Source organism: Streptomyces sp. NPDC056883 (genome assembly GCF_042788835.1).
Classification (GTDB): Bacteria; Actinomycetota; Actinomycetes; order Streptomycetales; family Streptomycetaceae; genus Streptomyces; species Streptomyces stoeckheimensis.
The window spans coordinates 166,446-224,116 of the sequence record NZ_JBHUBS010000007.1 but is presented as its reverse complement, the minus strand read 5'-3'; the positions used below and the strand labels follow the sequence as shown (position 1 = coordinate 224,116).

General features: G+C 71.8%; 44 protein-coding genes (2 of these 44 cut by a window edge). 18 read left to right on the top strand and 26 right to left on the bottom strand.

The features are described 5' to 3' along the window. Window positions 1-10,553: the 5' portion of an amino acid adenylation domain-containing protein gene (locus ACFRU2_RS19780; protein WP_382973664.1), read on the bottom strand. It extends 523 nt beyond the left edge of the window; only the first 10,553 of its 11,076 coding nucleotides appear in the window; the start codon lies at window positions 10,551-10,553; its stop codon lies beyond the left edge, outside the window. 76 nt (window positions 10,554-10,629) lie between these two features. Continuing rightward, window positions 10,630-11,667, bottom strand: coding sequence for a branched-chain amino acid aminotransferase (locus ACFRU2_RS19775; RefSeq protein WP_382973661.1), 1,038 nt, complete (start codon window positions 11,665-11,667; stop codon window positions 10,630-10,632). 407 nt (window positions 11,668-12,074) lie between these two features. On the opposite strand from ACFRU2_RS19775, the gene ACFRU2_RS19770 reads away from it, so the two are divergent. The 4 genes from ACFRU2_RS19770 (at window position 12,075) to ACFRU2_RS19755 (ending at window position 15,832) form a co-directional block, all read left to right on the top strand. Then, on the top strand, window positions 12,075-12,881 hold the full coding sequence (locus tag ACFRU2_RS19770) for an alpha/beta fold hydrolase (RefSeq protein WP_382974021.1): 807 nt from the start codon (window positions 12,075-12,077) through the stop codon (window positions 12,879-12,881). Between the two features lie 44 nt (window positions 12,882-12,925). Then, on the top strand, window positions 12,926-13,627 hold the full coding sequence (locus ACFRU2_RS19765) for a formyltransferase family protein (protein WP_382973658.1): 702 nt from the start codon (window positions 12,926-12,928) through the stop codon (window positions 13,625-13,627). 108 nt (window positions 13,628-13,735) lie between these two features. Next, complete coding sequence (gene ettA, locus ACFRU2_RS19760; protein ID WP_382973655.1) at window positions 13,736-15,400, top strand: energy-dependent translational throttle protein EttA; 1,665 nt, start codon at window positions 13,736-13,738, stop codon at window positions 15,398-15,400. A gap of 108 nt (window positions 15,401-15,508) precedes the next feature. Then, complete coding sequence (locus ACFRU2_RS19755; protein WP_382973652.1) at window positions 15,509-15,832, top strand: hypothetical protein; 324 nt, start codon at window positions 15,509-15,511, stop codon at window positions 15,830-15,832. 52 nt (window positions 15,833-15,884) lie between these two features. Here ACFRU2_RS19755 and ACFRU2_RS19750 read toward each other — a convergent pair whose 3' ends face one another. The 4 genes from ACFRU2_RS19750 to ACFRU2_RS19735 form a co-directional block, all read right to left on the bottom strand. Further along, window positions 15,885-17,024: a transposase gene (locus tag ACFRU2_RS19750; RefSeq protein WP_382973650.1), complete on the bottom strand. Its 1,140-nt coding sequence runs from the start codon at window positions 17,022-17,024 to the stop codon at window positions 15,885-15,887. Between the two features lie 122 nt (window positions 17,025-17,146). Beyond that, window positions 17,147-17,776, bottom strand: coding sequence for a TetR family transcriptional regulator (locus tag ACFRU2_RS19745; protein WP_382973647.1), 630 nt, complete (start codon window positions 17,774-17,776; stop codon window positions 17,147-17,149). An 81-nt stretch (window positions 17,777-17,857) separates the two neighbouring features. Beyond that, window positions 17,858-18,823 carry an NAD-dependent epimerase/dehydratase family protein gene (locus tag ACFRU2_RS19740; RefSeq protein WP_382973644.1) on the bottom strand — a complete coding sequence of 322 codons (966 nt, stop codon included), beginning with the start codon at window positions 18,821-18,823 and terminating at the stop codon, window positions 17,858-17,860. 2 nt (window positions 18,824-18,825) lie between these two features. After that, window positions 18,826-19,494 (bottom strand): ScbR family autoregulator-binding transcription factor, encoded by a 669-nt coding sequence (locus tag ACFRU2_RS19735; RefSeq protein ID WP_382973641.1) that lies wholly within the window; start codon window positions 19,492-19,494, stop codon window positions 18,826-18,828. 97 nt (window positions 19,495-19,591) lie between these two features. Here ACFRU2_RS19735 and ACFRU2_RS19730 point away from each other — a divergent pair, with 97 nt between their 5' ends. Continuing rightward, the gene (locus ACFRU2_RS19730; protein ID WP_382973638.1) at window positions 19,592-20,515 is read left to right on the top strand and encodes a ScbA/BarX family gamma-butyrolactone biosynthesis protein; all 924 of its coding nucleotides are present in this window, start codon (window positions 19,592-19,594) and stop codon (window positions 20,513-20,515) included. A gap of 20 nt (window positions 20,516-20,535) precedes the next feature. Here the strand turns inward: ACFRU2_RS19730 and ACFRU2_RS19725 are convergent, their stop codons facing one another. Then, complete coding sequence (locus tag ACFRU2_RS19725; protein ID WP_382973635.1) at window positions 20,536-21,873, bottom strand: class I SAM-dependent RNA methyltransferase; 1,338 nt, start codon at window positions 21,871-21,873, stop codon at window positions 20,536-20,538. Between the two features lie 106 nt (window positions 21,874-21,979). Next, window positions 21,980-24,031 carry an APC family permease gene (locus tag ACFRU2_RS19720; RefSeq protein WP_382973633.1) on the bottom strand — a complete coding sequence of 684 codons (2,052 nt, stop codon included), beginning with the start codon at window positions 24,029-24,031 and terminating at the stop codon, window positions 21,980-21,982. A 241-nt stretch (window positions 24,032-24,272) separates the two neighbouring features. Here ACFRU2_RS19720 and ACFRU2_RS19715 point away from each other — a divergent pair, with 241 nt between their 5' ends. Continuing rightward, on the top strand, window positions 24,273-24,941 hold the full coding sequence (locus tag ACFRU2_RS19715) for a TrkA family potassium uptake protein (RefSeq protein ID WP_274549945.1): 669 nt from the start codon (window positions 24,273-24,275) through the stop codon (window positions 24,939-24,941). Continuing rightward, window positions 24,938-25,600: a TrkA family potassium uptake protein gene (locus ACFRU2_RS19710; protein ID WP_214953432.1), complete on the top strand. Its 663-nt coding sequence runs from the start codon at window positions 24,938-24,940 to the stop codon at window positions 25,598-25,600. Before ACFRU2_RS19715 ends, ACFRU2_RS19710 begins: the two co-directional genes overlap by 4 nt. A gap of 225 nt (window positions 25,601-25,825) precedes the next feature. On the opposite strand, the gene ACFRU2_RS19705 is transcribed toward ACFRU2_RS19710, so the two are convergent. From ACFRU2_RS19705 to ACFRU2_RS19675, 7 genes are all read right to left on the bottom strand, one after another. Beyond that, window positions 25,826-26,557, bottom strand: a complete 732-nt coding sequence (locus tag ACFRU2_RS19705) for a DUF3159 domain-containing protein (RefSeq protein ID WP_382973631.1) — start codon at window positions 26,555-26,557, stop codon at window positions 25,826-25,828. Between the two features lie 2 nt (window positions 26,558-26,559). Beyond that, a complete protein-coding gene (locus tag ACFRU2_RS19700; RefSeq protein ID WP_382973628.1) occupies window positions 26,560-26,988 on the bottom strand; it encodes an OB-fold nucleic acid binding domain-containing protein in 429 nt (142 codons plus the stop codon). A 24-nt stretch (window positions 26,989-27,012) separates the two neighbouring features. Then, on the bottom strand, window positions 27,013-27,699 hold the full coding sequence (locus ACFRU2_RS19695) for a response regulator (protein ID WP_382974019.1): 687 nt from the start codon (window positions 27,697-27,699) through the stop codon (window positions 27,013-27,015). Beyond that, a complete protein-coding gene (locus ACFRU2_RS19690) occupies window positions 27,699-30,347 on the bottom strand; it encodes a DUF4118 domain-containing protein (RefSeq protein WP_382973626.1) in 2,649 nt (882 codons plus the stop codon). Before ACFRU2_RS19690 ends, ACFRU2_RS19695 begins: the two co-directional genes overlap by 1 nt. Window positions 30,348-30,530: 183 nt before the next feature. Beyond that, on the bottom strand, window positions 30,531-31,322 hold the full coding sequence (locus ACFRU2_RS19685; protein ID WP_250742931.1) for a DUF3710 domain-containing protein: 792 nt from the start codon (window positions 31,320-31,322) through the stop codon (window positions 30,531-30,533). Window position 31,323: 1 nt separating this feature from the next. Continuing rightward, a complete protein-coding gene (gene dut / locus ACFRU2_RS19680; RefSeq protein ID WP_250742932.1) occupies window positions 31,324-31,857 on the bottom strand; it encodes a dUTP diphosphatase in 534 nt (177 codons plus the stop codon). Next, the gene (locus tag ACFRU2_RS19675; RefSeq protein ID WP_250742933.1) at window positions 31,857-32,441 is read right to left on the bottom strand and encodes a PaaI family thioesterase; all 585 of its coding nucleotides are present in this window, start codon (window positions 32,439-32,441) and stop codon (window positions 31,857-31,859) included. Before ACFRU2_RS19675 ends, dut begins: the two co-directional genes overlap by 1 nt. A 58-nt stretch (window positions 32,442-32,499) precedes the next feature. Between ACFRU2_RS19675 and ACFRU2_RS19670 the strand changes: the two genes are divergently transcribed. Continuing rightward, window positions 32,500-32,961 (top strand): DUF3093 domain-containing protein, encoded by a 462-nt coding sequence (locus tag ACFRU2_RS19670; protein ID WP_382973622.1) that lies wholly within the window; start codon window positions 32,500-32,502, stop codon window positions 32,959-32,961. Window positions 32,962-32,973: 12 nt separating this feature from the next. Here the strand turns inward: ACFRU2_RS19670 and ACFRU2_RS19665 are convergent, their stop codons facing one another. The 4 genes from ACFRU2_RS19665 to ACFRU2_RS19650 all read right to left on the bottom strand — a co-directional run bounded on the left by ACFRU2_RS19665 (window position 32,974) and on the right by ACFRU2_RS19650 (window position 36,560). Then, window positions 32,974-33,963 carry a hypothetical protein gene (locus ACFRU2_RS19665; protein WP_382973619.1) on the bottom strand — a complete coding sequence of 330 codons (990 nt, stop codon included), beginning with the start codon at window positions 33,961-33,963 and terminating at the stop codon, window positions 32,974-32,976. A 12-nt stretch (window positions 33,964-33,975) separates the two neighbouring features. Next, window positions 33,976-34,272, bottom strand: coding sequence for a DUF4193 domain-containing protein (locus ACFRU2_RS19660; protein ID WP_112451146.1), 297 nt, complete (start codon window positions 34,270-34,272; stop codon window positions 33,976-33,978). A 384-nt stretch (window positions 34,273-34,656) separates the two neighbouring features. Then, entirely contained in the window at window positions 34,657-35,901 is a 1,245-nt protein-coding gene (locus ACFRU2_RS19655; protein ID WP_382973616.1) for a sensor histidine kinase, read from the bottom strand. A gap of 5 nt (window positions 35,902-35,906) precedes the next feature. Then, window positions 35,907-36,560 (bottom strand): response regulator transcription factor, encoded by a 654-nt coding sequence (locus ACFRU2_RS19650; protein ID WP_112451148.1) that lies wholly within the window; start codon window positions 36,558-36,560, stop codon window positions 35,907-35,909. Window positions 36,561-36,818: 258 nt separating this feature from the next. Here ACFRU2_RS19650 and ACFRU2_RS19645 point away from each other — a divergent pair, with 258 nt between their 5' ends. After that, window positions 36,819-36,992 carry a hypothetical protein gene (locus ACFRU2_RS19645; protein ID WP_382973614.1) on the top strand — a complete coding sequence of 58 codons (174 nt, stop codon included), beginning with the start codon at window positions 36,819-36,821 and terminating at the stop codon, window positions 36,990-36,992. 107 nt (window positions 36,993-37,099) lie between these two features. On the opposite strand, the gene ACFRU2_RS19640 is transcribed toward ACFRU2_RS19645, so the two are convergent. Continuing rightward, window positions 37,100-37,903, bottom strand: coding sequence for an inositol monophosphatase family protein (locus ACFRU2_RS19640; protein WP_382973611.1), 804 nt, complete (start codon window positions 37,901-37,903; stop codon window positions 37,100-37,102). A gap of 79 nt (window positions 37,904-37,982) precedes the next feature. Beyond that, window positions 37,983-39,158, bottom strand: coding sequence for a ferrochelatase (locus ACFRU2_RS19635; RefSeq protein ID WP_382973608.1), 1,176 nt, complete (start codon window positions 39,156-39,158; stop codon window positions 37,983-37,985). A gap of 193 nt (window positions 39,159-39,351) precedes the next feature. Between ACFRU2_RS19635 and ACFRU2_RS19630 the strand changes: the two genes are divergently transcribed. Next, on the top strand, window positions 39,352-40,614 hold the full coding sequence (locus tag ACFRU2_RS19630) for an MFS transporter (protein WP_382973605.1): 1,263 nt from the start codon (window positions 39,352-39,354) through the stop codon (window positions 40,612-40,614). After that, window positions 40,559-41,893 (top strand): D-arabinono-1,4-lactone oxidase, encoded by a 1,335-nt coding sequence (locus ACFRU2_RS19625; RefSeq protein WP_382973603.1) that lies wholly within the window; start codon window positions 40,559-40,561, stop codon window positions 41,891-41,893. The genes ACFRU2_RS19630 and ACFRU2_RS19625 overlap by 56 nt, the downstream gene beginning before the upstream one ends. 4 nt (window positions 41,894-41,897) lie before the next feature. On the opposite strand, the gene ACFRU2_RS19620 is transcribed toward ACFRU2_RS19625, so the two are convergent. Next, window positions 41,898-42,803, bottom strand: coding sequence for a hypothetical protein (locus ACFRU2_RS19620; RefSeq protein WP_382973601.1), 906 nt, complete (start codon window positions 42,801-42,803; stop codon window positions 41,898-41,900). Window positions 42,804-43,341: 538 nt separating this feature from the next. Between ACFRU2_RS19620 and sepH the strand changes: the two genes are divergently transcribed. Further along, a complete protein-coding gene (sepH, locus tag ACFRU2_RS19615; RefSeq protein ID WP_250742942.1) occupies window positions 43,342-44,358 on the top strand; it encodes a septation protein SepH in 1,017 nt (338 codons plus the stop codon). Window positions 44,359-44,431: 73 nt separating this feature from the next. On the opposite strand, the gene ACFRU2_RS19610 is transcribed toward sepH, so the two are convergent. Next, on the bottom strand, window positions 44,432-45,301 hold the full coding sequence (locus ACFRU2_RS19610) for a sulfurtransferase (protein WP_382973597.1): 870 nt from the start codon (window positions 45,299-45,301) through the stop codon (window positions 44,432-44,434). A 184-nt stretch (window positions 45,302-45,485) separates the two neighbouring features. Here ACFRU2_RS19610 and ACFRU2_RS19605 point away from each other — a divergent pair, with 184 nt between their 5' ends. Beyond that, entirely contained in the window at window positions 45,486-46,271 is a 786-nt protein-coding gene (locus tag ACFRU2_RS19605; protein ID WP_382973594.1) for a VOC family protein, read from the top strand. Between the two features lie 39 nt (window positions 46,272-46,310). Here the strand turns inward: ACFRU2_RS19605 and ACFRU2_RS19600 are convergent, their stop codons facing one another. Continuing rightward, window positions 46,311-48,770: an MDR family MFS transporter gene (locus tag ACFRU2_RS19600; protein WP_382973592.1), complete on the bottom strand. Its 2,460-nt coding sequence runs from the start codon at window positions 48,768-48,770 to the stop codon at window positions 46,311-46,313. A 376-nt stretch (window positions 48,771-49,146) separates the two neighbouring features. Here ACFRU2_RS19600 and ACFRU2_RS19595 point away from each other — a divergent pair, with 376 nt between their 5' ends. After that, complete coding sequence (locus ACFRU2_RS19595) at window positions 49,147-49,749, top strand: hypothetical protein (RefSeq protein WP_382973590.1); 603 nt, start codon at window positions 49,147-49,149, stop codon at window positions 49,747-49,749. A gap of 47 nt (window positions 49,750-49,796) precedes the next feature. Here ACFRU2_RS19595 and ACFRU2_RS19590 read toward each other — a convergent pair whose 3' ends face one another. Then, window positions 49,797-50,303 (bottom strand): MgtC/SapB family protein, encoded by a 507-nt coding sequence (locus ACFRU2_RS19590; RefSeq protein WP_375946753.1) that lies wholly within the window; start codon window positions 50,301-50,303, stop codon window positions 49,797-49,799. Between the two features lie 93 nt (window positions 50,304-50,396). Further along, window positions 50,397-50,756: an ArsR/SmtB family transcription factor gene (locus tag ACFRU2_RS19585; protein ID WP_382973587.1), complete on the bottom strand. Its 360-nt coding sequence runs from the start codon at window positions 50,754-50,756 to the stop codon at window positions 50,397-50,399. Between the two features lie 63 nt (window positions 50,757-50,819). On the opposite strand from ACFRU2_RS19585, the gene ACFRU2_RS19580 reads away from it, so the two are divergent. From ACFRU2_RS19580 to ACFRU2_RS19565, 4 genes are all read left to right on the top strand, one after another. Next, window positions 50,820-52,262: an MFS transporter gene (locus tag ACFRU2_RS19580; protein WP_382973586.1), complete on the top strand. Its 1,443-nt coding sequence runs from the start codon at window positions 50,820-50,822 to the stop codon at window positions 52,260-52,262. A 159-nt stretch (window positions 52,263-52,421) separates the two neighbouring features. Continuing rightward, window positions 52,422-53,834, top strand: coding sequence for a hypothetical protein (locus ACFRU2_RS19575; protein WP_382973583.1), 1,413 nt, complete (start codon window positions 52,422-52,424; stop codon window positions 53,832-53,834). Between the two features lie 95 nt (window positions 53,835-53,929). Next, the gene (locus tag ACFRU2_RS19570; RefSeq protein ID WP_382973581.1) at window positions 53,930-56,056 is read left to right on the top strand and encodes a hypothetical protein; all 2,127 of its coding nucleotides are present in this window, start codon (window positions 53,930-53,932) and stop codon (window positions 56,054-56,056) included. Between the two features lie 91 nt (window positions 56,057-56,147). Beyond that, window positions 56,148-57,671, top strand: the 5' portion of a protein-coding gene (locus ACFRU2_RS19565) for a DUF11 domain-containing protein (protein ID WP_382973578.1). It continues 567 nt past the right edge of the window; the window shows 1,524 of its 2,091 coding nt (coding positions 1-1,524); it begins with the start codon at window positions 56,148-56,150; its stop codon lies beyond the right edge, outside the window.

Below are 57,671 nucleotides of genomic sequence, written 5' to 3'. Positions count from 1 at the left end.
TCGCTCCAGGCCACGGCGCCGGGGTCGAGTCGCGCGGGGTGCATGCTGGTGAACCAGCCGACCGTGCGGGAGAGGTCCGTGCCCTCCGTGAAGGGCTCCCGGCCGTGATCCTCCAGGTCGATCAGGACCGCGCTGTTCCCGCTGCGCCCCGTGGTGCGCCGCCATTCGGCGACGGCGAGGGTGAAGGCGGCGAGCAGGATGTCGTTGACCGTGCCCCGGAAGGTCGACGGCAGGGTCGTCAGCAGCGGTTCGGTGCTCTCCGCGGACATCACCCGGGTGAGGCTGCGGGTCGTGGCGTGCGTGTCCCGCCGCGCGTCCAGGGGGCGCTCCCCCAGTTCGGGGTCGGGAGTGGCGAGCACCTCGGTCCACAGCGGCAGTTCCGCCAGCCGATGCGGCGTGCGGGCCTCGTCGAGCAGGGTCCGCGCCCAGGTCCGCAGGGTGGTGGCGACCGAGGGCAGTTCGGCTCCCCGGTCCTGCCCGGCGGTGGCCAGGTCGGGCAGCAGGATGCGCCAGGAGACTCCGTCCACCGCGAGGTGGTGGACCATCAGCAGCAGCCGTCCGGGCCGCTCCGGTCCGGCGTCCAGCCAGACGGCCTGGACCATGACGCCGTCTTCGGGGCTCAGCCGGAGCTGGGCGGCCGCGTTCTCGGCGGCCAGCACGGCACGCATCTTTTCGTCGGAGAGTCCCGCGACGTCGACCCGTGTCAGGAAGCGGCGCGCGTCCGCGGTTCCCGGCGGCGGCACTTCGAGCGTCCACCGCTCCCCCGAGCGGTCCGTGCGCAGGCGCAGGGCGTCATGGTGGTCGATGAGGGTCTGCAGCGTACGGCCGAGATGTGCCTCGTCGATGCCCGCGGGGACCTTCACCACCACCGACTGGTGGAAGCCGTCGATGGGGCCGCCGCGCTCGCGCAGCCAGTGCACGATGGGCAGCAGGTCGACTTCGCCCGTGCCGACGTCGGGGGCCCGCTCGGGTGCGGACTCCAGGGGGCGTACGACGGAGGCCAGTTCGGCGACCGTCGGGTTCTGGAACACGTCCCGCGGGGTGACCTCCAGACCGGCCCTGCGGGCTCGCCCGACGAGCTGGATGGACATGATGCTGTCGCCGCCGAGGTCGAAGAAGCCGTTGTGCACGCCGACCGAGGGCACTCCCAGCACCTCGGCGAACAGCTCGCACAGGCTCTCTTCGAGCGGTGTCCGCGGCGCCTGCCCGGCTGCCTCCGCGCCGTAGTCGGGGGCGGGCAGGGCGCCTCGGTCGATCTTGCCGCTGGAGGCCAGGGGGAAGGCGTCGAGGAGAACGACGGCGGCGGGCACCATGTAGTGCGGAAGCCGGCCCGCGAGGTGGCTCCGGAGGTCTGCCGCGGACGTGGAAACGCCGTCCACCGGTTCCGCGTAGGCCACCAGGCGCCGGTCGCCCGGCCGGTCCTCACGGACCGTGGCGACCGCCCGCGCGACGTCGGGATGGTCCGACAGCGCGGCGGCCACCTCCTCCAGCTCGATGCGGAAGCCCCGGATCTTGACCTGGCCGTCGGCCCGGCCGACGTAGTCCATCCGGCCGTCCGGCCTCCAGCGGACGAGGTCGCCGGTGCGGTACATGCGCTCTCCCGGCGCCCCGAAGGGATCGGGCAGGAAGCGCTCCGCCGTGAGGCCGGGACGGTTCAGGTAGCCGCGGGCGGGGCCCGCCCCGCCGACGTAGAGCTCTCCCGTCACCCCGGCGGGCACCAGGCGCAGGTGCTCGTCGAGCACGTACGCCCGCACGTTGGGCAGGGGCCGGCCGATCGGCGGGGTGCCGTCCTCGGTCAGGGCGGTGCTCACCGTGGCACAGACCGTGGCCTCGGTGGGCCCGTACGCGTTGAGCAGGCGCACCCGGCGGGACCAGCGGCGGACGACGTCCGGCGGGCAGGCCTCGCCGCCGGTGAAGATCGTGGTCCCCGGACCGAAGGCGTCCTCGGGCAGGACGGCGAGCGCCGACGGGGGCAGCAGCGCGTGGGTGATGCCGGCCTCCCGGGCCAGCTCCGCCAGCGGTCGTCCGGGCGCCAGCCTGGCGGCCGGTGCGAGGACCACCGCGCCGCCCGACAGCAGGGGCATGAACAGCTCCATGACCGACGCGTCGAAACTCAGCGAGGCGAACTGGAGGAACCTGCTGCCGGGACCGACGTCCGCCGCCCCGTTCAGGGCGCGGACGAGGTTCGGGATCCCCGAGTGCGGTACGAGGACCGCCTTGGGGCGCCCGGTGGAGCCCGAGGTGTAGATGGCGTAGGCGGTGTTCCGCGTCGTCAGCGGGGCCACCCGGTCGGTCTGGGCCGGGGCGTGATCGGGGCCCGCGGCCAGCTCCGCCGCGACCTCGTGCGCGTCCAGTGCCAGCATCCGTGCGGCGGGGGCCGGCGCGAGCAGCGCGGCGGCCTCCTGCGTGGTCAGGATCACGGCCGGATCGGCGTCGGACAGCATGAAGGCGATCCGGTCCGCGGGGTGTTGCGGGTCGATCAGCATGTAGGCGGCGCCGGCCTTGAGCACGCCGAGTACGGCGACGGCCAGATCGGTGCTCCGGGGCAGGGCCAGGGCCACGAGCGCCTCCGGTCCCGCCCCGCGCCGGATCAGCGCGTGGGCGATCCGGTTGGCCCGCGCCTCGACCTCGGCGTACGAGAGCTCGGTGCCCTCGAAGACGACGGCGGTGGCCCCGGGGGTCCGTGCGGCCTGGAGCTCGAACAGCTCCCCCACGCAGCCGTGCGTGACCGGCGGCGTGCCGGTGTTCCCGTACCCCAGGAGTTCCTCCTGCTCGGCCGGGGAGAGGACAGGCGCCTGGCTCAGCCGGGCGTGGGGATCGGCCGCCATGGCCTCCAGGACCCGTACCCAGCGCTCCGCGAGCCGCTCGACGCTGGACCGCTCGTAGAGGTCCGTGCTGAATTCGACGAAGCCGCTAGCGCCGGCGGGCGCACCGGCGCCGTCCTGGCGCTCGGTCATGCCGAAGGACAGGTCGAACTTGGCGACTTCCAGCTCCACCGGTTCCGCGGTGACCGCGATCCCGGGGAGGCCGAGGTCGTACGCAGGAACGTTCTGCAGCGCGAGCATGACCTGGACGAGCGGCTGGACCGAGAGCGAACGGTCCGGCTTGAGCGCGTCCACCAGGTGCTCGAACGGCAGTTCCTGGTGGGAGAAGGCCGCCAGGTCCGTCGCGCGGACCCGGTCCAGGAGTTCGTTGAAGGTCGGGTCGCCCGAGGTGTCGGTGCGCAGCACCAGCGTGTTGACGAAGAAGCCCACCGCGTCGTCGAGCGCCTCGTCACCGCGTCCGGCGACCGGGGTGCCGATCGGCAGGTCGACACCTGCTCCCAGCCGGGTGAGCAGGGCGGCCAGGCCGGCCTGGAGCACCATGAAGAAGCTGGTCCCCCTGCCCCGTGCCAGCTCGTGCAGCGACCGGTGCAAGGTCTCCGGCAGGTCGAAGGCGACCATCGCTCCGCGGTGGCTCGCCACTGCCGGCCGGGGCCGGTCCGTGGGCAGTTCGAGCCGGTCGGGCAGGTCCTGCAGGGCGCCTCGCCAGAAGGCGAGCTGCCGGGCCGCGAGGCTGGACTCGTCGTCCGCCCCGCCCAGGACCTCGCGCTGCCACAGCGTGTAGTCGGCGTACTGGGCCCCGGGCGGCGTCCAGCCGGGTTCCTGTCCCGCGGTCCGTGCCCGGTAGGCGGCGCCCAGGTCGTCGGCCAGCGGTGCGAGGGACCAGCCGTCGCCCGCGATGTGGTGGAGCACGAGGTGCAGGACGTGGGTGTCGCCGTCCAGGCGGAACGTGTCGACGCGCAGCGGCGGTTCGGTGGCGAGGTCGAAGGCGTGGCCCGCGGACGCGGTCAGGGCCGCCGGCAGGTCGGCCTCCGCCACGTCGGCGAGCCGGAAGACCGACGGCAGGTCCGTCGCCGGCAGCACCTTCTGGTACGGCACCCCGTCGTGCGCCGGGAAGACGGTGCGCAAGGACTCGTGGCGGCCGATCACGTCCTGGACCGCCGTCCGCAGCGCCGGGACGTCCAGCGCGCCGCACAGCCGGAGCGCGAGGGAGATGTTGTAGGTCGCGCTGGGTCCTTCGAGGTTCTGTACGACCCACAGCCGGCGCTGGGCGTACGAGAGCGGCAGCTCGGCCGGGCGCTCGGCCGGGCGCAGGGCGGGGAGGGCCTGCGGTGTGCCGGCGATGCGGGTGGCCAGTCCGGCCACGGTCGGCGTCTCGAAGAGCGCACGCATCGGCAGCTCCACGCCCAGAGCGGACCGGACGCGGCCGACGAGGCGGGTCACCAGCAAGGAGTGGCCGCCCAGTTCGAAGAAGCTGTCGTGGATGCCGGTCCCGCTGACGCCGAGGACTTCGCGGAAGAGGGCGAGGAGCACCTCCTCCTCGTGGGTGCGGGGTGCCTCGTCCTCTCCTTCGGCGCTCTGGCCGAGGGCGGGGTGGGGCAGCGCCGACTGGTCCAGCTTTCCGTTGGCCGTCATCGGCATGGCGTCCACGGTCACGAAGGCGGCGGGCACCATGTGTTCGGGCAGGTTTCCGGCCAGGTGCCGGCGCAGCTCGCCGGCGCCGGGAGCTTCGTCCCCGTCGGCGACCACGTAGGCGACCAGGCGCCGGTCGCCCTCGCCGAACTCCCGCAGCACGACTGCCGCGCGCAGGACGGCCGGGTGCTCGGTGAGTGCCGTCTCGATCTCACCGGGCTCGATCCGGAAGCCCCGGACCTGGACCTGGTGATCGGCGCGGCCGAGGAACTCGAATCCGCCGCCGGGGAGCAGGCGGGCCAGGTCGCCGGTGCGGTACATCCGGGAGCCGGGCGGGCCGAACGGGTCGGCGACGAAGCGCTCGGAGGTCACGCCGGGCTTGTTGAGGTAGCCGCGGGACACCCCCGGGCCGCTGACGTACATCTCGCCGATGACGCCGGTGGGCAGCGGCTGCAGGGCCTCGTCGAGCAGTCGCACCCGGAGGTCGGGCAGGCCCTCGCCGATGAGGCTGCGCTGGGCGGCGGTGGCCTCGTGCCCGAGGGCGAGGTGGCTGACGTGCACGGTGGTCTCGGTGATCCCGTACATGTTGACCAGGACCGGGGCGTCGTCGGCATGGCGTCCGTACCAGTCCGCGAGCTGCCCCAGGTCCAGCTGTTCGCCGCCGAAGACGACGCGGCGCAGGGCGAGTCCGCTGCCGAGCCGGGGGTTCTCGCGATCGCTCCGCATCAGCTCGTAGAACGCCGAAGGGGTCTGGTTGAGGATCGTGACCCCTTCCTCGACCAGCAGGGCGAGGAGGTCCGCGGGCGACCGGACGATCTCGCGCGGGATGACGACGAGGCGTCCGCCGTGCAGGAGCGGTCCCCAGATCTCCCAGACGGAGAAGTCGAACGCGTAGGAGTGGCACAGGGACCAGACGTCCTGCGCGTCGAAACGGAACGAGCTCTCGGTCGTCCCGAACAGGCGGACGACGTTGTGGTGCGGGACCACGACCCCCTTGGGCGTGCCCGTGGAACCCGAGGTGTAGATGATGTACGCGGCGTTGTCCGGCCGGGCCGGACCGGACGGGTGCGCGGACCCGAGGTCGAGCGGCTCCCGGCCTGCGAGCTCGTCGATCACCGCGGGGTCGTCCAGCAGGATCGTCGCGACTCCGCCCGGCAGGGCGTGCGCGACGGCGGAGGTCGTCACCGCGCACAGCGGCGCCGCGTCGTCCGCCATGAGGGCCAGCCTCTGCGCCGGATAGTCGGGGTCCATCGGCAGGTACGCGGCTCCGGACTTCAGCACTGCCAGGATCGCCACGATCATCTCGGGCGAGCGCGGCAGCAGCAGGGCGACGACCCGCTCGGGGCGGGCGCCCCGGGCCACCAGGAGCCGGGCCAGCCGGTTGGCCCGCTCGTTGAGCTCGCGGTAGGTCACGGAGGTCTCGCCGAAGGAGACCGCGATGGCCTCCGGGGCCCGCCGGACCTGCTCCTCGAAGAGCTCCGGCAGGGTGGGGCCGGGCGCCTGGGACGGGCTGGGCGCCGGCGTCAGCCTCGGAGTCGGCGTCGCCGTCGCCAGGAGGCGGTGTTCGGTGTCGGTCAGCACGTCGATGGCCGCGACCCGGCGCGCGGGATCGGCCACGGCCGCCTGCAGGAGGCGCGTGAACCGTTCGGCGATGGACTCGGCCGTCGCGCGCTCGAACAGGTCGGTGCTGTACTCCAGGCCGCCGACGAGTCCGCTCGGGGTGCCGTTGCCCTCGTACCGCTCGGTGAGGTTGACGAGCAGGTCGAACTTCGCGGCCTGGGCCTCGATGGGCTCGAGGCGGCTCGTCGCGCCGGGGAGGCGGAGCGTGCCGTCCTCGTTCCCCTGGAGCGCCAGCATGACCTGGAAGAGCGGGTGGCGGCCCAGGGAGCGCGGCGGCTTGAGGGTCTCCACCAGGTGCTCGAACGGAACGTCCTGGTGGGAGTAGGCCGCGAGCGCGCCGTCGCGGACGCGGCCGAGCAGGTCCTCGAAGGTCGGGTGCCCGGAGGTGTCGGTGCGCAGCACGAGGGTGTTGACGAAGAATCCGACCAGGTCCTGGAGGTTCTCGTCGCCCCGGCCGGCGACCGGGGTGCCGATCGGTATGTCCGTACCCGCCCCCAGCCTGGTGAGGAGGGCGGCCAGCGCGGCCTGGAGCACCATGAAGACACTGGTGTCGGTCCGGGCGGCGAGGGCCACGAGCTCCTGGTGGAGTTCTCCCGGCAGCCGCAGGGGGACGGTTTCCACCCCGTGGGTCGGCCGTGAGGGGCGCCCGCGGTCGCTCGGCAGCACCAGTTCGTGCGGGAGGCCTTCGAGCTCCTTGCGCCAGAAGGCGGTCTGCCGTGCCGCCGGGCTCTCCGGGTCGTCGATGTCGCCGAGGACGGCGCGCTGCCAGAGGGTGTAGTCGGCGTACTGCACGGGCAGTGCCGTCCACTGCGGCGCGCGGCCGGCGGCGCGCGCGGTGTAGGCCTCGGACACGTCGCGCACGATGGGGCCGAGCGACCAGCCGTCGGCGGCGATGTGGTGGAAGAGGAGCAACAGGACGTGCTCGGCGGGACCCAGGCGCGCCACGGTCGCGCGCAACGGGAGATCGCCGGTCAGGTCGAATGCGGCGCGTGCCGCTTCGGCGAGTACGGCGGTCGTCGCCGCTCCGGCCCGCGCGCCGGTCTCGTCGGCCTCGCCGGTCTCGTCCGCCTCCACGAGACGCACGTCCACGTGGACCTCGCCGGGATCCAGGATCCGCTGGTACGGGTCACCCGCCAGGACCGGGTACACGGTGCGCAGGACCTCGTGGCGGTCCACGAGATCGCCGAGGGCCGCACGCAGGACGGTGAGGTCGAACGCGCCGGAGATCCGGAAGACGAGGGGCACGTTGTAGGCGGGCGCCGCCTCCTGCACCTCGTTGAGGAACCACAGGCGGTGCTGTGCGTAGGACAGCGGAACGAGGCCGGGGCGGGGCCCGGCCACGAGCGCCGGCCGGCCGGCGGTGCCGGCCTCTTGGGGCAGCGCGGCGAGCTGGCCGACGGTGGGCTTGTCGAAGAAGGAGCGCAGCGTGAACTCGAGGCCCAGCTGAGTACGGATCCGGTTGATCAGCCGGATCGCCAGGAGCGAATGGCCCCCCATCTCGAAGAAGTGGTCGTCCACCCCCACGGAGGGCAGGCCCAGCTCCTCCGCGAAGAGCGCGCACAGCTCCTCCTCGCGGGGATTCGACGGCCCGCGCGAGGCGCTCTTCGCCCCGAACTCCGGGGTCGGCAGCGCGGCACGGTCGAGTTTGCCGTGGCTCGTGAGCGGCAGGCCGTCGAGCAGCACGAAGGCGGCCGGGACCATGTACCCGGGCAGGATGCCGGCGGCGTGGTCACGGAGCCGTTCCTCGTCGGGCGCTTCGGGACCCGCCGCCGGTACCACGTACGCGATCAGCCGGTCGTCCCCCGCCCGGTAGCGCCGTACGAGGACGGCGGCCCGGGTCACTCCGGGGTGCCGGGTCAGGGCCTCCTCGATCTCGGCGAGCTCGATGCGGAAGCCGCGCAGCTTGACCTGGTCGTCGGAGCGGCCGACGAACTCCAGCTCCCCGTCGTCGCAGCGGCGGACGAGGTCGCCGGTGCGGTACATCCGGGAGCCCGCCGGGCCGAAGGGGTCGGCGGTGAACCGTTCGGCGGTCAGCCCGGCCCGCCCGGCGTAGCCGCGCGCCAGTCCGGCCCCGGCCACGTAGAGCTCACCGGTGCTTCCCGGCGGGACGGGCAGCATCGCGCCGTCGAGGACGTAGAGCCGCATGTTGTCCAGCGGCCGGCCGATGGGAACCGCCGTGCCCAGCACCTCGCCCGCCGAGATCGGGTTGCGGGTGGCGAAGACCGTGGTCTCGGTGGGGCCGTAGCCGTTGACGACCGTCAGCTCCGGGTTCTCGCCCAGGGCGGCGCGTACCGCCCCCGGCGAGACCACGTCTCCGCCGGTCCACACCTCCCGGACGTTGCGGAAGCATTCCGGGCTCTGCTCGACCAGCAGGTGGAACAGACCGGCCGTGAGCCAGAGCGCGGTGATGTGCTCGTCGACTATGAGCGTGCGCAGGGTGGGCAGGTCCAGGTCTCCGGCAGGTGCCAGGACGACCTCGCCGCCCGTGAGCAGCGGCACCCAGGCTTCGAGGGTGTAGGCGTCCCAGGCATGCGGTGAGTGCAGCAGGACGCGCGCGGTGGCACCCGTCTCCCACCAGCTGTCGTGGGAGAGCTGCGCGATGTCGAGGTGGGTGATCGCCGCGCCCTTGGGACGGCCGGTGGAGCCGGACGTGTACATCACGCAGGCCAGTTGCTCGGGGTGGACCACGACGCCGGGGTCGGTCGCGTCCGTGCCGGCCCAGGTGTGGGCCTCGTCCACGACGAGGACGGTCGCTTCGTGCGTGAAGCGGTCCTCGCGCAGGGCGCGGTCGGTGAGCAGGACCGGGGCCGCGGTCTCCTCCATGATCACTTCCCGACGGGCGGCCGGGTAGCTCGGATGGATGGGTACGTACGTCCCGCCGGCCTTGAGGACGGCGAGCGTGGCAACGACCAGGTCGGCCGAGCGCTCCATGAACACCGCTACGGGTGTCTCGGCGCGCACTCCCGTGATCAGGAGCTGCCGTGCCAGACGGTTGGCGCGCGCGTCCAGCTCCCGGTAGCTGAGCCGCTCCTCCCGGGAGCGCAGCGCCGGCGCGTCCGGACGTGCGGCCACGAACTCGGCGAACCGGTCGACGACGGTCCGGGCGCGGCCCGTCGTCTCACGGCCCGTCGCGTTGTCGGCGACCAGGACCTGCTCGCGTTCCCGTTCGTCGAGCAGGTCGATGCGGCCGACGCGGCCGCTCGGGTCGGCCGCCATGGCGTGCAGTACGGCGAGGAAGCGGCGGCGGTGGGTCTCGACCTCTTCGGCCGTGTACATCTCCGGGTTGGCATCGAAGTCGATCCGTATGCCCCGGCCGTCCATGCGGTCGTGCACGACCACGGAGAGGTCGGGAACGGGCCCGGTGGAGAGGTTGTGCGCGACCGACGTGCAGTCGCCGAAGCGGAGGTCGTAGCCGAACCGCATCACGTTGATGATCGTGCCGAACAGCCGACGGCCGTCGCCGACCTGCTTGAGGTCGCGCCGGAGGTCCTCGTAGCGGTAGCGCTGATGGGCCAGCACCTGACGGACTTCCCCGGACACCGCCGCGACCAGCTCGGCGACCGTGTCCTGCGGCCGTACCGTCAACCGGAACGGCATGATGTTCGAGGCCATGCCGGGAACGGCGCGCTCGGTATCGCTCACCCGCCCCGTTACGGGCAGCCCCAGGACGACGTCGGTCGCCCCGGTCACCCGGTGCATGTAGGCCGCCGTTGCCGCGATCACCAGCCTGGGCCAGCTCGCACCGATCCCGCGTGCCGCGTCGCCCAGGGCCTCCACGGCTGCCGCGTCGAGGTGCGCACTGCGCCTGATGAACGTGGACGCCGTGACCGCCGGCCCCTCGGCCAGCACCGGCACCTCGGGCAGGTCGCCGACGCGGTCGAGCCAGAACTCCCGGTCCGCCTCGTGCTCCCCGGAGCCTCGGTAGTCCCGGTCCTCGTCGAGCAGCAGCCGGAGCGGGCCGAACGCCCCGTCCTCGTAGGGGGTTCCGGCGACCAGCGCGGTGTACACCTCGGCGACGCGGCGCACGATCAGGGAGAGACCGAAGCCGTCGATCATCACGTGGTGGATGCGCTGGTACCACAGGACCCGGTCCGGTGCCGCCCTGAACAGGACCTGCGTGAAGGCGGCTTCGCGTTCGAGGTCCATGGGGCGGGAGAGGTCCGCGCGCATCCACTGCTCCGCGGCGAGCGCGGGGTCGGGCTCCTCGCTGACGTCGATGTGCCGGAGCGTCAGGCCCGCGTCGGGCCGGACCGCCTGCCCCACCGCGCCGGAGCCGGTGACCACGCGCGCCCGCATCGTCTCCGCCTCCCCGATGACGGCCCGCAGCGCCGTCTCGAAGAGTTCCGTGTCGAATTCGCCCCGGATCTCGAGGTATTCGCCCCACGTGAAGATGGGGTTGTCGGGATCCAGCTGCTGGGCGAACCACATGCCGGACTGGGCAGCGGACAACGGCCAGTGGCCGTCCACGGGGGCAGACACGGTAGATCGCCTTCCGGTCGTACGTGAGATCAACTAAGGGACGGAGAGGGGGCTTCGAGGGGGCTCCAAAGAGCCTTCAGTCGACGAGGTGCAGCCATCGGTGGGAATCCGGCCGGCGGCCGTACTGAATTCCCTGGAGCGCCTCGGACAGTGCGGCGGTGACCGGACCGACGGACCCGTCACCGATCTGCCAGGAGGCGCCGGCCGAGCGGACCTGCCCGACGGCCCTGACGCCTGCGGCGGTGCCCGAGGCGAAGACTTCGGCGATCCGGCCGCTCCGGCAGTCGTCCTGCCACTCGTCGACCGACACACGGTCTTCCAGGACGTTCATTCCCATGTCCCGGGCCAGGACGGTCAGGGAATCCCGGGTCACTCCGGGCAGCAGACTTCCCGACAGCGGCGGGGTGACGAGCTCGTGGGACTGTCCCGTCTTCCGGACGAAGAAGAGGTTCGTGGCACCGAGTTCCTCGACCCACCGCAGCTCGGCGGGGTCCAGCCACACCACCTGATCGCAACCGTTTTCCCGGGCCAGGGACTGGGCGCGAAGGGCCCCCGCGTAATTGCCGGCGCACTTGACGTTTCCGGTTCCCCCGACGGCGGCACGGGGGTGGTCCTCGTTCACCCACACCTTCAGGGGCCGGGGCTCGGAGCCGAAGAGCCCGTCGGTGACGAAGGCTATGAGGAGGAACTGGTACTCGCGGGCCGGACGTACGGCCAGGTCCGGCTCGCTGGCGAACATGAGCGGACGCAGATAGAGACTGGCCGACGATTCGGCGGGAACGAAATCCCGGTCCTGACGCACGAGCTCGTCGAGCGCGTCAAGGAAAACCGTCTCGGGGATCTCCGGCATCATCATGCGGCGCGCCGACACACGGAAACGGCGAGCGTGATCCTCGGGACGGAACACGGCCAGTCGGCCGTCGGCTCGGCGGAATGCCTTGAGCCCTTCGAAGATGACCTGGCCGTAGTGCAGGCCGACCATCGCGGGACTCACGGGTATGGCCGCGTGAGGCAACAGCTTCGGGGCTCCCCAACCGCTCCCCTCGCGCCAGTTCGCCATGACCATGTGATCCGTGAACGCCGAACCGAACGGATAGCCGACAGGAGACGGCAATGCCCCAACCCCTTACTGGACGGATGATTGACCTATTGGCCGAGAACAGGCCGACGGGTGGGGTACCGCATCACCGGGAAAGCACCCACCAGGCAAGATCGTCCAGAATCTAACCCGGTACGCACAATCAGGCCAGCAAGGCCGGATACTCTGTCACTAATCCTCCGGACAATGCGGACATTCTTATTGTTTCGGGCAACAAGTCCGGTGAATAAGGTGCAAATCGACCACCTGCCTGCACCGGAAGCGGTCGATGAATGAAATTGACAGGAGCCGCCGAACAGGCTTCTCTATATCCCCGTCGGCAGGTCCGACTCCCGCAACAGCGGATCGGGGGAAGCGTGCCACTGGCCGCCGGCACCGGGTCGGGACTCGACAAGCACTCCACCGGAGCACACGAGGATCGAATGGCTGTAATATCCGCCAACGGAATTGATCTCAGCTACACGGAATCCGGATCCGGGGATCCCGTCCTGTTGGTGATGGGCACGGGCGCCCGCGGACACGTATGGAACCTGCATCAGGTTCCGGCACTGCACGCGGCCGGATATCGGACCATCACCTTCGACAATCGCGGAATATGTCCCTCTTCGACACCGGACCGATTCACTCTCGACGATATGGTCGGGGACACGGTGGCGCTCATCGAAAAGCTGGGTCTGGCACCTTGTCGCATGGTCGGTGTATCGCTCGGGGCATTCATCACACAGGAACTCCTCACCACCCATTCGGAATGGGTCGAGCAGGCCGTCCTGATCGCCACGCGCGGTCGCACCGATGCGCTGCGAGCGGCGATGTCGGAGGCGGATCTAGCCGCGTGCGAAGCGAACACCCGCCCGTCGAAACACGATGCGGTCAGCCGGGTCCTGCAGAACCTCTCGCCTCGCACCCAGAATGACGACGTTCTGGTCAAGGACTGGCTGGACCTCTTCGAGATGTCCCCGCAGTACCACCCGGACGCACGGGCCCAGTTGGCCTTGGACAGGATCCCGGACCGTCGTTCCGCATACGCGGACATACGGACCCCCACCCTCGTGATGTCCTTCCGCGATGACGTCATCTGCCCGCCCCACCTCGGGCGGGAGGTGGCCGACGCCATTCCCGGAAGCCAGTACGTGGAGGTGGCCGACAGCGGACATCTGGGCTACCTGGAGCAACCCGGGACGGTCAATTCCCGGATGGTGGAGTTCTTTTCCGACCATCGACGACGATGACTTTCAGTTCTGCCACCTTCGGCACCGCGCGCTTAGGGGAACGAGTGAACATTTACATATCAGGACGCGGATTCTTCGCGGTGGAGGTGGCGGAGGCTCTGGTGGATGCCGGCCACGAGGTGGTCGGCGTGGCCTCTCCGGCCCTCCGTGACGGGCACTCCGACGAGGGCAGCGCCCTGTCATGGGACCGGCTCCGCTCGTGGGCCTTTCCACGGGACGTTCCCTGGACGGATTCCAAGGCCCTGCGGGCCCGTCACGTGCCCGACTCGGTCGACGTCATTCTCGCCGCCCATTCCCACGCGTTCATCGGCCGCGAGACGCGCGCCCGGGCCAAGGTGGCCGCCATCGGGTACCACCCCAGCCTGCTGCCCCTGCACCGCGGCCGGGACGCGATCCGCTGGACCATCCGCGACGGCGACAAAGCAGCCGGCGGAACCGTCTACCACCTCACGGAACGCACCGACGGCGGCCCGATCGCGGCCCAGGAACACATTCTCGTCCCTCGCGGGTCGACGCCTCGGAGCCTGTGGCGCGAACAACTGGCCCCGCTCGGTGTGCACCTGCTCCTGCGCGTGGTGAACGACCTCGCACAGGGCCATCGGGTCGAAGTGCCGCAGGACGACGAACTCGCCACCTGGGAACCCGCCATGGATTCCGCCCCGCTGTTCAAGCCCGAACTCATCGCGCTGCCCGGCAGTACGCCGGACGCCGTCGTCAGTGACAGCTGGGCCCTGCGCACGGGGTGATCCACTGCCCCCCAGGGGCACGAAAACCGGATGACGAAAACTGGCTGAATTCCATCGCTGGTCGGCACGCTCGAAAAACCGGCCGGACTGACCCAATAGGCTTGCACCATGGCAGAGTTGATTTACGCAATGCGCAACGTCCGTAAGGCGCACGGCGACAAGGTAATTCTCGACAACGCGACGCTTTCCTTTCTCCCGGGAGCGAAGATCGGTGTCGTCGGCCCCAACGGTGCCGGCAAGTCCACCGTCCTCAAGATCATGGCCGGCCTGGAGCAGCCGTCCAACGGCGAGGCCTACCTCACGTCCGGCTTCACCGTCGGCATCCTCATGCAGGAGCCCAAGCTCGACGAGTCCAAGACGGTCCTGGAGAACGTCCAGGACGGCGCCGCCGAAACCATGAAGAAGGTCCGGCGGTACAACGAGGTCGCCGAGCTGATGGCGACCGACTCCTCGGACGCACTGCTGGACGAGATGGGCAAGCTCCTGGAAGTCCTGGACCACACCAACGCCTGGGACCTCGACGCCCAGCTGGAGCAGGCGATGGACGCGCTGGGCTGCCCGCCCGGCGACTGGCCCGTCACCAACCTCTCCGGTGGCGAGAAGCGCCGCGTGGCGCTCTGCAAGCTGCTGATCGAGGCCCCGGACCTGCTCCTCCTCGACGAGCCCACCAACCACCTCGACGCCGAGTCGGTGAACTGGCTGGAGCAGCACCTCTCCAAGTACGCGGGCTGCGTGGTCGCGGTGACCCACGACCGGTACTTCCTGAACAACGTCGCCGAGTGGATCCTGGAGCTCGACCGCGGCCGCGCGATCTCCTACGAGGGCAACTACTCCACGTATCTGGAGAAGAAGCAGGCGCGCCTGAAGGTCGAGGGCCGCAAGGACGAGAAGCGTCAGAAGCGCCTCAAGGAAGAGCTGGAGTGGGTGCGGTCGAACGCCAAGGGGCGTCAGACCAAGTCCAAGGCCCGTCTCGCCCGCTACGAGGAGATGGCCGCCGAGGCGGACAAGATGCGGAAGCTGGACTTCGAGGAGATCCAGATCCCGCCGGGCCCGCGTCTGGGCTCGATCGTGGTCGAGGTCAACAACCTCTCCAAGGCGTTCGGTGACAAGGTCCTCATCGACGACCTGTCCTTCACGCTGCCGCGCAACGGCATCGTGGGCATCATCGGCCCGAACGGCGCCGGCAAGACCACGCTCTTCAAGATGATCCAGGGCCTGGAGACGCCGGACTCCGGCGCCATCAAGGTCGGCGAGACCGTCAAGATCTCCTACGTCGACCAGAGCCGCGCCAACATCGACCCGAAGAAGACCCTCTGGGCCGTCGTGTCGGACGAGCTGGACTACATCAACGTCGGCCAGGTCGAGATGCCGTCGCGCGCGTACGTCAGCGCCTTCGGCTTCAAGGGCCCGGACCAGCAGAAGCCGGCCGGCGTCCTGTCCGGCGGTGAGCGCAACCGCCTGAACCTGGCGCTGACGCTCAAGGAGGGCGGCAACCTGCTGCTCCTCGACGAGCCCACCAACGACCTCGACGTCGAGACCCTGTCCTCGCTCGAGAACGCGCTCCTCGAATTCCCCGGTGCGGCCGTGGTCATCTCCCACGACCGCTGGTTCCTCGACCGAGTCGCCACGCACATCCTGGCGTACGAGGGCGACTCCAAGTGGTACTGGTTCGAGGGCAACTTCGAGTCGTACGAGAAGAACAAGATCGAGCGGCTCGGCGCGGAAAGCGCCCGGCCCCGCCGCGCCACCTACAAGAAACTCACCCGCGACTAGGCTCTGAAATGTCCACCTGAGACGAAGAATCCGAGCCCCGTATCACCTCTGCGGGGCTCGGTTCGTCCGGTGCCACGCTGGTGGGTCTGTCGCAGAAAGGACCCCTAGTTGTCCAGGGTCGTCGAATTGGCCGAGCGGATCATCTACCGGGCGAAGCTCACGTTCCTGGAAGAAGTCGCCCTGGCCGGCCTCGCCCATGTCGAAGGCCTTGCCCTCGCACCCCTTTGTCCGCCCTCTCAAGTGATACAAGTCGTCTCCTACAGTGGGCGTCACCTCGGAAGAGTGCGCCAACAGCAGGAAGAGGGCTGGCTCGCCCTCATGAAGGGCACGGCCCATGCGACAGGTCCCTACGATGACGCCCGAACGGCGGCGGAATCCCTGTACGTGCAGTGCATCCTGAGTACCCCTCACGAGATGCCGCGGGAGGGCTGAAGACTGAAGGACTGAGGACTGAAGGACTGAGACCCGCCCGTTCCCGGGGTTCTCAGACGCCCCCGAGCATCAGCGCCGCGTACGCCGCCGAGGCGAGCGTCATGTGGCGGTGCCAGCCCTCGTAGGACCGTCCTTCGAAATCGCGCAGCCCGACCTTCGCGCCGGTACGTACGCTGTCGTGGTCGACCGACTGGGCGAGGACGGTGAGCCGGTGCAGGTCGGTGGCGACCGCGCAGGGCGTCGTGGCGACCCAGAACTCCACCGCGTCGGGCTGTCGCTTCGGCCATTGCGCGAAGAGGGTCAGCCCCTGCCCCTGCCCAGCGGCGCCTGCGCCAGGCCGAACCGGTGACCCATCCGGCGCCCGGCCCGCCGACGGCAGCGCCACGCGCGCGGTGGCCGTCCGCATGCCGGGAGCGGGTTCCGCGCCGGACAGCCAAGGGGCCTGACGGGCGGCCAGGATGCGTTCCGCCGACATCGTGACGGCCTCGCTGAACCGCCCCGAAGGCGTGAACGGCCGGAACGCCGCGTCGGGCGTGAGCCGCACCATGGCCTGCATCCGCTCCACGGGCAGCAGGCGCAGCAGACCCGCCACGTCGCGCACGGGGCTGTCCCACACCAGGGGCGCCGCGGGCAGCGCCGGAAGGGGCGCGCCTTCGTCCAGCTGTTCCGTGATGGGGTGCCGGCCGGCCAGGGAATGCGGGGCGGCCCTGATGGTGCCCGGGCTCAGGCTCCAGTCGACCGGGGTGTTCAGCTCCCGCCCGGCGTACCAGAGGCCGTGCGCCCGCTGACCGCTCTCCACCCGCCCGCTCTCGGGCACGAAGCGCCGGTGCACCCCGACGGAGCTGGTACCCGTCTTGGGGATGAGCATGCGGCGCACCACCCACGCCTCGGGCCGCGCACGGTCCGCCAGATGCCGTGCCAGGGCCCGCCTGACGAGCTTCCAGCTCCACGGCGCATTGCAGATGAAGTGGTGCAGCCTCTGGGCGGCGCTCTCGTCACCGAGGGAACGCGCGATGTTCTGGATGGACTTGCGTCCGGAAGCGGTGAGCAGGCCGCGCAGGTACTGCTCACCCTTCACGTGGTGGTCAGCTCTGCGGAAGGAGGAGAACAGCTCCGCACAGAGAGCCTCGATCACTTCTTCCGACGGGGTGGTCGCCTGGGTGTGCCGGGCTTCGGTGTGGAGCGCGGACATGGTTCCCCCTGTGAGCTGGTCCGTAGCTGACCCGTCGACAATACAGAACGTTCTCTATGTTTTGCAGCGAGGGGGCCCGAGGGAAGGAAACCAGCAGGTGGCGAGCCCCCTGGGGGCTCGCCTCAGGCAGTGCCTGCGGGCAGGAGCTCCGGTTCGTCCGGCCTTGCGACCCTGTACATGCCGGCCAGCACCTGCCATGCCAGGGTGAGCTGCTGCCGCAGGCCGTGACCGAGCGACGTCCCACTGGCCAAGGGGTACGCGTGAGCCGCCGCCTCCACTCCCGCGACGAGCAGGGCGACCAGGCCCTCGAAGTCCTTCGGGTCGGCCCCGAGCGCCCCCTCGGCCGCGGCCCGGGAGAGGATCTCCCGGAGGGTGGGGATCCACGCCGCGTTCCAGTCCCCGGAGGTACTCGCACCGTCCCGGGCGAGGCGGGCCGCCGCCCGGACGCCGACTTCCTCCTCCAGCAGCTTCGCCAGCGTGTGCGTCAGGTCGATCGCCGCCTGCAGCGGAGGAACGCGTTCCTTGTGGAGATCCCGTAGCGCCGCGTTCGTCCGGGCCGTACCCCAGGCCTGCACCACGGCCGCGAGTTCGTCCTTGGCTGCGAAGTGAAAGGTCAGCGCGCCCATGGAGACCCCGGCCGCACGGCTGACACGGGACAGCGAGGTGCCCGCATAGCCGTGCTTGTCGAATTCCGCCGAGGCTGCGGCAATGAGGGCACGCCGCGTCAGCTCAGCCCTGTCTTGCCTTGCCACAGATCGGAAGCTACCCACGGGACGGTCCCGGGTGGAAGGAAAACCGGGATTTCGTGAAGACTTTGGCAGTATCTCGGGTACCTACGCGTCCGCGAGGGTGTCGAGATGAGCCCGGTACCAGGGGGCCGAGTCGGCCAGCCGGGCCAGCGGACCGGGCCCGGCAGGGCACTGCGCGAGCCGCCAGATCTCTTCGCTGCGGTACCAGTGGTCGGTGGCGAGCAGGGCGAACTGACGCTCGCTCATCCTTCCCGGCGTCTCGCGCAGTCGCCGCAGACACTGCTCCCACGTCCACTCCCGGGACACGGGCGGCAGTACGCCCAACGCCGTGAGCTCCGCCAGCAGGTCCGCACTGTGCACCGGTACCGGATGGCTCGCGTGGTAGATGCCGGAGGCGACGGCTCGGGGCGCGCGCGCCAGCGCGGCGATCAGCCGGGCCAGGTCGGCGACGTCCACGACGGACAACCGTGCGGGCCCGTCACCCCACCGGGCCGGGACCCGCTGCCGGAGTTCGGCCAGCGCCGGCACCACCCACCGGTCGCCGGCCCCCTGGATCAGCCCGGGGCGCAGGACCACGCCGTCGGCCGCGAGGGCGTACGCCTCTCCGGCGAGCCGGGTCCGACTGGCCGGCGACACGGGCGCGGGGACGATCTCGTTCTCGCGGATTCCGTCGTGCGGCCCGGGACCGTAGACGGCCGAGGTGGAGAGGTGGACGATGCGCCCGACGCCCGCCCGCCGCGCCTCCCGCACCAGTGCCCGTGTGCCCTGGACGTTGACGGCTTCGCACTGGGCCTCGCTTCCGGCGATGCGCGACGCGAGGTGGACCACGGCGTCCACGTCCTCGGCCAGCCCGTCCAGGGAAGCCGGGTCCGTGAAATCGGCGGAGGCCCACTCCGTGCCCGACGGCTCCGGACTCCCGCCCGCCGGGGCGCGAGTCAGCGCCCGCACGACGACGGCGCGCCCGTCCGCGGCCACGGAGCCGTGCAGTGCGCGGAGCACCGCCGTACCGACGAAGCCGGTCGCCCCGGTCAGCAGGACGCGGTACGGCATCACTACGACTGCCCGGCCTCGCCACGTGCGGCCTCGCCGCCCCCGTCACCCGTCGCGCCGACGCCCTCCCGGACGATGACCAGCTCGCCGAGCGCCTGCGGCGTGGCGACGGCCCGCAGCAGATAGCGCCACATCAGAGCGATCTGCTCGGGCAGGTCCGCGTGCCCCGTGGAGATCTTGGACATGACCTGGGTGCCGGTGAACGAGGCGACGAGGACCCGGGCGAACTGACCCTCCTCGACTTCCGGAAGCAACTGGCCCATCTCGCGCGCAGTGCGGAGTTCCGCGGCGAACTGCTCGACCCAGTACTCGTAGACGGCGAACTCCCGCAGCCCCGACTCGCCCTGCTCGACCGCGAGCTTGACCCCGGCGCGCAGCAGGACGTTGTTCTGCAGCTCGGTCGCCAGGTACATGGTCATGTCCAGCAGCTGCTGGAGTCCGGCCTCGCCCTCGGGGAAGGCGAGATCGGCCGCCTGCTCCAGGACCACGGCGCGGGCCAGGCCCTCCTTGGACTTGAAGTGGAAGTAGAGCGCTCCCGCGGTGGTGCCCGCGCGCTCGAGGATGCTGTTGATCCCCGCGCCGGAGTATCCACATTCATCGAACACCTGTGCGGCAGCACGCAAGATCGTCTCGCGTGTACTTACTGCCCGATCCTGCTGCGGACGCGCCATGGAAGTGTGATCCTCAACTCGGTCGACAAATAAACAGAACGCCCTTTATGTTAGCCATGCCGCCACAAGCTTGTTGCCTGACCAGGGAAGATCTCACATGCTGTCGCACCTGACTGCCACACTCGACCGTGCGCTGCCCCTCGCAGTGCCCCAGGCGTACACGCACAAATCGAACCCCGGAGAAGTGCTCCTCGCCACCTGGTGGCAGACGGGCGTCGACGCCTACACGATAACCGCGCGCTGGCCCGCCTCCCACGGCTTCTACCGCGGCCGGAACGGGCTGCACGACCCTCTCCTGCTGAGCGAGACGATTCGCCAGACGCTGCCCTTCCTGTCCCACGCCGCCTACGACGTACCCCTCGGCCACCAGCTGCTCTGGCAGTCCTTCGCCTGGGAACTCACCCCCACGGCACTGCGGGCCGAGCGAGGATCGGACGCCGAGATCGAACTGCGGATCGTCTGCCCCGAGGTCACGTACCGCAAGAACCGCGCCGCCTCGATCGCCATGGAGGTGGAAGCCCTGCGCGACGGCACCTTGCTGGGCACCGCACGGACCCGCTTCACCATCCAGGACCCCGCCGTCTACCGCCGCCTGCGCGGCCCGTACGCCGACATGGCCGCGGCCAACGCCGGCGCCCTCCCCCCGGCACGCCCGATGGCCCCGCACCGGGTCGGCCGCGAGAGCGACCGGGACGTGGTGCTCTCCCCCACGGGCAGCACCGGCTGCTGGGAACTGCGCGCCGACACCAGCCACCCGATCCTGTTCGACCACCCCGTGGACCACGCCCCCGGCATGCTGCTGATCGAAGCCGTACGACAGGCCGCCCAGGCGGCGAACTCGCCACGCCCCGTCGTACCCGTAGCCATGGACCTGACCTTCGCCCGCTACGCCGAACTCGACACGCCCTGCCGCTTCCACGCCGAGCGCCTCTCCCCCGACGCCCTACACATCCGCGCGGAGCAAAACGGCGCCCTGATCTTCACCGCCAACGTGACCGTCGCGGACGTCCCCCGACACTGACCCGCCGAGGAACCCGCAGGTCAGGCGTCCTTCGCCACCCGTTCCAGGATCGCCACGCACTCCACGTGGTGGGTCATCGGGAAGAGGTCGAAGGCGCGGAGGGTGCGGGGCTTGTAGCCCGCCTCCTGGAAGTAGCCCAGGTCTCGGGCCAGGGCTGCGGGGTCGCAGGCCACGTAGGCGATGCGGCGCGGGCTGAGGCCGGCGACCTGGCGGACCGCCTGCTTGCCCGCGCCCGCGCGGGGCGGGTCCAGGACGACCAGGTCGCATTCCGTGATGCCGGTCTTCGGGAGGATCGCCTCGACCTTGCCCTGCTCGATGCGGACGCGGGGGAAGTCGGCGAGGTTGTGGCGGGCGTCCTCGACCGCGCGCTTCGTCGACTCGATGCCGAGGACGGCGCCCGTCTCGCCGAGGCGCTCCGCCAGGGCGCCCGCGAAGATGCCGACGCCGCAGTAGAGGTCGAGGGCCATCTCGCCCTTGCGCGGCATCAGGCCCTGCATGACGGCCTTGATCAGGGTGTCGGCGGCCTGGGGGTGGACCTGCCAGAAGCCGCCCATGCCGACGCGGTACGTACGGCCGTCCGCGCGCTCGCGCACGAAGGGGCGGCCGTGGACGCGGTGGACTCCGCCGTCCTTCTCCTCGACGCGGAGGACGGAGACCGGCTTGTCGAGCTCGACGAGGGGGAGGCGGCCGCCCGGGCGGGGGGTCAGGACCACCTGGCGGTCCTGGGAGCCGGTGGCCGCGATGGCCTCCACCGTGGCCATCTGGGGCCAGTCCTGCTGCTCGATGCCGAGTTCCGAGACGCCGGGGGCCGCGATCATGCAGTGGTCGACCGGCTGGATGTCGTGCGAGCGGTGCTTGCGCAGGCCCGCGACGCCGTCCGCGTCGATCGCGTACTGCACGCGGGTGCGCCACTGCGGGACCTGCCCGGCGGGCACCTTGTCGCCCTCGGCCGGCATGACCGTACCGTCCCAGCCGGCCTGCTCCGGGGTGAGCCCGGCGAGCCGCAGCAGCTGCTCGGCGATGACCTCGCCCTTGAGCCGGCGCTGGGCGCCCGGCTTGGCGTGCTGCCAGTCGCAGCCGCCGCACTTGTCGGGGCCGGCGTACGGGCAGGGGGCTTCGACGCGGTCCTTGGAGGGGTCGAGGACGGTGATGGCGTCGGCGCGCAGGAAGCGGGAGTCGACGTCGCCCTCGGTGACCTTGGCGATGACCTTCTCGCCCGGCAGGGTGTGCCGGACGAACAGGACGCGGCCCTCGGCGGTCCGGGCGATGCAGTGCCCGCCGTGCGCGACGGGGCCGACCTCGACCTCGTACTCCTCCCCGACCAGTGACTGCTTCTCGTTCTGCTCGCCGCTCGTCATGGTGGGAAGACTCCAAGGAGGTAAGAAAAGGAACGGCCGGACGGCCGACCCACCAGTTTACGTGGATCTCGTCCGGCCGTTCGCCACCCTGCGGCGGCGTGCTCCGTCAGCCCTTGGCCGCCGGGTCCTTCGGCCGCGGGGCGTCCACCGGCCCGCGGCGCACCGCGCCCGGGGCGTTCCACTCCGCGCGCTTCTTCGCCCGCCTCTTGGCGAGCTCGGAGGACTCCAGCTGGTAGGGCACCGAGGTGACCATCACGCCGGGCGTGAAGAGCAGGCGGCCCTTGAGGCGCAGCGCGCTCTGGTTGTGGAGGAGGTGTTCGTACCAGCGGCCGACGACGTACTCGGGGATGTACACGCTGACGGCGTCGCGCGGGTTCTCGCTGCGCAGGCCCTTCACGTACTCGACGACCGGGCGGGTGATCTCGCGGTACGGGGAGTCGAGGATCTTGAGCGGGACGTTGATGCCGCGCCGCTCCCACTCCTCGCGCAGGGCCTTGGTCTCGACCGGGTCGACGCTGATGCTGAGCGCCTCGAGCCGGTCCGAGCGGGTCAGCTTGGCGAAGGCCAAGGCGCGCAGGGTGGGCTTGTGGACCTTGGAGACCAGGACGATGGAGTGGACCCGGGAGGGGCGCACGCTGTCGTCGCTCGGGCCCTCTGCCGCGGCGATCTCCTCGGCAACCCGGTCGTAGTGCTTGCGGATCGCGGACATCGTTCCGTAGAAGATGACCATGCCGAGCAGGGCGACCCAGGCGCCGTGGGTGAACTTGGTGGCCAGGACGACCACCAGCACCATGCCGGTGAAGAAGGCGCCGAAGGTGTTGATCGCCCGGGACCGGTGCATCCGGCGACGGGCCGCCGGATCGCGCTCGGCGCGCAGGTGGCGGTTCCAGTGCCGGACCATGCCGATCTGGCTCAGCGTGAAGGAGACGAAGACGCCGACGATGTAGAGCTGGATCAGCTTCGTCGAGTCGGCGTCGTAGATCCACACCAGCAGCATCGCGGCGCCCGCGAGCAGCACGATGCCGTTGGAGAAGGCGAGGCGGTCTCCGCGGGTGTGCAGCTGGCGCGGCAGGTAGCGGTCCTGGGCGAGGATCGAGCCGAGCAGCGGGAAGCCGTTGTACGCGGTGTTCGCGGCGAGGAAGAGGACGAGCGCGGTGGCCGCGGCGAGCAGGATGAAGAGGAAGCTGCCGTTGCCGAAGACGGCCTCGGCGACCTGGGAGATGACCGGGTGCTGGACGTACCCGCTGCCGACCGGGACGCCGTTCTCCAGCAGGTCGGTGGCGGGCTTCTCCGCCATCTTGACGTCGGTGGCCATGGCCAGGCCGATGATCCCGCAGAACATGGTGACGGCCAGGGCGCCCATGAGGGCGAGGGTGGTCGCCGCGTTCTTGCTCTTGGGCTTGCGGAAGGCGGGTACGCCGTTGCTGATGGCCTCGACGCCCGTGAGGGCCGCACAGCCGGAGGAGAAGGCGCGCAGCAGCAGGAAGACCAGCGCGAAGCCGGCGATCCCCTGGTGTTCGGCCTTGATCTCCAGGCCGGCCGTCGGGGCCTCCATCGTGTCGCCCATGACCAGGCCGCGCCAGGCGCCCCAGGCGATCATCACGAAGACGGCGCCGACGAACACGTAGGTCGGGATCGCGAAGAGATTCCCGGATTCCTTCACACCGCGCAGATTCATCAGCGTGAGCAGCAGAATCATGATCATCGCGGAGAGCACTTTGTGCTCGATGACGAAATCGACGGCGGAGCCGAGATTCTCGACCCCGGAGGAGATCGAAACGGCGACCGTGAGGACGTAGTCGACGAGCAGGGCGCTCGCGACGGTCAGACCGGCCCGGGGTCCGAGATTGGTGTTGGCGACCTCGTAGTCACCGCCGCCGCTGGGGTACGCGTGGACGTTCTGCCGGTAGGAGGCGACCACGGTGAACATCAGCACGACGACCGCGACGGCGATCCAGGGGCTGAAGTGATACGCCGACACGCCTGCGATCGACAGGACCAGCAGGACCTCGCCAGGGGCATATGCCACCGAGGAGAGCGGGTCGGACGCGAAGACAGGGAGGGCGATCCGCTTGGGAAGGAGTGTTTCCCCGAGGCGGTCGCTGCGTAGCGCCCGGCCGATCAGGATCCGTTTGGGCACGTCGGTCAGTTTGGACACGCAGAGGATCGTAAGCGTTCGAAATCGGCCTGACGAACCCCCCACCCCTATACGACGTGAAGTCCCACCACATCCGGGGCAAAGGAGCGCCGCATCCAGGGCAAAGGAACGCAGCCGGCCGCCCAAATGGTCACACTGGTGACCGCCCGTGTGTAGCTTGGGCCATGGTCTGAGACCCTGTTAAGCCAGAGCAGCAATGAGGCTGGAACCCAGCGAGCCGCTGACAGCCGGAAGGACGGCCGTGCACATCGTCATTATGGGCTGCGGAAGAGTGGGCTCCGCCCTCGCGCAGACCCTGGAACAGCAGGGGCATACGGTCGCGGTCATCGACCAGGACCCCACCGCATTCCGTCGGCTGGGAGCCGGATTCGGCGGCCGTCGCGTCACCGGGGTCGGCTTCGACCAGGACACGCTGCGCGAGGCCGGCATCGAGGACGCGGGCGCCTTCGCCGCGGTCAGCAGTGGTGACAATTCCAACATCATCGCCGCCCGGGTGGCCCGTGAGATGTTCGGCGTCGAGAACGTCGCCGCCCGCATCTACGACCCCAAGCGCGCCGAGGTCTACCAGCGCCTGGGCATCCCCACCGTCGCCACCGTCCGCTGGACGGCCGACCAGATGCTCCGCCGGCTGCTGCCTTCGGGCGCCGAGCCGCTGTGGCGCGACCCGAGCGGCGGTGTCCAGCTCGCGGAGGTGCACACCTCCACCGCCTGGATCGGCCAGAAGGTCAGCCGGCTGCAGGAGGAGACCGGCGTCCGCGTCGCCTTCCTCACCCGGCTGGGCGAGGCCATGCTGCCGACGTCGGCGACCGTCCTCCAGGAGGGCGACCTCGTCCACGTGATGATGCGCACGGACGAGATCGACAAGGTGGAGGCCGCCTTCGCCGAGGGTCCTGAGGAGGCACACGCATGAGGGTCGCGATCGCCGGAGCCGGCGCGGTGGGGCGTTCCATCGCGGGTGAGCTCCTGGAGAACGGTCACGAGGTGCTCCTCGTCGACAAGGCCCCGACCGCCATCTCGGTGGAGCGGGTCCCGCAGGCCGAGTGGCTGCTGGCCGACGCCTGCGAGATCACCTCGCTCGACGAGGCGGCGCTCCAGCGCTGCAACGTGGTCATCGCCGCGACCGGCGACGACAAGGTCAACCTGGTCGTCTCCCTCCTCGCCAAGACCGAGTACGGGGTCCCCCGGGTCGTGGCGCGGGTGAACAACCCGAAGAACGAGTGGCTCTTCAACGAGTCCTGGGGCGTCGACGTGGCCGTGTCCACGCCGCGCCTGATGTCGGCGCTGGTCGAGGAAGCCGTCAGCGTCGGCGACCTGGTCCGGCTGCTGCGCTTCAGCCACGGCGACGCCAACCTCGTCGAGCTGACCCTGCCCGCCGACTCCCAGGTCGCGGGCAAGCAGATCAGCGAGATCACCTGGCCCGAGGACACCTCGCTGGTCACGATCATCCGGGGCAACCGGGTGCTCACGCCGCACGGCGAGGAGACCCTGGAGCCGGGCGACGAGCTCCTCTTCGTGGCCGCCCAGGCCCGCGAGGAGCAGTTGGAGGACCTCCTCCAGGCCGCGGACTGACCTGCGGTCCCGCTGAACGTCCGAAGGGGCGGCTGACCATCACGGTCAGCCGCCCCTTCGTGCATCGCCGGGGGTACGGGCCTGCGTGCGCGGCCGGGCCGGTCTGCGCGGCGGTGCCCTGCGGGGCCGTCCCCTACCCGCCCTTCCACCGTTCCCCGGGCTGCGCCCGGACCCCTCCCGGGGCTCCGCCCCAGACCCCGCGCCTCAAACGCCGGCGAGGCTGATTCAGCCCTTCGCCGCCTTCGCCGCCTTCTCCGCGGCCTCCTCGGCCTCCCATTCCTCGATCACGTTGATCGGCGGCGGCGCCTGCGCCAGGAAGAGCCACGTGAAGTACACGGCGAGCACCATCGGCGGCAGCTTCAGCGCGATCAGCACCCAGCCGAGCTGCGTCGCGTCGCCCCACCAGTACAGCGGGAAGAGGATCGCGTACTTCGCGAGGAAGATCAGGCCCCAGGCCAGGCTGGCCTTGACGTACGCCTTCTTGCGCCCGGGGTTGCGCGTGCGCCAGGAGAGGTTCTCCTTGAAGACCGGTCCCAGGATCACGCCCAGCAGCGGGAAGCCGACCAGCGCGGAGAGCGTGAAGGCGACGCCGAGACCGGCTCCGTAGATCATGCCGGGCAGGTAGAAGCCCTTCGCGCTGCCCGTGAACAGGGCGAAGGCCACGCCCACGCCCACGCCGAAGACGCCGCTGAAGGCGTGCTTGACGGTGTCCTTGCGCGCCAGCCGCACGATCACCAGCAGGACCGCGACCGCGCCCGCCGCGATGGCGGACAGCTTCACGTCCTTGTTGATCGTGTAGATCATGACGAAGAGCAGGCCGGGGAGCATCGTCTCCACGGTGCCCCGGATGCCGCCGAAGGCGTCGAAGAGGGCGGCCTGCGTGACGGCCTTCTGGTCCGCGGTCGGTTCCGCGGCGGGATCCGTCCCGGGCGTGGTCGGTTTGTCGAGTGACGTCACCGTCAGTGCTCCTGTCCGAGCGGTCGGAGTTCGTACTTCGGGTTGAAGAGCACCCGACGGCCGTGGCTCATCGAGATCCGCCCGGAGGCGATCATGCGACGGCCGGGTTCGATTCCCACGATCGAGCGACGCCCGAGCCAGACGACGTCCAGCGCGGCCGAGCCGTCGAACAGCTCGGCCTCCAGGGCGGGGACGCCCGCGCGCGGGCGCAGGGTGACGGTTCGCAGCGTCCCGGTCACCTTCACTATCTGACGGTCGTGGCAGTCGCAGATCCGCGTGCACCCCGCGGCTTCTGCGTCCTCCTGCAGCTCCGCCGAATGCAGCTCCTCCTGCGAGGTGGACAGCCGCTCTATCATCCGGCGGAACCGGCCCGCCGGCCTGGCGGACTTCGCCGGCTTGGCGGGCTTGTCGGGACGCGGTTCAGCACTCATACAGGAAGCGTACCGGCGCCCCCACTACCTCTCGAAGCGGTATCCCATGCCCGGTTCGGTGATGAAGTGCCTCGGGTGCGAGGGGTCGGCCTCCAGTTTGCGCCGCAGCTGGGCCATGTAGACCCGCAGGTAGTTGGTCTCGGTCCCGTACGAGGGCCCCCAGACCTCCTGGAGGAGCTGCTTCTGGCTGACCAGTTTGCCGCCGTTGCGCACCAGCACCTCCAGCAGGTGCCACTCGGTGGGCGTGAGGCGTACGTCCCGGCCGTCGCGCACCGCCTTCTTCGCCGCGAGGTCCACCGTGAAGGTTTCCGTCTCGACGACCACCTCGTCCTCGCCGGCCCCGGCGCCCGGTTCCGCCCGCCGGACGGCGGCGCGCAGCCGGGCGAGCAGCTCGTCCATGCCGAAGGGCTTGGTGACGTAGTCGTCGGCGCCCGCGTCCAGCGCCTCGACCTTCTCGTCGGAGCTGTGCCGGGCGGAGAGGACCAGGATCGGGACCCGGGTCCAGCCGCGCAGCCCCCTGATCACCTCGACCCCGTCCATGTCGGGCAGGCCCAGGTCGAGGACGACCACGTCGGGGTGGCGGGCGGCCGCGAGTTCCAGGGCGCTCGCCCCGTCGGAGGCCGCGTCGACCTCGTACTTGCGTGCCTTCAGGTTGATCACGAGGGCCCGGACGATCTGGGGTTCGTCGTCCACCACGAGCACCCGGGTCATCATTGAGGTCCTGCCTTCTGTCGTATCGAATCGAGATCGGAATCCGCCGGGTGTCCCCCGGCCCCGCCCGGCTCCGGCCCTCGGGACCCGCCGGGCGCGCTGCGCCCCTCGCCGTCCACGCTCACGGGGACCTGCGGCCGCCCGCCGGTCACCGCCCGGAGCGTGAGCACCATCGTGAGCCCGCCCCCGGGGGTGTCCTCGGCCTCCAGGGTGCCGTCCATGGCCTCGGCGAAGCCGCGCGCGACGGCCAGCCCCAGCCCGACCCCGGCGCCGCGCGGCGCGTCGCCGTGCCGCTGGAAGGGGGCGAAGATCCGGTCCTTGGCCTCGTCGGGCACGCCCGGCCCGCGGTCCACGACCCGTACCTCGACCCGGTCGCCGAGGAAGCTGGCCGCCACGAGCACCTGGTCCTCCGGCGGGCTGTACTTCACCGCGTTCTCCACCACGTTGGCCACGGTCCGCTCCAGCAGCCCGGGATCCACGGCCACCATGGGCAGGGTCTCCGGGACGTCGAGCAGCACGCTGCCCTCGGGTACGCCGCCCAGCGCCATCGGGACCACCTCGTCGAGGTCGATCTCGCGGATCAGCGGGGTGACGGTGCCCGTCTGGAGCCGCGACATGTCGAGCAGGTTCCCCACCAGGTGGTCGAGCCGGTCGGCGCCGTCCTCGATGCCCTCCAGGAGCTCGGCCCGGTCCTCCTCGGACCATTCCACGTCGTCGGAGCGCAGGGAGCTCACGGAGGCCTTGATGGAGGCCAGGGGCGTACGGAGGTCATGGCTGACGGCGGCCAGCAGCGCGGTCCGGATCCGGTTGCCCTCCGCCATCCGCCGGGCCTCCTCCGCCTCTCCGACCAGCCGCTGCCGGTCGAGCACGACGGCGGCCTGGGCGGCGAAGGCGCCGAGCACGCGCCGGTCCTCGGCGGGCAGCACCCGTCCGGACAGGGCCAGCGCCATGTGGTCGCCGATCGGCATGTCCACGTCGGCGTCCTCGGGGCGGGTGACCGGGTTCGGGCCGACGCTGCCGGCCGGCTGCCAGGGCTCGACGTCGCTCTCGCGCTCCAGCAGGGCCACCGACTCCATGGCGAAGGTCTCGCGGACCCGTTCCAGCAGGGCGTCCAGGGTGGTCTCCCCGCGCAGCACGCTGCCGGCGAGGAAGGAGAGGATCTCGGACTCGGCGCGCAGCCGGGCGGCCTGGTGGGTGCGGCGGGCGGCTGCGTCGACGACGGAGGCCACGGAGCCGGCGACGCCGAAGAAGACCACGATGGCCACGATGTTCTTCGGGTCCGAGACGGTGAAGCGGTGGATGGGCGGGGCGAAGTAGTAGTTCAGGAGGAGCGAGCCGACGGCGGCGGAGGCCAGCGCCGGCCAGAGCCCGCCGAGCAGGGCGGCGGCCACGGTCAGGGCCAGGAACAGCAGCATCTCGTTGGCGAGGCCGGGGTCGGTGTCGATGTGCGTCAGCAGGGTCGCCAGGGCCAGCGGCAGGGCCACCCCGACCGCCCAGCCGGCCAGCAGCCGGGTCCGGCCGAGCCGGGCCGCCGAGCGGGCCACGGGCCGCAGGCCGCGGCCCTTGGCGACCTCCTCGTGCGTGACGATGTGCACGTCGAGGTCGGGCCCGGAGTCTCGGGCGACGGTGGCGCCGACCCCGGGGCCGAACACGTACCGCCAGGAGCGGTGGCGGCTGGAGCCGAGCACGATCTGGGTGGCGTTGACCCCGCGGGCGAATTCGAGGAGCGCCTCGGGGACGTTGTCGCCGATCACATGGTGAAACGTTCCGCCAAGGTCCTCGACCAGCGTCCGCTGGACCGCGAGCTCCTTGGGCGAGGCAGCGGTCAGCCCGTCGCTGCGGGCGATGTAGACGGCCAGGATCTCGCTGCCGGAGCCCTTGGCCGCCACCCGGGACGCGCGCCGGATGAGGGTCCGCCCCTCCGGTCCGCCGGTGAGGCCCACCACGATCCGCTCGCGCGCCTGCCAGGTGGAGCGGATGTTGTGCTCGCCCCGGTACTGCTGGAGGTACTCGTCGGCCCGGTCGGCGACCCAGAGCAGCGCGAGCTCGCGCAGCGCGGTCAGGTTCCCGGGGCGGAAGTAGTTGGACAGGGCCGCGTCGACCTTGTCGGACTTGTAGATGTTGCCGTGCGCCATGCGGCGGCGCAGGGCCTGCGGGGACATGTCGACGAGCTCGATCTGGTCGGCGCGCCGCACCACCTCGTCGGGAACGGTCTCCCGCTGCCGCACGCCGGTGATCGACTCCACCACGTCGCCCAGGGACTCCAGGTGCTGGATGTTGACCGTGGAGATCACGTCGATCCCGGCCCGCAGCAGTTCCTCCACGTCCTGCCAGCGCTTGGCGTTGCGCGAGCCCGGCACGTTGGTGTGCGCCAGTTCGTCCACCAGGGCTATGGCGGGCTTGCGGGCCAGCAGGGAGTCCACGTCCATTTCGGTGAAGGCGGCGCCCCGGTAGACGAGCTCCTTGCGCTCCACCTGCTCCAGGCCGTGCAGCATGACCTCGGTGCGCGGCCGCCCGTGGTGCTCGACGAAGCCCACGACGCAGTCGGTGCCGCGCTCGACCCGGCGGTGGCCCTCCGAGAGCATGGCGTACGTCTTGCCCACGCCGGGGGCCGAGCCGAGATAGATCCTGAGCTTGCCGCGTCCCATGGCGCCATTCTCCGGGACGTCCGCCCCGTTCACGCGCCGATGACCTGCTGCGGACCGATCCCTGACGGTTCCCTGACGCCCCCGCCGGGGTGTACCCCGGCGGGGGTGCACCGCCGCCGGGTACGGCAGTGGGCCGCACCCCCGGAGGAGTGCGGCCCACGGCCGTACGGGATCGTGCCGGGGTCAGCGGACCTCGGTGATCTCCGGGCCGCGCTCCAGCTGGCCCATGCCGCCGCCGAAGCGGGAGCCCTCCTGGTCCGCGGCGTCGTCGGTCTGCACGCCGTCCGGCACCATCTGCGCGTCGTTCGGCAGCTTCAGGACGATCGGGTCGCGCGGGGCCATCGGGCCCTCGCCGCGGACCACGACGGTGTCCAGGAAGATCCGCTCGAGCACCCCGGCCGACTCGGGACGCACCGCGCCCTGGCCGGAGATGACACCGCGCAGGAACCAGCGCGGGCCGTCCACCCCGACGAAGCGGACCAGCTGGGCGCCGGTCTGCCCGTCCGGGAGCGGTACGGGGACCTGCGCGCGCAGCTCCCAGCCCAGCGGACCCTCGACTTCGTCGATGATGCCGCCCTGCTTGGTGATGCCCTCGGCGATCTCCTCGCGGACCTCGCCCCAGATGCCCTCCTTGCGGGGGGCCGCGAAGGCCTGCAGCTGCACGGCACTGTCGCCGAGCACCACGGTCGCGGCGACGATCGCGTCTCCGGCGACCTCGACCCGCAGCTCCATGCCCTCGACACCCGGTACGAGGATGCCGCCGAGGTCGACCCGGCCTTCCTCGGGGTTGCCGGGGACCTCCGAGATGTCCCACGGGCCGTCGGGACGCGGGGCCGGCGGCAGGTTCACCCTGCGCGGCTGGACCGCGTCTGTTTCCTCCGTGCCGTCCTGCTCATCGGCACCGACGCCGTCGACGACCTGCTCGGCCGCGCCGCCGTCCTTGACGGAGTCGTTCTTCTTGCGACGTCCGAACACGTCACTGTCCTTCCCGGTCGGATACGACCGAAGCGTAGCCATTCCCACCCTGCTGACCAGCGCCGGATCCGGCCACGGCCGCATGACCACCGGTGGAGCCGAAACCCCCCTCGGCCCGCGCCGAGTCGGGAAGCTGCGCCACCTCGCGGAAGCGCACCTGCTCGACTCGCTGGACAACCAGCTGGGCAATGCGGTCGAAACGCTCGAACCTGACGCTCTCGCGCGGGTCGAGATTGACCACGATCACCTTGATCTCCCCACGGTACCCGGCATCCACCGTCCCGGGGGCATTCACGAGTGCGATCCCGCAGCGGGCGGCCAGGCCCGAGCGCGGGTGCACGAACGCCGCGTACCCCTCGGGCAGTGCGATGGAGATCCCGGTGGGCAGGACCGCCCGCTCCCCCGGCTCCAGCTCCGCGGCCACGGTGGTGACCAGATCGCAGCCGGCGTCGCCGGGGTGCCCGTAGGCCGGAATCGGCACCTCCGGGTCGACGCGCCGGATGGCCACGTCCACGCCGGTGTTGTTCTCAGACATCAGGGGTTCACCTCGAAGGCGCGTGCGCGCCTGACCTGGTCCGGGTCGGCCATCGCCGCCCGGATCTCCTCGGGCCGTCCGTTGTCGATGAAGTGGTCGACCTTCACCTCGATGAAGAGGGCGTCGGCGCGCAGCGCGACCGGGCCCTCGGGTCCGCCTATTCGGCCGACCGCGCTGGAGTAGATCTTCCGGCCGGCGACGGCGGTGACCTCTGCCTCCAGGTACAGCACGGTGTCCACGGGCACGGGCCGGACGAAGTCGGTTTCCAGCCGGCCGGTGACGGCGATGACGCGCAGCAGCCAGTTCAGGGAGCCCAGGGTCTCGTCGAGCGCGGTGGCGAGGACGCCGCCGTGCGCGAGGCCGGGCGCGCCCTGATGGGCGGGCTTGACGGTGAACTCCGCGGTGACGCGCACGCCCTCGCCCGCGCGGGCCTCCAGGTGGAGTCCGTGCGGCTGGCCGTCGCCACAGCCGAAGCAGTGCTCGTAGTGCGCGCCGAGGAGTTCGCCGGGGGCCGGGGCATCGGGGTGCCGCACCGGCGCCGTGGCATCGGCGGGGGGCGTCAACGCTGTGTTTCGTCCACTCACAGCCGCAGACCTTACCCGCGCGGCTACCCGCCGGTCGCCTCGTGGCAGGCTTGGCCGCATGCAGCTCTCCCCCGCGCACCACGACGAACGCCTGACAGCCCCCCGTTCCTGGTGGGCCATCGCCGCCCTCACCGGCCTGGCCTGCGCGCTCATGCTGTTCCCGCTGGGCACGCTGCCGCTGTTGGCCGGGCTGGTCGGGGGCACCGCGCTGACGGGGCTGATGGTGAGTTCGTACGGTTCCCAGCGCGTGCGCGTGGTGGGCGGCGCGCTGGCTGCCGGAGAGGCCCGGATCCCGGTGGCGGCGCTCGGCGACCCGGAGGTGCTGGACGCCGAGGAGGCCCGCGCCTGGCGCACGTACAAGGCCGACGCCCGCGCCTTCATGCTGATGCGCGGCTACGTGCCGACGGCGGTGCGCGTCGAGATCACCGACCCGGCCGACCCGACCCCGTACGTCTACGTCTCCACCCGCGAGCCGCAGGCCCTGGCGGCGGCCATCCGCGCGGCGCAGGGCCGGGACTGACCCCGGCCGGGCTCAGTCCCGCGGATCGACGCTGCGGGGATCGACGCGGGGATCGACGGCCCGCGGATCGGCGACGGTCGGATCGATGGCCCGCGAGTCGAACACCCGGCCCTCGACGGCGGCCCTGACCGCCTCGGGAAGGGCCTCGACGGGCCGCTCCAGGGCCGGGAGCTGCGGCAGCGCGTTCCAGGGCACGGCGCGGGCCCGCAGGTCCGCACGCACCTTCTCGGCGAGTTTGCGGGTGTCCCGGCGGTTCATGACCGCTCCGACCGCGGCGCCGACCATGAACGGCATCAGGTTGGGCAGGTTGCGGAACATCCGCTTCATGATCTGCTGGCGCAGTTCGCGCTTCATCTGGCCGCCGAGCGCCGCGTTCAGCGTGGTCGGCTTGGTCAGGTCGACCCCGCGCTCCTCCGTCCAGGACGTGAGGTAGGCGACGCTGCGTTCCTTGAGGTTGCCGTGCGGTCGCAGGCCGTAGACCTCGTGGAGTTCGGCGATGAGCTTCAGCTCGATCGCGGCGACCCCGGTGATCTCGGCGGCGAGTTCGGCCGGCATGGCGGGGGGCACCGGCAGCATGGCGGCCGCGCCGATCCCGGCGCCGACCGTGGAAGTGGCGTTGGCGGCGCCCGAGATCAGCTTGTCGGCCAGCTGATCGGGCCCGAGGCCCGGGAACTGCGCGCGCAGGGTCGCGAGGTCCCGAACCGGAACGCGCGGTGCGTTCTCGATGACTCGGTCGGTGAGGTGAAGGGCGGCGGCCCTGGCACTTTCGCCGCCCTTGCGCACACCGTTCTTGACGGCTTGCAGCCGACGGACCCCGGAGTTCTTCCGGGGCCCCTCGCCGGCCTCGGAGGCCGACGGCACCGCCGTGGCGGTGTCGGGGAGCACGGCGGGTACGCCGGGGGCTCCAGGGCCTGTTTCCAGGCCCTCGGTTCCCTCGTGCGTCACCGCCGGATCACCAGCTTTTCGGAAGCGCCGCTTCCGAAAGGGTGTCGAGCCAGTCACGGCCGACGCCTCTCAGTCGCATTCGCGGCAGATCGGCTGACCGTTCTTCTCGCGTGCCAGCTGGCTGCGGTGGTGCACCAGGAAGCAGCTCGTGCAGGTGAACTCGTCGGCCTGCTTCGGCAGGACCCGTACGGCCAGTTCCTCGTTGGAGAGGTCTGCGCCGGGAAGGTCGAGGCCCTCGGCGTTGTCGATTTCGTCCAGGTCGACGTTCGAGGACGACTTCTCGTTGCGACGAGCCTTCAGCTCTTCGATGCTGTCGTTGTCTACGTCGTCGTCGGTCTTGCGCGGGGTGTCGTAGTCCGTTGCCATAGTTCGCTCTCCCCCTCTGGGATTTAGCGGGTGTCTCAGCGCACGTAACGCGCGAGAGGCCGGACTTGTGCCCGACCTGAGGCGGAGATTTTGCCTCACATCAAGGTCTGTTACTCAATCGACACCCAGCCGCACATTCAGAAGAGCGATTGGCTGGGATGACGACCGGGACCGTACACGGTCCGGGGGCCGTCTTGCACAAACGCCACCCCATGTATTTCCCGCCGCTAGGGGGGCCGGAAACCCGGACTTCCCGGGCTTTCCGGCCCCGCCAAGGTCACTGAGCGCATAGGGACGGACACTCGACACTGTGATCGATCGCACAGAAGTCACTGTCTTCATGACCCAAGCATTCAGCCAACAGCGAACACGGGGTGGCCGCCCTCACAAGGGCAGAGTGACACGCATCACGAGGCCACCGCCCTCGCGCGGGACCGCCTGGATCCTCCCGCCGTGTGCGCGCGCCACGGAGCGCGCGATGGAGAGGCCGAGCCCGACACCCTTGTCGCTGCCCGTGCGCTCCGTACGCAGCCGTCTGAAGGGCTCGAAGAGGTTGTCCACCTCGTACGCGGGAACCACGGGACCCGTGTTCGATACCAGCAGGACCGCCTGCCCGTGCACGGCCTCGGTGGTGACCTCCACCCAGCCGCCCTCGGGCACGTTGTAGCGGACGGCGTTCTGCACCAGGTTGAGCGCGATCCGCTCCAGCAGCACGCCGTTGCCCTGGACCACGGCCAGCGCGCGCTCTCCGCGGATCTCCACGCCCTTGGCCTGCGCCTCCCCGCGCGCCTGGTCGAGGGCGCGCGAGGCCACCTCGGCCAGGTCCACGGGCTTGCGCTCGATGATCTGGTTGTCGCTGCGGGCCAGCAGCAGCAGGCCCTCGACCAGCTGCTCGCTGCGTTCGTTGGTGGCGAGCAGGGTCTTGCCGAGCTGCTGGAGCTCCACCGGCGCCCCGGGATCGGACAGGTGCACCTCCAGCAGCGTCCGGTTGATGGCCAGCGGGGTCCTCAGCTCGTGCGAGGCGTTGGCCACGAACCGCTGCTGGGCCGTGAAGGCCCGCTCCAGCCGGTCGAGCATCTCGTCGAAGGTGTCGGCGAGCTCCTTGAGCTCGTCGTCCGGACCGTCCAGCTCGATCCGCCGGGTGAGGTCGGAGCCGACCACCCGGCGGGCGGTGCGGGTGATCTTGCCGAGCGGCGAGAGCACCCGGCCGGCCATCGCGTAGCCGAAGGCGAAGGCGATGATGCTCAGCCCCATCAGCGCCATCAGCGAACGGCTCAGCAGGTCGTCCAGTGCGTGCCGGCGCTGTTCGAGGATGCAGGTGTTGATCGCGGCGTTGAACTGGTCGACCGCCTGCCCCGAACCGTTCACGCCGGGGCAGCTGCTGGAGACCCGGATCGGGCCCCCGTCCACGATCGTGAACGGCAGCGCGTTGCCCTGCCGCAGCGCCTGGGCCGCCAGCAGGTAGATGATCGACAGCAGCAGGATGCCGGCGATCAGGAACATCCCGCCGTACAGCAGCGTCAGACGTATCCGGATGGTCGGCCGCAGCCAAGGGAAAGGACCCTCGGGCTGGCCGGGGTCCCAGGTCGGTTTCGGTGGCGCGGAGGGTGGCGCCGGGGTCGCTGCCACCCGCGTCAGATCCGGTAGCCGGAACCGGGGACGGTCACGATGACCGGCGGCTCCCCGAGCTTGCGGCGCAGCGTCATCACCGTCACGCGCACCACGTTGGTGAAGGGATCCGTGTTCTCGTCCCACGCCTTCTCCAGGAGCTGCTCGGCGGACACGACCGTGCCCTCGCTGCGCATGAGGACCTCCAGCACCGCGAACTCCTTCGGCGCCAGCTGCACCTCCTTGCCCTCGCGGAACACCTCGCGCCGGTTCGGGTCCAGCTTGATCCCCGCACGCTCCAGCACGGGGGGCAGCGCGACCGTGGTGCGCCGGCCGAGGGCCCGTACCCGGGCGGTCAGCTCGGTGAACGCGAAGGGCTTGGGCAGGTAGTCGTCCGCCCCGATCTCCAGGCCCTCGACCCGGTCGCTCACGTCGCCGGAGGCCGTCAGCATGAGCACGCGGGTGGGCATGCCGAGCTCGACGATCTTCCGGCACACGTCGTCGCCGTGCACGAGCGGGAGGTCCCGGTCGAGCACGACCACGTCGTAGTCGTTCACTCCGACGCGCTCCAGGGCCGCGGCACCGTCGTACACGACGTCCACGGCCATGGCCTCCCGGCGCAGTCCGGTGGCCACCGCATCGGCGAGCAGCTGCTCGTCCTCGACGACGAGTACGCGCACGTCGTTTCCTTCCTCAGAGCCCGTCAGGGCAGGTGTGTCATGTGGCCTCCATCCTGCCCCTTTCGCCGGTAAACCGGCTGTAAGACGCCGCACGCGGGTGCTCGGGCGGTGACTCCGGGGACGGAAGTGAGGATTCCCTCGCCTCACGAGGTTTCTGGGTCCAACGCGGCGGGGAGGACGACTTCACACCCCGAACACCTCCCTGACGGCGCACTGCCACGTGCCGCCGCCGACCCACGAAGAGGGGGCGAACCCACCATGGACGCATTCACCGCGGGTCTCCTGCAGCGCATCAGGAGCACGCAGTCGGACCTCAGGCAGGCTCGCGAGACCGGCGACGACTTCCTCGTGGAAGTGGAACAGGCGGAGCTGGAAGACCTCCAGCGCATCGCAGCCGATCACGGCGTTCCGGTCACCGTCGCCGCCTGCTGACTCCAGCTGCCGGGAGCCATCCACCGGCATGCACACCCCCCGGACCCCGGAGGCCGCCACGCGGCCGCCGGGGTTCCTTCACGTCCGGGCCCCGCGGGCGCGCCCGCTCAGTCGTGCCAGGCCCCGGCTTCTTCCAGCAGCGGCCGCAGCGAGGCGAACACCGCGGGGGTCGCCGCGATCGCGAGCTCGCCCGAGGCGGGCTCCCCGGGACGGCCGCCCGTGACCGCTCCGGCCTCCCGGGCGATCAGCTCGCCCGCCGCCAGGTCCCAGGGGTTCAGCCCGCGCTCCCAGTACCCGTCCAGCCGTCCGGCGGCCACGTCGCACAGGTCGATCGCCGCCGAACCGCCGCGCCGGACGTCCCGTACCAGCGGGATGATCCGCTGCGCGACGTCCGCCTGGTGCGCCCGCCGGCTCTGGACGTACGCGAACCCGGTGCCGATCAGCGCCTGGTCCAGCGGCGCGGCCGGCCGGCAGGCGAGGCGGGCCCCGCCCAGCCAGGCACCGCGTCCCAGCACCGCGTGGTACGTCTCCCCGCGCATCGGCGCCGCCACGACCCCGGCCACCGTCTCCCCGCGGTACTCGGCCGCGATGGACACGCCCCAGGTCGGCAGCCCGTAGAGGTAGTTCACCGTGCCGTCCAAGGGGTCGATGACCCACCGCACGCCACTGGTGCCGGCCGACTCCGAGCCCTCCTCGCCCAGCAGCCCGTCCTCGGGCCGCCGCTCCGCGAGGATGCCGGTGATCAGCTTCTCGGCCGCGATGTCCATCTCGGTCACCACGTCGATCGGGCTCGTCTTGGTCGAGGCGACCGCCAGATCGGCGGGCCGCCCGTCGCGCAGCAGTGCGCCCGCCCGGCCGGCCGCCTCCAGGGCCACGTCCAGCAGTTCGGTCTTCAGCTCTTCGGAGATCACGCCGGGCTCCCGTTCATCGACTTCTGCGGACTTCACTGCACACACCGGCCTGCACACACCGGACCGGGCACACCGGCGGCTACGCGTACGGGCTGTCCACGCCCGCCGCTGCCGGCCGGGGCCCGCGCGCCGGGCAGCAGCCCACGGCGCACAGGTCGTGGCTCGCTCCGAGCAGGCCGAGCGCGCAGCGCTCCACGGCCTCCCCGCGTTCCGCCGCGGCCCGCTCCAGCACGAGGTCCCGTACCGCCGCCGCGAACCGGGGATCGGCGCCGACCGTGGCCGAGCGGGCGATGGGCAGCCCCAGCTCGGCGGCCTTCGCCGTCGCCTCCGTGTCGAGGTCGTACAGCACCTCCATGTGGTCCGAGACGAAGCCGATGGGCACCATGACCACCGCGGGGGCGCCCGCGGTGTGCAGGGCCTCCAGGTGGTCGCAGATGTCCGGCTCCAGCCACGGGATGTGCGGGGCGCCGCTGCGCGACTGGTAGACGAGCTCCCAGGGCAGCTCGGTGCCGGTCTCGGCGCGCACCGCGTCGGCGATCAGCTCGGCGACGTCCAGGTGCTGCTTGACGTAGGCACCGCCCTCGCCGCCCGCCGTGTGCTCCTCCACCGGGCCGGAGGCGTCCGCGGCCGCGTTCGGGATGGAGTGCGTGGTGAAGGCCAGGTGCGCCCCGGCGCGCACCTCCTCGGGCAGCGAGGCCAGCGAGGCGAGCACCCCGTCGATCATGGGCTGCACGAAGCCGGGGTGGTTGAAGTAGTGCCGCAGCTTGTCGACCCTGGGCAGGTCGGCCTCGGCCACGCCCTCCTCCACGAGCAGGGCGAGCGCGTCGGCGAGGTTCTCGCGGTACTGCCGGCAGCCCGAGTACGAGGCGTACGCGCTGGTCGCGAGCACCGCGATGCGGCGGCGCCCGTCGGCGGCCATCTCGCGCATCACGTCGTTCAGGTACGGAGCCCAGTTGCGGTTGCCCCAGTAGACCGGCAGGTCCAGCCCGTGCCCGGCGAAGTCCTTGCGCAGGGCGTCCAGCAGCTCGCGGTTCTGACCGTTGATCGGGCTGACGCCGCCGAAGCCGAAGTAGTGCTGTCCGACCTCCTTGAGCCGCTCGCGCGGGATGCCGCGGCCGCGCGTGACGTTCTCCAGGAACGGCACGACGTCGTCGGGCCCCTCGGGGCCGCCGAAGGACAGCAGCAGGAGGGCGTCGTAGGGGGCGGCGGGGCCTTCGGCCGAGCCGGGGGCGCAGGCGCGGAGCTGGTCAGACATGCTTCGAATCCTGCCACCCGCCGCCGTCCCGCGGAAAACAGGCCCGGCCCGCGAGACCGCCCGGCCCTGCCCGCGAGACCTCTCGGTCGGGGCGCGGGCCCCTCCGGCCGCTGTCCGGTTCCTCCCCGCGCGGGCGGCTTGTGCGCGGTCGTAACCTGTATGGGCCAATGACGTCCCTTACGGAGGGCACCCCTTGCCCAGTCCCTACCGCGCGATCTTCGCCGCCCCCGGGAGCCGGGGATTCAGCGCGGCCGGCCTCATAGGCCGGCTGCCGCTGTCCATGGTCGGCATCGGCATCCTCACGATGATCTCCGAGCTCACCGGCCGGTACTCGCTGGCCGGCGCCCTCACCGCCACCCTCGCGCTCTCGGCCGCCGTGATCGGTCCGCAGGTCTCCCGCCTGGTCGACCAGCACGGCCAGCGCCGCGTCCTGCGCCCGGCTGGCCTGCTCGCGGCCCTGGCCATCTCCGGGCTGCTGCTGTGCGCGGCCAACCACACGCCCGACTGGACCCTGTTCCTCTTCACGGCGCTCGCCGGCTGCGTGCCCAGCGTGGGCGCGATGATCCGGGCCCGGTGGACGGCCATCTACCGGGACTCGCCGCGCGAACTGCACACGGCGTACTCCCTGGAATCGGTCCTGGACGAGGTCTGCTTCATCTTCGGGCCGATCCTCGCCATCGGGCTCTCCACCACCTGGTTCCCCGAGGCGGGCCCCCTGGTCGCCGGGGTCTGCCTGCTCGTGGGCGTGTGGTGGCTGACCGCGCAGCGCGCCACCGAGCCCGCCCCGCACCCGCGCGGCGAGGACTCCGACCGGACCTCGGCGCTGCGCTCCCCAGGACTCCAGGTGCTGGTGGCCACCTTCGTGGCCACCGGGGCCATCTTCGGCTCCATCGACGTGGTCACCCTGGCCTTCGCCGAGGAGCAGGGGCACAAGTCCTGGGCCAGCTTCATCCTCGCCATCTGGGCGGTCGGCTCCTGCCTCGCCGGCATCGTCTTCGGCCTGCTCCACCTCAAGGGCAGGGCCGAACCCAGGTGGGTGCTGGGCATATGTGCGATGGCCGTGAGTATGATCCCCCTCCTACTGGCCGGGAACCTTCCGTTTCTGGCCGTGGCGCTCTTCGTTTCGGGCCTCGCCATCGCTCCCACGATGATCACCACGATGGCCCTGATCGAGACGCACGTCCCCCGCGCGAAGCTGACCGAGGGGATGACCTGGACGGGCACCGGCCTCGCGGTCGGGGTCGCGCTCGGGTCCTCCGTGGCCGGCTGGGTCATCGACGCCGCCGGCGCGAGGACCGGGTACGTCGTCTCCATCTCGGCGGGGGCCGCCGCGGCGGCGGTTGCGTTCGCGGGTTACCGCCGGCTGACGAGGCCGGCGCAAGGGGAGGAGCCTTCCAACGATGGCGACGACGGGGACAGCAGGCAGCGGCGGGACACGGACCGCCGCGTGGCATAACTGGGCGGGCAACATCAGCGCCACGCCCGCGCGCGTGGTCACCCCGGCATCGGTCGGGGAGCTTCAGGAGGCGGTCCGCCGGGCCGCCGGGGACGGGCTGAAGGTGAAGGCGGTCGGCACCGGCCACTCCTTCACCGCGGCCGCCGCCACCGACGGCGTACTGATCCGCCCGCAGGCGCTGGCCGGGATACAGGCGATCGACCGGGATGCGGGCACCGTCACGGTGGCGGCGGGCACGGTCCTCAAGGACCTCAACCTGGCCCTCGCCAAGGAAGGCCTGTCGCTCACCAACATGGGCGACATCATGGAGCAGACGGTCTCGGGCGCCACCAGCACCGGCACCCACGGAACCGGCCGCGACTCGGCTTCCATCGCCGCCCAGATCCGCGGCCTGGAGCTGGTCACGGCGGACGGCACCCTGCTGACTTGCTCCGAGAAGGAGAATCCGGAAGTCTTCGCGGCGGCCCGCCTCGGCATCGGCGCGCTCGGCGTCGTCACCGCGATCACCTTCGCCGTGGAGCCGCTCTTCTTCCTGACCGCCCGTGAGGAGCCGATGCCCTTCGACCGGGTGACGGCCGAGTTCGACCAGCTCCACGCGGAGAACGAGCACTTCGAGTTCTACTGGTTCCCGCACACCGGCAACTGCAACACCAAGCGCAACAACCGCAGCCAGGGCCCGGCCGCCCCGCCCGGAGCGGTCTCCGCCTGGGTCGAGGACGAGCTGCTGTCCAACGGCCTCTTCCAGGCCGTCAACTCCTTCGGCCGCGCCGTCCCGGCGGCCATCCCCTCCATCGCCCGGATCGCGAGCCGCGCCCTGTCGGCGCGCACCTACACGGACATCCCGTACAAGGTGTTCACCAGCCCGCGCCGGGTGCGGTTCGTGGAGATGGAGTACGCCCTGCCGCGCGAGCGCGTCGTCGAGGCACTGCGGGAGCTGAAGGCCATGGTGGACCGCTCCGCCCTGCGGATCAGCTTCCCGGTGGAGGTGCGGACGGCTCCGGCGGACGACATCACCCTGTCGACCGCCTCGGGCCGCGAGAGCGCGTACATCGCGGTGCACATGTACAAGGGCACCCCGTACCAGGCCTACTTCACGGCCGCCGAGCGGATCTTCACCGAGTACGGCGGGCGCCCGCACTGGGGCAAGGTGCACACGCGGGACGCGGAGTACTTCGCCGGGGTGTACCCGCGCTTCGGGGAGTTCACCGCGCTCCGGGACCGGCTGGACCCGGACCGGGTCTTCGGCAACGACTACCTGCGGCGGGTCCTGGGGGACTGAGCCCTCAGGGGGCCGGCGACTCCTGGCCGGTGCCCGGCGCCGGGGACTTCGGGGGCGTGCTGCTCGGCGAAGGATCCGGCTTCGGGGGCGTGGTGCTCGGCGAAGGATCGGGCTTCGGCGGGGTCGGGCTGGGGCTGGAGGACGGGTCCGCGGACGGCGAGGTGTCCGGGTCGGGCTTCGGGCTCCGACCGCCGTTCGACTGCGAAGGGCTCGGGGAGGTCCCGGCGTCCGGGGTCTTCCCGCCCTTCCCGCCCTTCTCGCCGGTGCCGGTGCCCTTGTCCGACGGGTCCTTGGACGGGTCCGGCTTGTAGTCGCGGGCCTTGCCGACTCCGCCGGTGAGGATCGTGCCGCCGCCGGCGCTGATCGAGGTGCCGGCCACGGCCTCGTAGGTCCCGAGGCCGCCGAGCGCTATGACGAAGGCCGCCCCGGAGGCCACCGCCGTCCGCTTCCAGCCCCGCATCCGGGAGCCGTGGACGGTGGCCTCGCCGAACTCCCCGTCGGGCTCCCCGTCCGGCGGCGGGCCGCCGGCCGCGACGGTGCCCAGCAGCATCGTGCCGTCCGGCGCCCGCCCCGCGGGACCGGCCCCGGCCCCGAAACCGGAGCCGAAACCGGAGCCGGAGCCGGAGTCCGGGTCGGCCACCGGGACCTGACGGGCCTTCGGCCGGGCCGTCTCGCGGAGCTGGTCGCCGGTGCGGCGGAAGAAGTGCTGGATGACGGGTCCGCCCGCGGTGGCCACCACGCTCACCACGCCGGCGCCGAGGATGGTCCCGTAGACGCCCATCTGCGAGGCGAGCAGGGCCGCGGCGACCGTGGCGAGGGAGGAGCCCGCGACCTGAGCCGCACTCAGATCGAGCTTCTTCTTCTCCTTCTCCTGCTCCGGTCCCACGTCCAGCAGCGTCTTCTGACCCATCGCCATCCCCTGCGTGTCCTGCCCCTTGCGCTCCAACGCCTTCTCCCGTTACTGACACATCAGCGAAACGGATAGTTCCGTTTCCGGAGATTCTGTGAAGCAAGACACCCGAAAACGGGCGCACGCGCAGGTCCGCCCGGATGTGGACCCGATCCAGGGCAGCCCAACTCCCGCCGTCCGGGACAAGTTCGGCGGCGCGGCGGTCCACCCAGGTGGCCCGAATGGAGTACTGTGGCGAGCCCTGGGGCCGTCCTTCCTTTCGGATGTCCGGACTCGGGAGAGGGGGCCGGCTGATGGAAAAACGGCACTCGAGACCGGCGATGCCGCGGTATTGCACGGGATCCTGCTGCGCACAGTAATCATTCGGTCACTGTGCGTGCCCAACAGGTAACCGTGCCATAACAGCGATCAAGGGCGCATGCCCGACACGCCGGTTTAACTCGGCAAGGTAGTGGCAGGCTGCACCCGGGCAGGCCACACTCGACTAGCGGAAGCAGCGACGCACGTGACGTCGGCAGGCACCACCCGGGAGGTCCCCATGCCCGAACTGCGTGTCGTGGCCGTCTCAAATGACGGCACACGACTGGTGCTCAAGGCTGCGGACAGCACGGAGTACACGCTTCCGATCGACGAGCGTCTCCGGGCTGCCGTGCGCAACGACCGTGCGCGCCTGAACCAGATCGAGATCGAGGTGGAGAGCCACCTCCGCCCCCGCGACATCCAGGCCCGCATACGGGCCGGTGCCTCCGCTGAGGAGGTCGCTCAGCTCGCGGGCATCCCCGTCGACCGCGTACGCCGCTTCGAGGGCCCCGTGCTCGCCGAGCGCGCGTTCATGGCGGAGCGGGCCCGCAAGACCCCCGTGCGACGGCCCGGCGAGAACACCGGACCGCAGCTCGGCGAGGCCGTGCAGGAACGGCTCTCGCTGCGCGGGGCCGAGAAGGAATCCGTCCAGTGGGACTCCTGGCGCCGCGACGACGGCACCTGGGAGGTCCTGCTGGTCTACCGGGTCGCGGGCGAACCGCACTCGGCGAGCTGGACGTACGACCCGCCGCGCCGGCTGGTCGTGGCCGTGGACGACGAGGCCCGCTCGCTGATCGGCGAATCGGACGACCTGCCGGCGACCCCGGAGCCGAGCTTCCCGTTCGTGCCGAGGATCGCGCGGCTGCCCCGCGACCGACCGCTGGACCGGGCGCTCGACCGGCAGATGGAACGGCCCACAGCGCCCGCTCCCCCGCCGGAGCCGGAGCCCGAGGAAGAGCGGGACACGCTGACGGCACTGCTGGAGGCGGTACCGAGCTTCCGCGGCGACCTGGTGGTCCCGGAGCCGGTGACCGAACCGGAGGTGGAGGAGCCGCCCGCCGCTTCGGCGTCGGCCGGCGCGGGTTCCGCGTACGCGGACGTCCTGATGCCGCGCACCGTGGCGGGACACCGGGACCGGCTGACGGGCACGACCGACCGGCAGGCGGAGGCCGACGGAGTGCGCCCCGGCCGCCGCGCGGCGGTGCCGAGCTGGGACGAGATCGTCTTCGGCACCCGCCGCAAGAAGCAGGAGTAACCCCGGACCCGTCCGGTCCGAGGCGGCGGCGGAGACCGCCGCCGCCTCGGACCGGAGCCGGTGCAGTCCCCCGCTAGCCCGGCAGCTCGCCGACCGCCACCTCGCGCGTCGGGTCCGCCGACCATTCCGACCAGCTGCCCGCGTACAGCGCCGCCGGGATGCCCGCCGCCGCCAGTGCCAGGACCTCGTGGGCGCCCGAGACGCCCGAGCCGCAGTACACCCCGACCGGGGTGGCGGTGTCGGCGTGCACGCCCAGGCCTTCGAAGCGGGTCCGCAGGGCGGCGCGGTCCAGGAGCAGGCCGTCGGATCCCGTGTTCTCGGTGGTCGGCGCCGACAGCGCCCCCGGGATGTGGCCCCCGACCGGATCGATCGGTTCGACCTCGCCCCGGTACCGCTCGCCCGCCCGTGCGTCCAGCAGCACACCCGTCCGGGCCAGCGCCGCCGCTCCGTCCGCGTCCAGCAGTCCGATGGCACCCGGATTTGGCTTGAAATCACCCTCGCTCACAGGAGTGACCTCGGCCGACAGCGGACCGTCACCGGCCTGCCATGCGGCCAGTCCCCCGTCCAGGACCCGCACCCGCGGGTGACCCGTCCAGCGCAACAGCCACCACGCGCGCGCCGCCGCCCAGCCCAGTCCGCCGTCGTACACGACCACGGGCGTGTCCGACGAGACGCCGGCCCGCCGCATCACCGCCCCGAACTCCTCGGGATCCGGCAGCGGGTGCCGGCCGCCGGAGCCCGCCTGGCCTGCCAGTTCCGAGTCGAGGTCGACGTAGACCGCGTTCGGGAGGTGTCCGGCCTCGTACGCGGGCCGCAGGTTCGGGCCGCCGAGCTGCCAGCGGACGTCGAGGAGCACCGGGGGCAGCGGGCCGGTCAGCTCCTCCCTCAGGTCGGCGGCGGAGACGAGCGGTGAGCGGGTCGGGTTCGCAGTCATGCGGGCCATTTTGCTCCCCACCACGCACCCCGCGTAACAAGTCGGACATCCATGGGGCCCGACGGGCCGCACTGATCCGGTCATCTCTCCCGGCTCCCGGGAAACCCGGCCGGTCGGGGCGCGCCGGGCCCGCCGGAGTGGAAGCATCAGCTCCGGGAAGGGTCACGAGCGTGACCCGGAGGAGACGGCTGACATGACCGAGGCATCGGAAGCAACGCGGCGCACGCCCGGCACGCCGTGCTGGGCGAGCCTGATGGTGCACGGCCTCGGTACCACCGAGGACTTCTACGCCGACCTGTTCGGCTGGGAGTACGAGCCCGGCCCCGAGCAGCTCGGCCCGTACGTCCGGGCCATGCTCGGCGGGCGGGAGGTGGCCGGCATCGGCGAGATGCCGCCGGACCGGCAGCTCCCGGTGGCCTGGACCACGTACCTCGCCACGGACGACGCCGACGCGACGGCCGAGTCCATCCGCTCCTGCGGCGGCACCGTCGCGGTGGGCCCGCTCGATGCCGGGGTCGCGGGACGGGTGGCGATCTGCTCGGACCCGCTGGGCGCGATCTTCGGGCTCTGGCAGGCGGATTCCCACCTCGGGACCCGGCTGGCCGGGGGGCCGGGCACCCCGGTGTGGCACGAGCTGGTCACCCAGGACACCTCGACGGTCGGCAAGTTCTACGAGCACGTCTTCGGCCACGAGGCCCGCGCGCACGCGGACGCCTGTGAGGACTTCGACTACCTCACGCTGTCCCTGCAGGGCCGGCCGGTGGCCGCCGTGCACGGGGTCGGCCGCTCCCTGCCCCACGACCGGGGGCCGCACTGGATGACGTACTTCGAGGTGGAGGACACCGACGCGGCCGCCGCCCGGGTCCAGCGGCTCGGCGGCGGGATCGTCCAGCCGCCGCGGGACGGCCTGAGCGGGCGGCTGGCCGTGGTCACGGACCCGGAGGGCGCGGTGTTCACCCTGGTGCACGGCCGGAGCTGAGCGGGGCGGCCCGGGCGGGCGCCGTCGGGGCCGTCGCCGTCAGCCGACGGGCACCCCGGCGCTCGCGGCGTCCCGGCGGGCGGGCCTGGCAGTGAGCATCGGCCCGGCGACCGCCGCCGCGACCAGGGCCATGCCGAAGGCCCACCACAGGGCGGTGGGGTGACCGGCCCTCAGGAGGGGCAGGATGCCGAGGGTTTCGCCCGCCTGCTGCGCCGCCAGGGCGCCGGCCGAGAGGACCCCCGCCCCCCGAAGGGCGGAGCCCGCGGTCGCGGTGGCGAGGAGCGGGCCGAGCGCCGTGCCGGTGCCGAGGCCGGCGAGGATCGCGCCGGGCAGCAGGGCGATGTACGAGTATTCCTGCGCGGTGCGGACCAGGAGGAGCAGGCCGGCCGCCAGGATCAGCAGGCCCGCGGCCGTCAGGACTCCGGGGGTTGTCCGGTGGGCCAGCCGTGCGGAGACCTGGGTGGAGCCGACGAACATCGCCGCGACCATCGGGAGGAGCATGAACCCCACCTGGAGCGTGGCGTATCCGATCCCGGCGCTCAGGTGAAAGGTCAGGAACTGGGACAGGATCACGGTGGCCGTTCCGGCCAGGAGCAGGGTCAGGACGGAGCCCGCCCGGTCACGGCCCCTGGGACCGGAGGGCGCGGACACGCCGGCGGCGGCCCGGGTCAGCCGCCACAGGTACGTGCCGGTCAGCGGGGCTCCGGCGAGGAGCAGGAGCAGGTCCAGCGCGGTGAACGTGCCGGTCTGTCCGAGGTGGAAGAGCCCGTAGAGCAGGAGCGCGAGTCCGCCGGATCCGAGCAGGGTGCCGGGCAGGTCGGAGCGGACGCCGGGGCGTGCGGGTTCGGCGGGCAGGGCCGCCGTGAGGAGCAGGCCGACGAGGGCGAAGGGCACGAGGGCGAACAGGCCGACGCGCCAGTCGATGTTCTCGACGAGGGGGCCGGCCAGGAGCAGCCCGAGTGCCGGGCCGCCCGCCGTGAGCGTGACGTAGACCCCGAAGGCCGTACCGCGCTTCCTCGGGTCGGTGTGGCCGGTGGCGAGCAGGGACAGCGTCGCCGGGGCCAGCAGCGCCGCGAAGGCGCCCTGGAGGGCGCGGGCCGCCATCATCGGGCCCGGTCCCCCGGACAGCGCGGCGAACACGGATGCCGCCCCGAAGCCGGCCAGGCCGACGAGCAGGACCCGCTTGCGTCCGACGCGGTCCGCGAGGTGCCCGCCGAGCGGCAGCAGGGCGCCGAAGGCGATCCAGTAGAGGCTGAACAGCAGGTTCAGGGCCACGGAATCGGCGGCCAGATCGCTCTGCACGGCCGGCATCGCCCGTTCGGAGACCGCCACCGCGAGCGCCAGCATCAGCTGGACGAGGCAGACCACCGCGAGGGACCGCCGGGGCCGGGCCGCCGGGCCCGCGGAGTCGCGTGCGGGCTCCGCCGCCGCGGTCGCGCCCTCCGGGGCGCCCGGGCCCGGGCGCGGGCCCGGGCCGGGAGGCGGTCCAAAACCGCCCGCGCCCGCTGTGGCCGTCGGGGCGTACGCGGGGGGCAGGGGGTAGGGCCGGGGCGCGGGCACCCGGGGGTCCGAAGACCCGGGGGCGGGCTCCTCGCGGGCCGCCGGGGCGAAGTCGAGCAATTGGGCGGCGTGGCGCCCCAGTTGGGCGAGGACCGGGCCCGGGAGCCATTCCCCCTGCTGGTCCCCGGCCGTGCGCTCGGCCACCTGCCCGGGTGTGGGCCGCAGGGCCGGGTCCTTGTGCAGGCAGGCGCCCACGAGGTCGGCCAGGCTCTCCGGTACGCCCGTCAGGTCCGCCTCCTCCTCGGCGACGCGGAAGAGGTGTGCGTTGAGGCCGCTGTCTCCGGCGCCGAAGAGGAGCCGTCCGGTGGCGGCGTAGACGAGGACGGCTCCGAGGCAGAAGACGTCGCTGGCGGGCGTGAGTTCGCGGCCCCGGACCTGCTCCGGCGACATGAACCCGGCCGATCCGATCAGCATGCCGGTATGGGTCAGCAGGCTGTCCCCGGCGAGGCTGTCCATCGCGCGGGCGATGCCGAAGTCGATGACGCGCGGGCCGTCGACGGTGATCAGGACGTTGGAGGGCTTGAGGTCGCGGTGGATCAGGCCCGCCTCGTGCACGGCCTGCAGGGCGAGGGCGAGCCGGTTGGCGAGGGTGCGCACGGAGTCCTCGGGCAGCGGCCCGAAGTCCTTGGCGACCACGGCGTGCAGGTCGGGCCCCGGGATGTACCGGGTCGCCACCCAGGGAACGGCGGCCTCGGGGTCGGCGTCGAGCACGGCCGCGGTCCAACTCCCGCCCACCCGCCGCGCGGCGGCCACCTCCCGGGCGAAGCGCCTGCGGAACTCAGGGTTGCCGGCGTACTCGGCCTGGACGACCTTCACCGCGACGGTGCGCCCGCCCTCGGACCGGCCCAGGTAGACCAGGCCCATCCCTCCGGCCCCCAGCCGGGCGATCAGACGGTACGGGCCGATACGGGTCGGGTCTTCGACGATCAGCTGATCCACGCGCCGAGGATAGGGGAGCCGTCCGGCACACGGGGGTGCATCGGCGGAATCCATGGCATCGGCCGGATCGGCAGATGGTCACGGCGTGGACGGTCCGCGACTCCTCCCGCACCCGAACCGGTCAGGAAATGGGCTGTTGACGCCTGACCCCTCCGGCCAAGTGATCAGATACCGGCAAGATCGGGTCATCGTGCCGTGCTCTATGCGTGGCACGTGAGGACGGTAGGACCCCGCAGGTCTACACCGAGATCATCGAGGTGACACCCGCAACGTGTGCGGACTGGATGGAGAAGAGGACCTGTAACCGGAGACGTTCGCCGCCATCGACGGCGGCCGCGTCCGCACCGCGGGGGACTTCGTATCCCAGCTCACCGGCATGAGGCAGAGCAATTCCAATGTGTACGGGGCCACGCTGAAGGTCCTCACCAACCGCGCGGCGGGACTCCACTGGACGCGATGGACCAGTGGCCGGCTCACCGCCGAGCAGCTTCAGGAGTTGGTGTCGAAGTGGCCGGTCACGGAGGCGCGCATCCTGCGTCTGGTCGGGAAGGGGAAGCAGTGCCATGCCAGCGCGACCGGCCTGGCCGTCGCCTACGAGGTCATCACCGAGGCGTGGCCCGAGCCCGTCGCGGACCTGTTCTTCGACCGCATCGGTGACGCCAGTCGCGAGCTCGTCGGAAAGGATCCCCGGGCCACGTACACGAACACCATGCTCAACGTGAACCGGGAGATCGTCAGCCGGGACAGCGTGCAGCAGTCCGCGCAGGCCGTCAAAGCGTTCAACGCCCTGGTCTCGGGCGAATCCATCGGTTCCCTGAAGAAGATGAAGATGGGCGGCGTGAAGATCGTCGCCGACCGCCGGACCGGCGAGGAGGTCCAGCAGGAATACCTGGCGGACCGCTACCCCGAGGTCATTCCGGCTTCGACCCCGATCAGTGACAGGTGGTTCGAGGCCGACGGCACGAAGCTCTTCGAGTAGGCGCGCACGGGGACGCGCAAGGGGGACAGCCGTCGGCGTGCGCGCGGTCAGTCCTCGGCGCTGGGGCTGCGCTCTCCGTGCAGGCGCAGGACGTCGGCGTCGCTGCGGAAGCGGTGGGCCCAGCGACGGCCGTCGAAGACGCTCAGGCCGGGGATGTGGCGGGTCTCCAGCGCCAGGATCACGAAGGCCGTCGCCGCGGCGGCCAGGGCGAGGCGCCCCTGGCCGGCGGCCGCTCCGATCGCGGCCGCGGAGAAGATCGCTCCGGCGGTGGTCACCCCGTGCACGAGGTCGCCCTCGGTGCGGCTCTGACGGAAGACCAGGCCGCCTCCGATGAATCCGACGCCGGTGACGACTCCCGCGAGGGCGTTGGGTGCGCCGTCCAGGGCGAGGACCGCCACGAGGGCGGCGCCGACGCCGATCATGGAGAACGTCCGGTTGCCGGCGGCGGCTCCCCTCAGGGTGCGTTCGAAGCCGAGGAGATAGGTGAGGACGAAGGCCACCGCGAGGTGGCCGATCGTGACGAGGGTGGAGGTGTCCGCCTGCCGGTAGTCCATCGGCCGCCCGCCCTTCCGCTCCACTGGCACGGCTGTCCGTGCCAGTAGAGCGCGCGGGGACCGTTCGGGGCACCGGGCGCGCCGTCGCGGGAGTCAGTTGTGCGGGGCCGTTCCGCTGACCCGGTGGTCGGCGTGGCTGAGGGCTTCCAGGACGAGTCGGCGCAGATGCCCGTCGCGCAGGCTGTAGTGGATGCGCCGGCCCTCTCGGCGGGTGTCCACGAGGCCCGCCAGCCGCAGTTTCGCCAGGTGTTGGCTCACCGCGGTCCTCGACGCTTCGCACCGCTCGGCGAGCGAGCCGACGTCCGACTCCTCCTGGGCGAGCAGCCACAGGAGGTGCAGCCGGGTGACGTCCGAAAGCATCGCGAAGACCTCGGTCGCCTCGATGAGGCGCGCCCTGTCGGGATCCCGTAGGTGCGCATCGGGTGCAGGTGGCTGGGGTTCGCGAGCGGACATACCCCACAGAGTAGGTCGCTCCGGGGCGGGCCGGGGCGAGAGCGGAGCCGCAATCCATCAGACATGTGCGCAGGTGCGCATGTGTGGATACATTGGAGGCCCCGCCCCACCACCCGCCCCACCACCGGCCCGGAGAGGAATCGCATGCCGAGCGTGCTGCGCGACCGCACCTACCGCCTCCTGTTCGGCGCCCAGGTCATCGCCCTGACCGGCACGGGCCTGGCCACCGTGGCCCTCGGCCTGCTCGCGTACGACCTCGCCGGCGCCGACGCCGGTTCGGTGCTCGGCACGGCGCTCGCGATCAAGATGGTGGCGTACGTGGTCATCGCCCCGGCGGTCGCCGCGGTGGCCGACCGGCTGCCGCGCCGGGCGCTGCTCGCCGGAGCCGATCTGATCCGGGCGGGGGTGGCGCTCTTCCTGCCGTTCGTGAGCGAGGTGTGGCAGGTCTACGTCCTGATCTTCCTCCTGCAAACCGCCTCGGCCGCCTTCACGCCGGCCTTCCAGGCCCTGATCCCCGAGGTCCTGCCCGAGGAGCGCGACTACACGCGGGCCCTGTCCCTGTCCCGGCTCGCCTACGACCTGGAGAGCCTCTTCAGCCCGGCGCTCACGGCCGCGCTGCTGTCGGTGGTCACGTACGACCGGCTGTTCCTCGGCACGGCGGCCGGATTCCTCGGCTCGTCCGCGCTCGTGCTGTCCGCCGTCCTGCCCCGCCGGGCGCGGGCCTCCGCCGAGTCCGGGCCGGGTGCGTACGCCAAGGCCACCGCGGGGACGCGCCTGTTCCTCGGCGCTCCGCAGCTGCGGTCCCTGCTGGCCATGAACCTCGCGGTCGCGGCCGCCGGAGCCGTGGTCACGGTCAACTCCGTCGTGTACGTACGGGATGTCCTGGGGCTGCCCCCCGAGTCCGTCGCCCTCGCCCTCGGCGCGTACGGAGCCGGCTCCATGTCCGTGGCCCTGACCCTGCCGCGGATCCTGGAGAACCGCCCGGACCGGCGGGTGATGCTCACCGGCGCCCTGCTGCTCCCCGCGGCGTTCGGCGCCCTCGGCGTCATCACCTCGGCGCACGGCGGCGGTTGGCGGTGGCCCGCACTGCTGGGCACGTGGGCGGTGTTCGGGGCGGCGTGCTCGATGGTGCTCACGCCCGCCGGCCGGGTGCTCCGGCGGGCCGCGCCGGAGGGGGACCGCACCGCGGTGTTCGCCGCCCAGTTCTCCCTGTCGCACGCCGCCTGGCTGCTGACCTACCCGCTCGCGGGCTGGGTCGGCGCGAAGGCCGGGCTCGGGTGGGCGACGGCGGCCCTGGGCGCGATCGCGCTCGCCGCCGCGGCCCTCGCCGCCCGCCTCTGGCCGGCCGGGGCCGCGACGGAGGCGGGCCGGGGGCACGTACACGAGCACGAGCACCGCGGGCTGAGCCCCGGGCACCCGCACCTCCGCGGGGCGCGCCCGGCCGGTGCGGGGTGGCGGCACAGCCACCACCACTTCACGGACGAACTGCACGCCGCCCACGGCTGAGCCGGGGCGAGGGCGGACACCGTAGGGCCGACGGGCTGAATTCGATCACCCGTTAGTCATAAGCGATCACATCGGCCGCACCCTTCCTGCCTATTTGTGTGAATAGATCACCGCACTGGTCCTCCTTGGGGCGAGTCCTCCTTCCCCGAAGGGCAGCCGATGCGACGTGTCGTGAGAAGCCGCGCCGGTGGCCCGTACCGGCGGCGGCGCACGGTGGCCGCGCTGTCCGCTGTGGCGGCGTGCTGTTTCCTCTCCACGGCGCCTTCCGCGGCATCGGGTCCGGCGGACCCCGGTACGACCACGTCCGAATCCTCCGAGCCCGCCGAGCCCGCCGAGCCCGCGGAGCCCGCCGCGTCCGCCGTACCGGCCGCGCCGGCTGCCGGTACGGGGCAGCCGTCCTCGGAAACGGGACCCGGTGGCGACGCGGGACGGGTGGAGGAGCCCGGGGAAGGCAGCGGAGCCGCCGCCGCGCAGCTCCGGGAGAGCGCGGATCTGACGATGTCGGGCATCCTGCGGCCGACGGCGACCGCCGACCGGGAGAGCGCCGCCTCCGCGGGGCGGGAGACCTTCGACTACGTCGTGACGGTGACCAACCGGGGTCCGTCGACCGCCCGGCAGGTGCGCGTCACCGACCGGTTGCCGCTCGCCCTGGAATTCGTCTCGTCCCGCGACGGCTGCACCGCGAGCGGCCGGACGGTGGTGTGCGGGCCGCTGGCCACGCTGGGGGTGGGCGCCTCGCACGCGTGGGTGATCACCGTACGGCTCGCCGCCGGCTACCGCGGAGACGGTACGGACATCGTCAACGAAGCGGTCGTCGACTCGGCCACGTCGGACCCGGACTCCCGCAACAACACCTCCTCCCTGACCGGCCTGGAGATCCCGCCCAGCGCGCGGACGGCGGACCTGTCGCTCCGGAAGACGGCGGTGCTCGCGAGGGGACGGGAGCACGTCCGGCCGGGCGAGAAGTTCACCTACCTGATCACGGTGCGCAACGAGGGCCCGGCGACGGCGCGGCAGGTCCAGGTCACCGACCGGCTGCCCTCCTCGCTGGCCCTGCTCTCCTCACCCGACGACTGCGCGGTCGCGAAGGACGGGGAGCGGCTGGTGGTCTGTCCGCCGCTGGACCGTCTGGCGGCCGGGGAGAAGGCGGAGTACCGGATCACGGTGCGTGCCGTCACCGAGGACCGGGCTGCCCGGCCGCCGGCCGACAGGTGCACGCCCATCGAGAACGTCGCCCGCGTCACCTCGGCGAGCTTCGACCCCGACCTCTCGGACAACGCCAACCGGCCGGGGACCACGGGGCCGGGCGGCGGCCGGCTGTGCCTGGTGTCCGAAGGGCGCGGGGAGCAGCACGACGGGCATGGCGGGCACGACGGGCACGACGGTCGGGGGGACGGTCACCACGGCCACCACGGCCGCGACGACCACCACGACGGCCGGGAGCAGCACGGTGGCCGCGGCGACCTGGCCGACTCCGGGGCCACGGTCCCGGCCTGGCTGCTGTGGACCTCCACCGCGCTGGTGGCCGCGGGGGCGGCACTGCGGACGGCCTTCCGGGTGCGGCGCCCGTGACCGGCGGTTCGCCGCGGCCCCCGCGGCGGACGACCTCCGTGCGCCCCGCCCCCGCACGCCCCGCCTCAGCGCGAGAAGACGAGGAACGTTCCGGTATGACGATGCCCCGGAGTGCCCGGTGGCGCAGGGCCGCCGCCGCCCTGCTGTGCACGGCGGCGCTCGTCCTGCCCGCGGCCCTCGCCACGCCCGTGACGGCGGCCCCGGGCTCAGGGGCCGACCCTGCCGGGGGCGGCCCCGGCCCCCGTGCGCTCGCCTTTCCCGTCAACGAGACCTTCGACAGTTCCACCAACCTGGGCAGCACTAGCGGCAACGCGAGCTATCCGGAGGGCGGCGGCTGGCTGCGGCTGACGTCCGCGAGCTCCACCCAGGCCGGCACCTGGAAGATGAAGGACTCCTTCCCCTCCAGCCTCGGCATCCTCGCCGAATTCGGCTACGCCACCTACGGGGGAACCGCCTTCGAGGGCAAGCGCGGTGACGGCCTGTCGTTCTACCTGGCCGACGGCGCGGCGGCCGACGGGGTCGGCCCTTCCGGCGGGGCCCTCGGCTACGCCTGCTCGGGCGCGGCGGACGTCTGCGTCACCTCGGGCGTACCGGGCGCGTACCTCGGCATCGGGCTCGACGAGTTCGGCAACTTCTCCTCGAACTCGGTCGGAGTCGGCGGCCCCGGCACCCAGCCCAACAAGATCGTGGTGCGCGGCGGCGGCAACGGCAGGTCGGGATACCGCTTCGCCACGTCCGCCGACGGGCCGGGCAAGACCGTGGAGACCGGCAGCCGTGCCAAGGAGCGCACGGTGCGCGTGTCCCTCCTGCCCAGCGGTACGAAGATGCTGCTGTCGGTGTGGTCCGACAGCGGCCCCGGCACCGCCATGACCCAGCTGATCACCGACGTCGACGTCGCGGGCATCACCGGCCAGCCGAAGCTTCCGGCCACCCTCAAGGTGGGGTTCTCCGGGAGCACCGGCGGCGCGACGAACGTGCACGAGATCAACGGCCTCAAGATCAACGTGCCGGCGGACCTGACCCTCGCGAAGACGGGCTCCCCCGCGACCGTGCCCGCCGGCGGCGGACCGGTGACCTACACCCTGGCCGTCTCCAACAGCCAGGCCAACGAGGTCACCGGCGCCGCCGTGCGCGACACCGTGCCCGGGCTGACCGACGTGACCTGGACCTGCCGCGCCGGCACCGGCGGGACCTGCGGGCAGGCCTCCGGCAGCGGGAACGTCCTGAACACCACGGCCGACTTCCAGCGGGGCGGCTCCGTCACCTACACGGTCACCGGTACGGCACCGGCCCAGCCCGTCACCCTGTCCAACACGGCCACCGTGACCGCCCCGGCGGACCGTACGGACACCAATCCGGCGGACAACAGCTCCACGGCCGCGGCCACGGTGGTGACGGCGCGCGCCGACGTGGCCGCGGAGAAGGAGGGGGTCGGCTCCGGACCGGTGGTCCCGGGTCAGGAGTTCGCGTACCGGATCACCGCACGGAACCTGGGGCCCTCCCACACGAGCGCCGTGCAGGTCTCCGACACCCTTCCCGGGCCGCTGCGGTTCGTCTCCTCCGCCGACGGGTGCACGGCCTCGGGACAGCAGCTGTCCTGCCCGGTCCGCGAGCAGCTGAGCGCCGGGACGAGCGCCTCGTGGACCGTGCGCGTACGGCTGGACCCGGCCTACCAGGGGGACGGCTCGGACCTCGGGAACGTCGCGGCCGTGCGGCACGCCCTCCCCGACCCGAAGCCCGCGAACGACACCAGCGCGGCCGCCGCTCCGCCGGGCGGGGTGACGGCCGCCCGGGCCGACCTCTCGCTGGTGAAGACCGCCGAGGCCCGGTCCCCCGTGGCGCCCGGGGAGACCTTCACGTACACGGTGACCGTACGCAACTCCGGCCCGTCCGTGGCCCGGAAGGTCACGGTCGCCGACCCGCTGCCGGCGGCGCTCGACTTCGTCGCCTCGGCCGGGGGCTGCACCGCCGTCGGCCGGGACGTCACCTGCGGTACGGCAGCGACGCTGGACCCGGGCGGGGAGCGGTCGTGGACCTTCACCGTGCGCCTCGACCCGGCGCACACCGGCGACGGGACGGGCCTGCGGAACACCGCGACCGCCCGCGCGGACACGGCCGATCCGAACCCCCTGGACAACAGCGGCTCCGCCGGTGTGCCCGGCGGACGCGTCCGCCCGCCGACCGCCGACATCGAGCTCGCCAAGCGCGCGACGGCGGGCTGACGGGGCGCCCCGCCCCTGCCCGCCCTCCTTTGAACTCCCGTACAGCTCTCTCTGTACGGTCCTCTCCCGCACGAAACGGAAACGATGCGCGATGACGACGACACCAGGCCGGCGGCCGGCGGTGTGGGCCCTGGCTCCGCTGCTCTGCGCCGCGGCCCTGTGGGCCGGACCGGTCCCCGGGGCCGCCGCCCTGACCGGCGGGGGGCCCAGGATCGAGGTGACGGCACAGCGGGCCAAGGCTCCCGGTGACCTGATCACCTACACGCTGACCGCGAGGAACAAGGGCCCGTCGGTGGCCCGCAAGGTCACCGCGACGGACAAGCTCCCCAACGGGATCTCCTTCGTCGGCTCCTCCGACGGCTGCACCGCCGTCGGCCAGACCGTCACGTGCGGGCCGGAACCGCAGCTTTCCGCCGGGGAGACCAAGAGCTGGAGCTTCCAGGCCAGGCTGAGTCCCTCGTACCAGGGCGACGGCTCCGACCTCGGCAACAGCGCCACGGGCAGCTCCGAGGCCACCGATCCCGACCCGGCCAACAACAAGCCGGATCCGGTGCTGCCTCCGGGGCCGTTCGATCCCGTGTCGGACCTGGCCACCGTCAAGACCCCGCTGGGCGCCGGGCCGACGGTGCCGGGCCAGGAGTACGAGTACGAGGTCCGTACGACCAACAAGGGACCCTCCGACGCGCGCAACGTCGTGGTGACCGACGCCCTGCCCGTCGGGCTGGACTTCGTGTCCTCCGCCGACCCGTGCGCGGTGTCCGGACGGACCGTCACCTGCGGTCCGCTGGCCCGGCTCGTCCCCGGCGGCGAGGTGGTGTGGACCTTCAAGGTGAAGCTGGACGCCGCCTACTCCGGTGACGGCAGCGACCTGCGCAACACGGCGACCTCCGCGTCCGCGTCCAAGGATCCGGAGCCCGCCGACAACACCTCGCGCGCCGTACTGCCGCCGGGCGGGGTCACCGCCCCGCAGGCCGACGTGTGGACGACCAAGCGGCCGGCCGACGACACCCCGATCGCACCCGGGCAGACCTTCGCGTACGTGGTGACCGCGACCAACGACGGCCCGTCCCGGGCACTGGGCACCACCGTCACCGACAAGCTGCCCGCACAGCTCGCCTTCGTCTCCTCCCCCGACGGCTGCTCGGCCACGGACGGTACGGTCACCTGCGGCCCGGTGGCCGTACTGGAGCCCTCGGCGGCCCGGACCTGGCGGTTCGTCGTCCGGCTGGACAGCGGGTACACCGGCAACGGATCCGACATCCGCAATACGGCGACCGCCACCTCGCGGACCAAGGACCCCAAGCCGGAGAACAACACGAGCAGCCCGGCGGGCCTGCCCGGCAGCACCGTCAACAAGCCGACCGCGGACCTGGAAGTGGTCAAGGAAGCCGTCGGCACCAAGCCTCCGGTGCCGGGCGAGGCCTTCGACTACCGCATCCGTATCACCAACAACGGCCCGTCGGCCGACGCCTTCAACGTCAAGCTCACCGACGCCCTTCCCGAGGGCCTCTCGTACGTGGCGTCCTCCCCGGCCGGATGCACCGTCGCCGGTCGTCTGGTGTCGTGCAAGCGCACCGGCCCGCTCAGGGTGGGTGAAACGGTCGAGTACCTGCTC

Bases quoted from the DNA above. Each gene is read 5' to 3' on its own strand.
- ACFRU2_RS19770 (WP_382974021.1), top strand. From the start codon at position 12,075: ATGGCTGTAATATCCGCCAACGGAATTGATCTCAGCTACACGGAATCC.
- ettA (WP_382973655.1), top strand. From the start codon at position 13,736: ATGGCAGAGTTGATTTACGCAATGCGCAACGTCCGTAAGGCGCACGGC.
- ACFRU2_RS19750 (WP_382973650.1), bottom strand. From the start codon at position 17,024: ATGTCCGCGCTCCACACCGAAGCCCGGCACACCCAGGCGACCACCCCG.
- ACFRU2_RS19740 (WP_382973644.1), bottom strand. From the start codon at position 18,823: ATGCCGTACCGCGTCCTGCTGACCGGGGCGACCGGCTTCGTCGGTACG.
- ACFRU2_RS19735 (WP_382973641.1), bottom strand. From the start codon at position 19,494: ATGGCGCGTCCGCAGCAGGATCGGGCAGTAAGTACACGCGAGACGATC.
- ACFRU2_RS19730 (WP_382973638.1), top strand. From the start codon at position 19,592: ATGCTGTCGCACCTGACTGCCACACTCGACCGTGCGCTGCCCCTCGCA.
- ACFRU2_RS19725 (WP_382973635.1), bottom strand. From the start codon at position 21,873: ATGACGAGCGGCGAGCAGAACGAGAAGCAGTCACTGGTCGGGGAGGAG.
- ACFRU2_RS19710 (WP_214953432.1), top strand. From the start codon at position 24,938: ATGAGGGTCGCGATCGCCGGAGCCGGCGCGGTGGGGCGTTCCATCGCG.
- ACFRU2_RS19700 (WP_382973628.1), bottom strand. From the start codon at position 26,988: ATGAGTGCTGAACCGCGTCCCGACAAGCCCGCCAAGCCGGCGAAGTCC.
- ACFRU2_RS19695 (WP_382974019.1), bottom strand. From the start codon at position 27,699: ATGACCCGGGTGCTCGTGGTGGACGACGAACCCCAGATCGTCCGGGCC.
- ACFRU2_RS19690 (WP_382973626.1), bottom strand. From the start codon at position 30,347: ATGGGACGCGGCAAGCTCAGGATCTATCTCGGCTCGGCCCCCGGCGTG.
- dut (WP_250742932.1), bottom strand. From the start codon at position 31,857: ATGTCTGAGAACAACACCGGCGTGGACGTGGCCATCCGGCGCGTCGAC.
- ACFRU2_RS19670 (WP_382973622.1), top strand. From the start codon at position 32,500: ATGCAGCTCTCCCCCGCGCACCACGACGAACGCCTGACAGCCCCCCGT.
- ACFRU2_RS19660 (WP_112451146.1), bottom strand. From the start codon at position 34,272: ATGGCAACGGACTACGACACCCCGCGCAAGACCGACGACGACGTAGAC.
- ACFRU2_RS19645 (WP_382973614.1), top strand. From the start codon at position 36,819: ATGGACGCATTCACCGCGGGTCTCCTGCAGCGCATCAGGAGCACGCAG.
- ACFRU2_RS19635 (WP_382973608.1), bottom strand. From the start codon at position 39,158: ATGTCTGACCAGCTCCGCGCCTGCGCCCCCGGCTCGGCCGAAGGCCCC.
- ACFRU2_RS19625 (WP_382973603.1), top strand. From the start codon at position 40,559: ATGGCGACGACGGGGACAGCAGGCAGCGGCGGGACACGGACCGCCGCG.
- ACFRU2_RS19620 (WP_382973601.1), bottom strand. From the start codon at position 42,803: ATGGGTCAGAAGACGCTGCTGGACGTGGGACCGGAGCAGGAGAAGGAG.
- sepH (WP_250742942.1), top strand. From the start codon at position 43,342: ATGCCCGAACTGCGTGTCGTGGCCGTCTCAAATGACGGCACACGACTG.
- ACFRU2_RS19610 (WP_382973597.1), bottom strand. From the start codon at position 45,301: ATGGCCCGCATGACTGCGAACCCGACCCGCTCACCGCTCGTCTCCGCC.
- ACFRU2_RS19605 (WP_382973594.1), top strand. From the start codon at position 45,486: ATGACCGAGGCATCGGAAGCAACGCGGCGCACGCCCGGCACGCCGTGC.
- ACFRU2_RS19595 (WP_382973590.1), top strand. From the start codon at position 49,147: ATGAGGCAGAGCAATTCCAATGTGTACGGGGCCACGCTGAAGGTCCTC.
- ACFRU2_RS19590 (WP_375946753.1), bottom strand. From the start codon at position 50,303: ATGGACTACCGGCAGGCGGACACCTCCACCCTCGTCACGATCGGCCAC.
- ACFRU2_RS19585 (WP_382973587.1), bottom strand. From the start codon at position 50,756: ATGTCCGCTCGCGAACCCCAGCCACCTGCACCCGATGCGCACCTACGG.
- ACFRU2_RS19580 (WP_382973586.1), top strand. From the start codon at position 50,820: ATGTGCGCAGGTGCGCATGTGTGGATACATTGGAGGCCCCGCCCCACC.
- ACFRU2_RS19575 (WP_382973583.1), top strand. From the start codon at position 52,422: ATGCGACGTGTCGTGAGAAGCCGCGCCGGTGGCCCGTACCGGCGGCGG.
- ACFRU2_RS19570 (WP_382973581.1), top strand. From the start codon at position 53,930: ATGACGATGCCCCGGAGTGCCCGGTGGCGCAGGGCCGCCGCCGCCCTG.